Raw genomic sequence first — 57671 nt, 5'->3', positions numbered from 1 at the left:
CTGTTCATCCCGCTGATGCGCATGCACCCCGAGAAGGCCGCGCGCATGTTCGGCCTCGAGATCGCCGCGCCCCCCGACACCGCGGGGCGTGCACAGCTCGTCGAGCAGTTCCTCGATCGCAACGTCGGGCTGTCGGCGGTCCAGAAGATCGGCTGCCTCGTCGGTGACGTCTTCGTCGGCCGAACCAGCACCTTCAAGCGCGACAGCCTGGTCCGCCTGGTCATGATGGTCGACCTCAAGACCCGCGGGCAGATGCTCGACCGCCTGACCCAGGTCGGCGACGTCGGGGTGCTCTTCGCCGAGTCCCGGTCCACGCTCAAGTCGGATCCGCCGCTTACCGCCGGCGAGGTCCTGCTGACCCTCGAGTTCCTGCCCGACGCCCCGCGGACCAAGAAGTTCGAGCTGCTGCGCTCGCTGCTCTCGCGCATGGGCAAGGTCGAGGCCTACTTCATGGCCCGGCTGATCCTGCGCAAGGCGGACTTTGGCTTCGAGTACGAAGGCGCGGTGATCGCCAAGGCCCTGGCCAACTACTACGGGGCCGAGGCCGAGGCCGTACAGCACGCCATCGCGCTCTCCGATCCCTTCGCCGTCGCCCACCTCCTGGCCGACAAGGGCCCCGAGGGCCTGCGCGAGCTCCGGCTCCAGCCCCTGGTGGCGATCAAGCCGGCGCTGGCCAGCGGCGGCACCGACGGGGTCAAGGTCTTCCCCGCCTGGGTCGAGCGCAAGTACGACGGCATCCGCATGATGCTGCACAAGTCCACCGACGCCAGCGGCTCGGTGCTCTGCGCCGCCTACACCCGCGGACGCAAGGACTGGCTCGAGACCGTCAACGGCCTGCGCCAGACCATCACCATGTTCCCCTGCCACGACGCGATCATCGACGGGGAGCTCTACGGCACGGTCCTCGACCTCGACGGGCCGCGCCCGGCCACGGTCTACGAGGTCTACGCCAGCTTGTCCGGCGAGGTCGTCCAGCGCCCGGTCAACCTCAAGTACGCGGCCTTCGACCTCGTCTACCTCAACGGCCAGGACCTCACCCAGCTGCCCCTTCGCCAGCGCCGCCAGACCCTCCAGCAGTTCCTCACCCCGGTCACCGGCTGGTCGCTGCCGGTCCCCGTGAGCATCGCCGAGGGCCAGCTCGCCAAGGACAACAAGGACGTCAACCGGCTCTACCAGTACTTCCGCGGCCAGGGCTACGAGGGCATCATCACCAAGGACCTCGACGGGGTCTACGCCCTCGCCCGCCGCGACCCCAACTGGCTCAAGCGCAAGCCCGAGATCACCTTGGACCTGGTGTTACTCGAGGGCATCTTGTCGGTCACGTCCAAGCAAAAGGCCGGGATGTTTGGCAGCTTCGCGATCGGCGCGCGGATGCCCGACGGCAGCTTCGTCGATGTCGGCGACGTCGCCGGCGTCGACCAGCACCGCGACCGCGAGCTCCAGGCCGAGATCATGCGCAGCGGTCTGATGACCGGGCGCCGGGTCGAGCGTCAGAGTGCCTCCGGCGTGCGCCCGGGCTTCGAGCTGCGCCCGCACATCGTGGTCACCGTGCGCTTCGAGGGCATCGTGAAGGACACGGCCACCGGTGACCTCAAGCTCCGCGACCCCAAGCTGGTGACAATTCGATCGGACAAGCACGCGGGCGAGGCCGACCTCGTCTCGGCGATCGAGCAGCTCTACCTCCAGCAGCGCATGGGCTGAACGCTCGAACTCGCGCACGCCCTCCCCATGTGCTCGCCCCCGTCGCACGGCAGGCTTGCGCGTGTCGGTGCAGCTCTCTTTAATCTGTGGATGCGACCTAGCCGCTCCATCCATACGCTTCGCCTACTGACCTGCTTTTCGATCCTTCCCCTCGCGGCCTGTGGCGACAGCGGCAGCGACGACGCCAGCTCCAGCGAGGACGTCGGCGAGACCCAAGACGACACCGCCGGCACCACCGCGGGCGAGGAGACCGAGTCCACGGGATCCGAGGCGAGCACCGACGCGGGCACGACCGAGACCGCGACGGACACGGACACCGATGACGACGTCGGCACCTCCGAGACGGACGCCGGCACCGAGACCGACGCCGGCACCGAGACCGACGCCGGCACCGAGACCGACGCTGGCACGGACACCGACACCGGGGACACCGACACCACGGACACGGACACGGACACCACCGGCGAGCAGGAGTACGCCCCGTGGATCCTGACCATCGACGAGCCCGACAGCACCACCGACGTGCTCTTGCAGATCAGCATCGTCGACGGCGAGGTCGGCGAGACCACGGTGATCTGCGACGATCTCGAGCTGTCCGGCAACCTGCCCGACAACACCATCTTCACCTCGCTGACCTTCAACGACCTCGACCTCTACGCCTCTGGCCGCGTCACCGCCAACGGCGACACGCTGGTCTACATCAACCCCTGCGACTGCACCGCGCAAGAGGTCGGCCAGTACGGCTACACCGGAGTCAACGGCATCACCTCCAACGAGCTCCAGAACATGTTCGGCTCGTCCTCCGATCAGGACGTGATCATCGAGATCGATCCGATGACCGCGCTCGCCATGGAGCTCAACCCGCTCCCGGGTGACTGGGGCTCGACTGGCCTGACCTGGTCCGAGCCCGAGCTCAACGTGCTCTACGGCATCAACGCCAGCGACGATCGCCTCTACACCTTCAACGGTGACGACGCCTCCGAGATCGGGTCGATCGCCATGGACATGAACTTCGGCTCCGTGGGCATCGAGTACCACCCCGGCGCCGACAAGCTCTACGCCTGCGGCATCTCTGGCGACGCGCGCTCGCTCTACTCCGTGGACATCGAGACCGGCGCGGTCAGCCTCGAGGCCAGCGACGTCCTCGCCGGCACCTGCGACAACCTCGCGGCGCCCTTCGGCCCCGTCGAGTGCATCCCCCAGTAACCCAGTGACGCAGTGAATGCGCGCCGCGCCTGCGACCGAGCTCACGACGGGCGAGGCGCGGGCGCGGGCGCCTTCACCAAGCGAAAAACCTAATTCAACAGACGATCCTCGTGTTCGTCGCGCTCCTCGTCTTCGAGCACGTCGTCGTCGTCTTGCGCGACCATCCCCGCTTGGTGATGCAGCAGGCGCCAGCGCCCCTCCTCGCGCACGAACACGTTGGTCGCGACGAGCTCGACCCCAGGCAGCAGCTCCGTGCAGATGACGACGCCGACCTCCCCGAGGAGCTCGGCGACCTCGTCGCGGGCGCGGACCTGCGGCGGGCGGCGCAGGATGTCTCGCCAGCTCGCCATCACGCGATCGCGGCCGCGCAGCAGGGCCCAGCCTGGATGGATGCACAGGGACGCGGCGTGATCCGCCCAGATCCTATCCATGGCCACGAAGTCGCCGGCCGCGAAGGCACGATAGAACTCGCGGTTGGCCCGCAGCAGCTCGTTGATCCCGAGGCGCAGCGAATCGGACATCTCATCGAGGATATCAGCATGCTCCCGCCCGTCGATGCCTGGCGATGCGCTTCCAGATCAATGCGCGGCCCCGCCCATGCGCGGACGCTCTCGCGCGCCGCTGGATCCGAGGCTGCGACGCTCACTTCACGGCTGCTCCCCCCTCCCACGACGCCCACGATCGCGCATCGGAACGCACGGCTTCGGCGCGCTCGCGGCTCGGCGCGCGAAGCTGCTATTTCAAAAGCTCCGAGGTTGGCGCACGCCCCTCGGCCGGCCGCCCTGGGGGCACAACTCGCCGCGCTTTGTGGCATCTTGGGGGCGTGAGCCGCTTTGTTCCAGGCGCCCCGTCGCTCGCCATCGCTTTCATTTGCTTGCCCCTCAGCTTCGCTTGCGGCGGTCCCGTGTACGAGGCCCAGCTGCCCGACACCGGCGACAACGCCGAGGACGAGGACGAGGACAGCACCGAAGAGTCCACGGAGACCGACTCGGGTACGGGCAGCGACACCACGGACAGCACCGAGTCCACCGAGGAGACCGACTCGGGCAGCGAGACCGACACCAGCGCTGAGACCGGCGACGACGGCCGCTTCCGCGTGGTGATCTTCGCCGACTCGCACGTCGTCGGGCCCGAGTACCAAGGCGGCGACTCAAACCTGCTCAACGCCGAGCAGCAGCTCGAGATCCTGCGCTGGGAGGTCGAGCACATCGATCCGCTCCCCGACTTCGCGGTGATCCTCGGCGGCCTGGTCCACGACGCCTACCCGACCACCGAGCTCGACTTCTACGAGAACAACCCCAACGCCTTTGCGATCGTCGACGAGATCCTCGACGGCTTCCCGATCCCCGTCTACCAGCTCTTTGGCGACAGCGACTACGGCGTCCCCGACGTCAGCCGCAGCTTCTCCCACACGCTCTTCTATAGCTTCTTCCAGAAGGACCCCTACTACGTCATCGACCATGGCGGGTGGCGCTTCTTCTTCACCAACAGCCAGCTCGGGCACAGCTTCGACGCGCAGACCGTGGGCTACGATCCCAGCCTCGGCTCCTACGGCGCCAACCAGCTCAACTGGCTGAGCTACGAGCTCGAACAGGGCGGCCCCGCGGTGGTCTTCAGCCACTTCCCGATCCACACCACGGCCATCGACGAGGAGCTCGAGGGCGGGGGCTTCCCCGACATGCGCTCGCTGCTCCTCGCCCAGGACAACGTCGAGCTGATCTTCGCGGGACACACCTACACCTGGGTGAGCACCCCCGGGGAGTTTGGCGCGCCGCACTACGAGGTCGGGGCGACCCGCTACGACACCGACAACTTCTTGTTGCTCGAATTCGACGACCAGGGCGGATACGAGTTCCTGGACATCGAGAAGGTCCAGTGGAACACGCCCAACGCGGATCACTGGGACTACTCCGAGGATCCGCCGGTGCCCGCGGGCTAAGAGATCGACGCTGCACAAAAGCTGCACGCTTTCTCCCCCTCGCAGCGCCACGCTCGCCCCATCGCCTGCAAACTCGCTTGCTATCGCAAGCAGCGATGACCCCCTCGAGCGTCTCCTCCCCCGCCGCGGCCGCCCCACCGGGAGCTTGGGCCACAGCGTCCGCGCCTCCTCGACCCCGCGCCCCCCTCGACCGGGCCCAGCGCGTCGACGCCCGCAGCCTCGTCGGCGGCCTGCTCGGCTTCCTCGCCCTCGGGGCCGCGGCCGCCCTCGGCGAGCCGCTGCTCGAGGGAACGAGCCTGCGCCTGGTCCCGAGCGTGCTGATGGTCGAGCTCTCGGCCATGGCCCTGACCACGCCAGCGCTGATCGCCCTGCACCAGTTCCTCGACCTCGAGGCCCCCCCGGAGGCCCTGGCCGCGGCCTGCGGGCGCGCCCTCGTCCACGGCGGCCGGGTCGCCGGCGGGCTCACTCCCCTCGTGCTCTTCTACGCGGCCACGACCTCGTTGGGGGTGTTCGCCATGCTCGTCTCCCTCGCCGCGGTCGGCGTGTTCACGACCGTCACGGCCTGCGTCTCGCTCAACCGCGTCGAGCTGCGCGCCACGCCACCTGCCCAGCCCGGGCGCGAGGCGATGGTCGCCCCGCGCTTCACCCTCCTGGTCCTCGCCTGGGTCGCCCTGAGCTGGGTGATCGCCCTGCGCGTGGGCGTGGACGTCGGCACCTGGGTGACCAGCTACTGAGCGAGGAGGACACGATGAACACCACCACCACCGATAGCACCCACGCCCCCTCCCCTTCGCCCGCTGCCACGCCGCCCCTGAGCCCGCGCGGCCTGGCTCTGCTGCCCCTCGCCGGCGCGCTCCTGCGAGCGCCCGAGCGCCTCGTCGGCGCCCGCGCGGCCGAGCCCGGCGAGGCCCTGGACGAAGACGAGCGCCTCGCCGCCTTGGCGCCCAAGCTGCTCGCCCTCACGCTGATCGGCGCTGGCGTGTTCGGGGTCGTCCTCGGCTCCTACCGCGGCCAGCTCCAGTACCTCTACGCGGGCCTCAAGGCCCCGCTGCTCCTGCTGCTCCCCATGCTCGTCGGGCTCCCGGCGATCCGTGCCTTCCACGGCGCCTGCGAGCTGCAGCTGTCGTGGTCGCGCCTGGCCCTCGCGGCGCTGCTCGCCGTGGCCCGCACGGCCGTGCTCGCCGCGGCCCTCGCCCCGGTGCTGTGGCTCTACCTCTCGCTGCACCCCGGCTACCACGCGGCGATCCTGGCCATGGCCATGAGCCTGGCGGTGGTCGGGCTCCCCGGGCTCTCGACCCTGACCCGCTGCCTCCCCACGGGCGGGCACAGCCGAGCCCTGGCCACCTTCGCGAGCGTCGCCGTGCTCGCGGCCGTGCTCGCCCAGTCCGGCTGGCTGCTGCGCCCCTTCATCGTCCGCCCGCGCGCCGAGATCAGCTTCTTGCGACCGATCGAAGCCAACGTGTTCTCGAGCCTGTCGAGCACCAGCCGCTCGGCTCGCAGGGACTATCGACGCAGCTGGGACGCCGAGGCGGCGGGCTTCCTCGGGCGCCGCGGCGCGAGCCAGGCCGAGGTGAAGCCATGATCGCCCTCAGCCTGGCCCTCGACGCCATCGCCGAGCCCGACGTCCTCGCCGAGCTCCTGGCCGTCGGCGCCCCGCTCCGGCTGCCCTCGCTGTGGGCCAGCTTGACCCTCGCCTACCTCGGCGCGGGCGCGTCCATGGCCTGGCACCTCGCCCGCCGCGGCCACTCCCTGGGCACGGCGAGCGCCGCCTTGGCCTGCTGGCCGCTCTTCGTCGGCCTGATCGGGCGGCGCGCGACGGGGCGGGCCTTCACCCTCGACGAGCCCACCAGCGCGCTGCCTGGCCAGCCGGGGCCCCTCGCCCCGCGCATCGACGCCTGCGTGCTCGCCCTGCGCCACGAGCTGCTGCGCGACGAGGTCCTGCGCAACACCGCGCCGATCACCCTCGAGCAGCTCGACAAGCTCGGCTTGGCCCTGCACCGCGCCGATCGTCGCGTCGCCCACGTCGATCGCCTGATCGCCGAGGCCGAGGCCAGCGCCCGCGGGTCCGTGTCCCCCCAGGGCCAAGCCGAGGGGCTGCTCGGCGCCCTCGCCAGCTTGCGCCAGGCTCGCGACCACGCCCGCGGCGAGCTCGAGGCGGCGCTCTCGGGGCTGCTCCAGCTGCGCGTGCAGCTCGGCCTGTTCACCCTCGCGGGCGGCGACGAGCCCGTCCGCGAGCGCCTCGAGGAGATCGAGGCTCGCGTGGCCGCGCTCGCAGAGTTATCGTCCCTCTACGGAGCGCGCACGCCATGAGCCTGGCCGCTTCGCTGCGCTCACCATCTCTCCCTCCCCCATCTCTCCCTCCCCCATCTCCCGCCATCCCTCCGACCATGCCAGCGGCCCCCTCGCCGCCCCCACAGGCCCGAGGACGGCTCACCTCAGGCCCCTCGCGCTCCCCCGTGCCCGCCCGCGCCCCCACGCTCCTGCTCGTCGATGACGACCCCAAGCTGCGCGAGGTCGTCGGCTACGCCCTGACCCGCGAGGGTTACCTCGTCCACGAGGCACGCGACGGCGCCGAGGCCCTCGCTCGCCTGGCCGCGGCCAGCTTCGACCTCCTGGTCGTCGACGTGTCCATGCCCGAGCTCGACGGCTTCGAGCTCGTCCGCCGGCTGCGGGCCGAGGACACCGAGACCCCGGTGCTCTTCCTGTCCGCGCGCAGCGACGAGATCGATCGCATCCTCGGCCTCGAGCTCGGCGGCGACGACTACGTGACCAAGCCCTTCTCCACCCGCGAGCTGGTCACCCGGGTCAAGGTGCTGCTGCGTCGGGCCCTGCGCGAGCCAACCCGGACGGCCGGCGCCGCGTCCGAGGACCAGCCCGACGCCGACGCCGAGACCCTGCACGTCGGCGGGCTGCGCCTGGCCCCCGAGCAACACCGGGCGTGGTGGGTCGAGGCCGAGGTCGCGCTCACGGCCACGGAATTTCGCCTGCTCGAGGTGCTCATGACCCGGCCCGGGCGGGTGTTCTCGCGGGCCGAGCTCGGCGAGCAGGCCTACCCCGACGCCCGCCACGTCTCCGGGCGCACCCTCGACTCGCACGTGCGTCGCATCCGGGCCAAGTTCCGCGAGCACGGCGTCGATCCGGTCGAGACCGTCCACGGCGTCGGCTACCGCCTGCGCGAGCCGCTCGAGCCATGACGCGGCCCCAGCCAGGCACGGGCAGCTACGGCACGTCGGGATCGGGGCCCACGGGGCGCCGTCGGCTGCTCCCCGGCCTGTCCCTGCGCACCTGGCTGCTGGGCTCGCACCTGCTGGTGCTCGCCCTGCCCCTCCTCGCGCTGGTCGGCACCGGCGCCCTGGCCATGGATCTGCGCCGCCAGACCCGGGCCGACCTCGAGCACCAGGCCGACGTGCTCACCGTGGCCGTCGCCGCCCTGGCGCGCTCGGACAGCGGCGCCCCCCTCGGCGTCGACGAGCTCGGCCCGCAGCTGGTCCCCCTGCTCCAGACGATCCGCCAGCGGACCCTGGCCGGGATCCGCGTCGTCGACGGGGACGGCCTGGTCGTGGCCAGCAGCGCGAGCGTCTCGGCCGCGACCGCCGGACCCCCCGAGGACCTGTCCAGCGATCCCGTGGTCGCCGAGGCCCTCGCCGGGCGCGTCGGCGTGGACACGCGCCCGCGCTCCCGACAAAGCGAGCGCCAACCCCTCGACGGGCCGAGCCGCCGGGCGCGGGTCCGCCTCTTCGTCGCCAAGCCGATCCGCGTGGGCGACGAGGTCGCCGGCGCCGTGCTCTTCTCTCGCACCCCCCGCGAGGAGCTCCAGGCCCTCTATCAGATGTCCCCGCGGCTGATCTGGGGCCTGCTCGCCGCGCTCGTCGTCACCGTCGCCCTGGCCGTGTTCGCGGGCCGCCTGGCCACGCGCTCCCTGGCCAGCCTCGCCGAGGCCGCCCGCCGCCTGACCCACGGCAGCGGCAGCGAGGGCGCCAAGCTCCTGCGCAGCGCCGGCTCCCACGTCGACGAGGTCCGCGAGCTCGCCACGGCGACCGCGGCCATGGCCGAGCAGCTCCAGTCGCGGGTCGACTACATCAACGAGTTCGCCGGCAACGTCGCCCACGAGTTCCGCACGCCGATCGCGACCTTGCGCGGGACCGCGGAGCTGCTGCGCGACGACGAGCAGATGCCCGCCGACCGCCGCCAGCGCTTCCTCGACAACGCCCTCGAGGAGCTCGAGCGCCTCGAGCGGCTGGTCGACGGCCTGCTCGCCCTCGCCCGCGCCGAGCAGCCCCACGCCGGCGCCCAGGTCGACCTCGCCGCGCTGCTCGCCGAGCTCCCCCAGCGCTGGCCCGACCTCGAGCTCGACCAGCCCCAGCTCGCCAGCGCCGTCGAGGGCAGCCACAGCCAGCTCGCCTCGGTGCTCGACAACCTGATCGACAACGCCTTCGCCCACGGCGGCCCCGAGGTCCACGTGCGCGTGCGCGGGCTGAGCGACCCCGCGACCCGGCGGACCGGCTTCGAGGTCGAGGACGACGGCCCCGGCATCTCGCCCGGCAACCGCGACCGGATCTTCGACCGCTTCTTCACGACCAAGCGCGAAGAGGGCGGCACCGGCCTCGGCCTGGCCCTGGTCCGCCGCGTGGTCTCGACCCACGGAGGCGAGATCGAGGTCGAGAGCGCGGCCGGGTGCACGCGCGTGCGCGTGTGGCTCGACGCGGATGCCACCTAGAGCGCTGAGCCGCGTCGGACCTCAGACCTGCGTCCACAGCTCCGCGAGCGGCCCCTCGGCCACGCGCGAGTCCGCGTTGGCGTGGCCAAAGTCGTCGGTCGGCTGGCCGGCGCCGTAGAGCAGGGTGTTGAACATGTTCGAGACCTGGCGGTTGTTGGCGTGGCCCGACTTGGGGTAGCTGACGCTGCGCCCGTCGGTGTGAAAGCCCATGTTGTTGCCGCCGAGCATCAGCATCGCGAACTCCTCGGCGTTGGAGTGATGCTTCTCGCCGTTGTCGGGCATGTAGAGCAGCAAGGTGTTGTCGAGCATGCTCCCGCCCTCCTCGGGCACGGCCGCCAGCTCGCGCGCCAGCCGGCACATCTGGCCGATGTAGCGGCTGCTGAGCTCGTGCAGGACCTCGTAGTAGTCGCCGCCGTCGCCGTGGCGCAGGTCGTGGCCGCCGATCAGCTGGCCGTCGGGGTAGAAGTCGACCAGGCTCGGGTATTGCTGCGACCAGTAGTAGGCGCCGGAGCCCAGCGAGACCACCGCGACGTTGGTCAGGCCGCTGATCAACCCGGCCGAGACCAGGTCGACCTGCGCGCCGAGGCGGATCAGCGGATCGCTGGACACGTAGGGATCGGGGTCGAGCGTCCCGGGCTCGGCCGGCTTGGCCGCGCTCAACGCGTCTTGCATGCCCTCGATCTGCGCGTCGCGGGCCATCATGTCGAGCAGCGAGGCCTCGTAGGTCTCGAGCTTCTCGCGCCCGCGCGAGGACGCGACGCCCCCGGCGAGCTCGAGCTGCACGTCCTCGAGGGCGTAGGCGAGCAGGTCCTTGCGCGACTGAAAGTCGCTGCCCGCGTCGCCGAGGGCCACGGAGCCGAACAAGGTGCTGAACACCGCCGAAGGATCGAGGAGGATCGGCGCCGGCTTGCCCGCCGCGAACGCACAGCTGGCGTAGTTGAGCGGGTTGCTCGACGCCCCGATGCCCACGCGCAGGGCGTCGAAGGGCGAGGAGCCGCGGACCCCGGGGATCTCCGCGAGCACGGACTCGATGCTCGGACCGCTCGGGCCGCTCGTCGACTTGCTGGCACATAGCGCGCCGTGATCCGTGGAGTGGCCGCCGCCGAGGTGCGTGCCCGAGAGCCCCAAGACCAGCGCGGCGCGGTCGACCAACGAGAGCGCGTCGCCGCTCCCGGCCAGCGCGCCGAGGGCCCGGGCCTCGCTCAGCGGCGCGCCCTCGATGAGCACGGGATCGCTGTGGCCGTAGTCGCGGCTGCTGCCGATCTCGCCGCCGGCGATGCCCTCGAGGGTCTCGAGGGTCAGCGGGTCGCGCATGCAGGCCGGGCGGGTGCCGTTGCCCTCCAAGAAGATCACGAAGCGACGCGGGCCGCCCTCGCCGCCCCTGGAGCCGCGAGACTCCTGACGACCGAGGGCCCCGGAGAAGAGCGCGGCCCCGGCGAGCAGCCCCGAGCTGGCGATGAACTTGCGACGGTTGATCATGATCAGTCCTGGACCCGGTATTGGAAGCTGTCGCTGGTGAACAGCGCGGTGAGCAGCGCGGCGAAGGAGCCGCCGCTGTCGTCGTAGGCCTGCTCGAGCGCGGCCATGGTGCAGGCGTCGGCCATGGTCTCCTCGCGCCCAGCGAAGTAGCGGAAGGTCTGGCGGATGAAGCAGCGCTTGGCGTAGGGCGAGGCCGCGAGGCGCTCGCTGAAGTCGATCGCCGAGCCGACCTCGCCCTCGAGCTCCGGCGAGGGCATGCTGACCAGGGTGCTCGAGCCGTCGGGCGCCTCGCCGTGGTCCTCGATCCGCACGAAGCCCGCGTGGTCGTAGATCTCGAAGGGGTAGCCGAGCGGGTTCATGTACTGGTGGCAGGCCCAGCAGTAGGCGTCGGCGTCGATCTGCGAGGTCAGGCGATCGCGCGTCGACAGCTCCTTGGACTCGTCGCTGAGCGAGGCGTCGACGTTGAGGGGCAGCGCAGGCACGTCCTGGCACAGCAGCTCCTCGCGGATCCACTTGCCGCGGTGGACCGGGTTGGGATCATTTTCGAAGGACAGCGAGTGCGCGCCCAGCCAGGCCGGGTGCGTGAGCACCCCGGCGCGCTCCGTGGCCGGGAGCTCGATCCACCGCGCCTCGCGGGTCTGCTCGGTGACCCCCGCGACGTTGTAGACCCGGTTCGCCGCCGAGGTCGACTTCCAGATCGACGACTCCCCCTCCTGGTAGCCAGCGGTCGCCGGCGTGTAGAACATCCGCGAGGTCAGCAGCTTGGCGAAGATGTCCTGATCGTCGGCGAGGATCCGCGCGATCATGTCGTCGAGGTGCTCGACGAGGGTGTTCTCGTAGCCGTGGGTGCCGGTCAGCGAGTTTTGATAGCTGTTGCCCACGGCGGAGCCCGACCACGCCGAGCTCCCCCCGACCTCGGACTTGGACGGCTGCGCCGCGATCTCGCCGTAGTCGAGCCACTCGCGGAAGAAGGCGCGCACGCCCATGGCCATCCAGTACTCGCCGCGGTTCTCCCAGTCGCGGCTGTCGCCGCGCTCGAGGAAGAGGTCCTGGCGCGTCTCGTCGAGGCCGCCGATGTACTCGCGCACGAGCATGTCGACGATCTCGGGGTCGCTGATGCTCCCGTCCTCGGCCGCCTCGGCGAAGCCGCTGAGGTGGCCGTCGACGTCGCCCATGGACCAGTATCCGAACTGGCGGTGCACGCTCGGGGCACCCGGGGCGGTCTTGCCGAGGGCGTAGGCCATGGCCGTGGCCAGCTCCCAGTCGCTCAGGCGCACGCGCCCGTGCTCGTCGACCTCGCCCGCGCCGAGCTCCGCGCGATGCAGGCCCTCGGCGTTCATCCACGCGGCCGCGGCGACGGCCTTGATGGTCGCCTCGCGGTCCTCGAAGCCGAGCTCTCCAGCGATCGCGTTTTGGGCGAAGTCGTAGAGGCGGTCGACCTGGTCCTCGCTCGCCGGATGATAGAGCACCCCACGCTCGAGCAGGCGCGCGACGAAGTAGCGCACGCACTCCGGATCGGGGTCGCCCTGGTTGAGGAAGCACAGGGTCTCGGGGTCATCGACGACCGTGCGCAGCGAGCTGGTGTTGTAGTCGTGCGCCTTGGTCCACCCGGCGCCGGCGCTGCCGACGACCCCGAGGTAGAGCGAGAGCACGCTCGAGTCGAGGGCCTCCTGCTCTGCGTAGGTCGAGTAGCGGTGATCCGCGCGGGCATAGAGCGGGTTGCGGTCGCGGTTGCTGCCGTACCAGCCCCCCGTGTTGCGCGTCCACTCGAAGCGATCGAGCAGGCGCAGGTCCGCCGGCGGCATGGCCGGCTCGCCCTTGCACACGAAGAGCTCGTCCTGGTCGAGAGCGTTGCCCGAGGGCACCTGCGGCTCCTCCTCGCCCTCATCCCCGGCGTCGCCCTCGTCGGGGCCCTCGCCCTCGTCGGGACCCTCGTCGGCGGACTCCGCCCCCTCGCCGCCGGTGGCGTCGCCGAGCTCGTCGCCCCCATCAGCCCCCTCATTGCCCTGAGAGCAGCCCGCAGCGCCCAAGAGCAGCCCGAGGCCGAGCGCACCTGCGATCGGATAGCGAAGCGTCGACATCACGCGATCCCCTATCACGCGCGCTCGACCTCGACCCAGCACTTTCAAAGCGCGCAGCAAGGCGAGTGCCGACGGCTACCTCTTGCACATGAACACCGCCTGCGTCCTCGTCCAAAGGCCAGGGTGAAAACGCTACCGGGCCTGCGCTGCGTCCTCGTCGACGACCGCGCCGCTCGCGGGCGCGTCGACGAGCGCCGGATCCTTGCCGCGGATCCGCAAGAAAAACGCCGGGAAGTCGCGCTCGATGATCACGTAGATCGCGGGCACGACGAGCAGCACCAGCGCCGTCGAGATCCCCAGGCCTGCGGCGATCGAGATCGCCATCGGCGCGAGGATCTGGTCCTTGCCGCCGAGGCCGACGGCCAGCGGGCCGAGGCCGAAGCAGGTCGTCAGCGTGGTCGAGATGATCGGCCGCAGGCGCTCGAGCGCGCCGTCGCGCGCGGCGTCTTTGATCGTCGCGCCCTCGCTGCGCCGGCTGTTGATGAAGTCGACCATCACCAGCGAGTCGTTGACCACGATGCCGGCGAGCGCGATCACGCCGAAGAGCGCGAAGAGCGAGAGGTCGTAGCCCATGCCAAAGAGCCCGAGCACCGCGCCCATGATCCCAAAGGGCACCGCGCACAAGATGATCACCGGCTGGAAGTAGGAGCGAAATTGCAGGGCCAAGGCGATGTAGATCATCCCGATGGCCAGCATGAACGCGCCCGGCAGGTCGGCGAGGCTCTCGTTGATCTCCTCGGCGTCCCCACCGAACTGGAGCTCGAGCTCCGGGTAGCGCGGGGCGATGCGCTCATCCCAGAATTTCTGGATCTTCTTGGTCGTGTCCAAGGCGGTGATCACCTCGGAGTCCACGTCGGCGGTCACGGCCACGGTCCGCTGGCTGTCGCGGCGGCGGATCGAGCCGAGCTCGCGGGTCCGCTCGAGGCGGGCGACCTGATCGAGGCGGACGACGGCGCCCGTGCTCGAGGTGACCGTCAGGCTGCCGATCCCGTCGCGGTCGAGGGCCTGGGCGCCCTCGGTGCGCACGACGATCTCGACGCGCTGCTCGTCGATCGAGACCTCCGTCGCGACCAGGCCGTCGATGGCCGCCCGCGCGGCGTTGGCGATCTCGAGCTCGCTGAGGCCATAGAGCGCGGCGAGGTCCTGATCGACGGCGATCGCGAAGGTCTCCTTGCCGATCCCGCTGTCGTCGTCGATGTCGCGCACGCCCTCGACCCCGCGCAAGAAGGCCTTGATCTCGCGGACCGTGACCTCGATCTCCTCGGGCTCGCGGCCGCGGACGCGGGCGGTGACGGCCGGCCCCGCCGGCGGCCCGGCCTGCGGCATGATCACCTGATAGGCGGCGAGGTCGGGGTTTTGGCGCAGGTAAGCCTCGAGCGCGGCGACGACCTGCGGCCCGCGCTCGATCACCTCGTCGTCGATCGCGAACTCGAAGCGGATGATCCCCGTGTTCGCCCCGGTCTCGAGCAGCTGCGTGCGCGGGTCTCGGACCGAGCCGATGCGAAGCTTGGTGGTCCGGACCAGGCCGTCCTCGCGCTCCTCGCTCTGGTCGAAGCCCTCGAGCACGAGCCCGCGGATGTCCTCGCCCTGAGCCAAGCTGGCCTCACGGTCGACGCCCGCGCTGAGCTTGTAGGTGACCTGGAGCTCGGTGAGCTTGCCCGGCGCCGTGTACTGAAAGGGCATGCCCTTGGCGAGCATGATCGTGCCCACGAAGCTCACGAAGGCCAGCAGGCTGACCAGCCCACGCCGGCGCAGGCATAGCTCGAGCATCGGGCGGTAGACGGCCTTCATGCGCTCGACGAGCTTGGCCGTGCGCCCGCCCTCGGCGTCCTTGGCGGCGTAGTGGGCGAGGTGGCCGGGGAGGATGAAGATCGCCTCAATCAGCGAACCGAGCAGGCAGAAGATCACCGCCAGGGGCAAGATCCGCATGACCCGGCCCATGGTCCCGCCGACCATGGTCAGCGGCAGGAAGGCGAAGCAGGTCGTGGCCACGGCGACCGTGACCGGCAAGAGCACCTCCTTGGCGCCGTCGATCGCCGCCTGGATCCGCGGCTTGCCCTGCTCCAGGTGGCGCTGGGTGTTCTCGATCACGACGATCGCGTCGTCGACGATGATCCCCGTGGCGATGAGCAGACCGAAGGTCGAGATGACGTTGAGCGTCATGTCGGTCTTGTCCATCAAGAAGGTCGCCAGCAGGTAGGACACGGGCATGCCCCACAGCGCGAGCAGGGCCGCGCGCATGCCCGCGAGCACGGCGAGGACCAGGACCACCAAGACCCCGCCGCCGAGGCCGTTGACCAGCACGGTGCGCAGGCGGTCGCGGATCAGCAAGGTGTAGTCCTCGGACACGACCGCGCGCACGCCGGGAGGGACCATGGTCTCGAGCTCGGGCAGGGCCGCGAACACGTCCTCGCGGATCTCCAGGGGGTCCGCGCTCTCTTCGCGCTTGACCACCATCTGCACGGCCTCGACGCCGTTGATGAAGTAGCGGGTGTCGGGCTGCTCCTCGAGCTCGCGGACCTCGGCGACGTCACCCAGGCGCAGCGGCGAGCCGGGGCGCAAGGGGATCGCGGCGACGTCCTCGGCCGACTGCAGGCGCTTGTCGGTCTTGACGAAGATCTCGGCCCCGCCGCTCTCGACGGTGCCCGCGGGCACGCTCGCCCTGGCGTTGGCGATCGCCGCGGCGACCTCGGAGGGGGTGAGCTGGAGGTTGCGCAGCTTGGCCTCGTCGAGGGCGACGACGATGCGCGGCTCGGTCAGACCGACCAGGTCGACGCCGGCGACCCCGGGCAGGTCGCCCAGGGCCTCGCGCACGCGGTCGGCCTCGAGGCGGATCGAGCGATCCCCGAGCAGGGCCACGGCGCAGACCGGGAGATCGATCTTCACCTCGCGCACCTGCGGGGTCTCGGCGTCCTCGGGCAGCTCCTCGACGGCGGCCACGGCCTTCTCGACCTCGGCCCGGGCGTCCCTGAGGTCCGTGCCCGCGTTGAAGGTCACGGTGATCGAGGCCGAGCCCTCGCTGGCCACCGACTCGACGCGCTTGATGTCGGAGACGTTGTCGATCTCCTCCTCGATCGGGCGAATGATCAGCTCCTCGACGTCGCTGGCCGTGGCCCCGACGTAGGTCACCTGGACGAGCACGGCGTCGAGGCTGACCTCGGGGAACTGCTCGCGCGGCAGCTTGCTCGCGCCGACCACACCGGCGGCGAAGATCAGAAAGAAGAGCAGGTTGACGAAGACCGAGTTGTTGACGCTCAGCCGGATGATCTTGTCGAACATCGCGCCCTCCCCTTTCAGTCAGCCTCGGGCTTCGCCGGCTCGGCTTCGGCCGCGTCGCTTGGTTTGGCCGGCGCGTCTGCGGCCGGCGCGTCTGCGGCGGCCGCGGGGATCGCCTCGCCGGGCGCGTCGCTGGTGGGCGCCGCTGAAGATGTGCCGGATGTGCCGGCGCTCGCCGCCGCCGCGACCTCGCCCACGGGCGCGACGAGGTCACCGTCGACCAGGGTCTGGAGCCCCGCGCTGACCACATGGTCGCCAGGCTCGATGGGGCCCTCGATGGCCACCGCGCCGGCGACGTCCTCGTGGACGCGCACGTCGACCCGCTCGAGCTGCTCGCGGGCCTCGCCGGACTCCCCAGCCGCGACCGTGGTCGCGCGCAGCAGATAGGCCTGCTGGCCCTCCCAGCGCACGGCCGTGGGCGGCACCACCTTCACGCGATCTCCCTTCTCCCCGTGAACCTTGACGACCACGGTCTCACCAGCGCGCAGGCCCTCGTCGGCGTTGTCGAGGCGCAGCCGGGCCGTGAAGGTGTTCGTGCCCGGATCGGCCTCGCGGGCGACCCAGGCGAGCTGGGCGTCGACCACCTGGCCGCGCACGCGCACCTCGAAGCGCAGCTTGCCGCGCTCGTGAAGCACCAGCTCGTCCTCGGACAGGGGCACGTCGATGGCCAGGGCGTCGAGCTGCGAGAGAGTCAGCAGCGCCGCGCCGGGGCTGGCGTACTCGCCGACCTCGGCCTCGAGTGCCGTGATCACCCCCGAGAAGGGCGCGAGGATCGCGTTGGCCTGCTTGCGATCGCGGGACTGGATGACCTGCCCGGCGGCCTGGCGAATCGACGCCTTGGTCGTGGCGATCTCCGTCTCGAGGCGCTCGATCTCCCGGCGGTTGATGGCCCCCGACTCGAACAGCGCCCTGGTGTCTTCGAGCTGTCGCTCGAGGTCGGAGAGCTGCTCCTCCCCGCTCCTGCGCGAGGCCTGAGCGCTGATCAGCGAGCCCTTGGCGTCGGCGTCGACGAGGCGAACGAGCAGGTCTCCCTCGGCGACCTCGTCTTGCTCTTCGACCAGGCGCTCGGCGATCTGCCCGCCGTAGCGCGGGGACAGCTCCGCCCGCCGCCACGGCTCGAGCAAGATCAGGTGTCGAGATCGAAGCGTCGGCGCGACCTGATCCACGCTCGCCAAGCGCACGCGTGGCACTTGCTCTGGTGCCGCGTCCGCGTCTTGCTTGCCCCCGCAGCCCACGCCAGAGACGAAAGCGAGCGCGGCGACCAGCGCGGTGGGGAGAAGGAGCGAGCGAGGGTTGAGGCCTTGCACAGCCGTGCGGTTTTATTCCGGCCCCTGAGTGCCGGCAAGGGCCAGATCGTCACGCGCGAGCGGCGATCGCAGACCACCAGAGCCGCCCGCGCGCAGCCCACCCCCTGCCAGGCTCTAGGACGCGCTCCGACCGACAGCCTCATTTGCATCCACACACAAACCTACTTTGGAGAACGGCCTTCACCCCCGGTCATCGGCCTGCAAACTCGCTATGATCTGCGTACTTCGCCCTGCGGGCTTGATGACCATGACTTTCGAGCGCTCCTTTACACAATCCATCATCTTCTCGACCCCCCTGCTCTGCGCCATCGCCGGCTGTACGACCGGCGGCGACGGCTCGACCCCCTTCGCCAGCGGCTCGGCCGAGGACGAGAGCGGCGCGGACGAGAACGAGGACGAGAACGAGGACGAGCAGACCGCCGACGAGGGCTCGGACAGCTGCGGCAACGGTGTCGTCGATGCCGGCGAGCAGTGTGACTTCGGCGACGAAAACGACGACTCGTCTCCCTGTACCTCGATCTGCACCATCAACGTATGTGGCGACGGCTTCCTCTACGAGGGCTTCGAGGAGTGCGACGACGGCAACGAGTCGAACACCGACGCCTGCCTCGCTACCTGCAAGGTCGCCGTCTGCGGCGACGGCTTCGTCCAAGAGGGCGTCGAGGAGTGTGACGACGGCAACGACATCGAGACCGACAGCTGCACCTCGGTCTGCACCCCCGGCAACTGTGGCGACGGCGAGCTCCAAGAGGGTGAGCAGTGCGACGACGGCAACCTCGACGACTCCGACGAGTGCCCCACCACCTGCCAGCTCGCCTTTTGCGGAGACGGCTTCCTCCAAGAGGGCGTCGAGGAGTGCGACGACGGCAACACGGCGTCCAACGACGAGTGCATCTCGCCCTATTGCGTGCCCGCGACCTGCGGCGACGGCCAGCTGTGGGAGGGGGTCGAGACCTGCGACGACGGCAACCTCGACGACTCCGACGACTGCCCGACCAGCTGCGAGCCGGCCACCTGCGGGGACGGCTTCGTCCAGGCCGAGAGCGAGGAGTGCGACGACGGCAACGACGTCGACGACGACTTTTGCAGCCTCGCGTGCACGGCCAACGGCTTCTTCGACGACTTCGAGACCGGCGACCTCAGCGTGCTGCCCTGGGAGACCTCGGGCAGCGCCGACTGGTCCGTGCAGTCCTCCCAGGTCCAAGCGGGGAGCTTCGCCGCCCGCTCGGGCTCGATCACCCACAGCCAATCCACGAACCTGGAGTTCTCCGTCGACGTGCCCTCGGGGGGGGTGATCCGGTTTTGGGAGCGCGTCAGCAGCGAATCGGGCTACGACTACCTGTACTTCTACATCGATGACGTGCAGACGGGCAGCTGGTCAGGGTCCGGCTCGTGGGCGCAGCAGCAGTACGATATCGACGCGGGCGAGCACACCTTCACCTGGACCTACTCCAAGGACAGCTCCCTCAGTTCCTACGAAGACGCCGCCTATATCGACGATATCGAGGTCGGCCTCGAATAGCTCGAATACGCCCTCTGGGGCGCCTCGAGCACGCTGCGGCTCGCCGGGAAGGACTCGGCGGGCCGCTCGCAATTCATGGCCGTGACGCGTCGCTTCGCGCTTTTGGCACGCGATCGAAGACGGCGCGGGTCCGCGGTATCCCGACGAAAGACGAGGTTTCACGAGCACTCTTCATCGCGAGGAGCTACGAATGAATTGATATGGGTGAGAGCGGTCGACTGGAACATGACGAGCCCCCGAGGGGGCTCCCTTCCGGTCGCATCTTTGCCGAGGAGAGGGTCCCCCAGACGATGGCCAAAGTGGCCCCGCGAGCGCTCGCTCGCGAGCTGGCGCGCGACCTCGCCGAGCGCGACGCCCACTGCAAGGACCCCAGCGCCTACGCCTCGACCCTGCCCCGCGCCGCGACCACGAGCGCGAAGCCCCCCGCCGCCAAGCCGCTGCGCCCCGACCTCGAGCGCGAGCTGGACCGCGACCCCGACACCCCCGAGCAGATCGGCCGCTACCTGGTCCTCCGCCGCCTCGGCGCGGGGGGCATGGGCGTGGTCTACATGGCCTACGACGCCCTCCTCGACCGCAAGCTGGCCATCAAGCTGCTCCACGAGCGCGTCTGGGATATCGACGGTCGCCGGCGCGAACGCCTGCTCCGCGAGGCCCAGGCCATGGCGCGGGTGACCCACCCCAACGTGGTCATCGTCCACGAGGTCGGCGCGGCCGACGAACAGCTCTTCGTGGCCATGGAGTTCGTCCCCGGGCTCACCGTCAAGGAGTGGCTCGAGCTGCGCCCGAGGCCATGGCGCGAAATCGTCGCGATCTTTCGCCAGGCCGCCGATGGCCTCGCCGCCATTCACGAGGCCGGCCTCGTCCACCGCGACGTCAAGCCCGCCAACCTCATCATCGGCGACGACGGGCGCGTGCGCGTCCTCGACCTCGGGCTCGTCGGGACCGAGCCGCTCGCGCCGGGCCCCATGCACCCGACCCACCCCGACGACTCGTCTCCCGGCGAGCTCTCGCCCGGCCACAGCTCGCCCGGCCACAGCTCGCCCGGCCACAGCTTCCTGGGCGAGAGCGCGCTGCGGAGCTCGTCTTCGAATTGGGCCCTCGACAACCCCCTGACCCGGACCGGCGAGCGGCTCGGGACGCCCACCTATATGTCGCGGGAGCAGTTCATGGGCCTGGAGCTCACCCCCGCGTCGGACATCTTCTCGCTGTGTGTGGCGCTCTTCGAGGCCCTCTACGGCGTGCACCCGTTCAAGACCACCAGCTACCTCCAGCTCCAGCGCAGCGTGATCGATGGGCGCGTCAGCTCGCCCCCGAGCTCGACCCAGGTGCCCTCGTGGCTGCACGCCCTCGTCCTGCGTGGGCTCGCGCCGCGGCCCAAGGATCGCCCGGCGTCGATGCGGGCGCTGAGCAGCGCCCTCGCCAAGGACCCCCGCCGCACGCAGCGGATCGCCTTCGCGGCCGTCGCCGGCGCGGCCCTGATGGCCAGCGCCGGTGCCGGCCTCGCCCTCGCCCACGCGCCCGCGGGCGGCTCCCCGAGCTGCAGCGGCACCGAGCAGGTGATCACCTCGGCCTGGAACCCCGAGCGCGCCGCCGAGGTCCAGCGCGCCTTCGAGGCGAGCGAGCGGGCCTACGCCGGCGAGCTCGGCCGCCGCGTCCAAGCCTCCCTCGACGAGTACGCTTCGACCTGGGCCAACACCCACCGTCGCGCGTGCAACGAGCACGCCCTCGGGGTCACCTCGAGCGCGCTGCTCGACGCGCGCATGGCCTGCCTCGATCAGCGCCGGCGCTCCCTGGCCGAGACCGTGTCCTTGCTGCTGACCGCCGACACGGACGTCGTCGCGCACGCCGGCCAGATGGTCGCCAAGCTCCCGCGGGTGTCCGCCTGCGACGAGCTCGCGAGCCTGCGCGGGGACGAGCTGAGCCTGAGCCGAGATCCCCTGGCGACGGCGCAGCGTGCCCAGATCGAAGGCGGGATGATCCGCGCCCAGACCCTGGCCAATGCGGGGCGCCTCGACGAGGCCGAGCGGCGCTTCTTCGAGCTCTCGACCGAGGCCGCGGCCCACGGCCAGCCGGGGCTCGAGGCCCAGGCCCTGCTCCACCAGGCCGAGGCCCTCGAGCTCACCGCCAGCGAGCGCTCCTCCGCCCGCGCCGCCCTCGAGCACGCCCTGGCCGTGGCCATCGAGCACGACATCGACGCGCTCGCGGCCGAGGCGATGATCCGCCGGATCTACATGCGCGGGCTCGGTGAGGACGGCAGCAAGGCGGCGCTCGCCGACATCCCCCTGGCCGAGGCGATGCTCACCCACGCCGGGGGCGACCCCGAGCTGCGCGCGCTGCTGCTCAACAACGCCGGCGTGGTCCGGCTCTCGGCGGGGGATCGTGGAGGCGCGCGCGCGGACATCCAGCGCGCCCTGGCCCTCAAGGAGCAGCTCTTCGACGCGCAGCACCTCGAGCTCGCCCCGACCCTGGCCAACCTCGGGCTGCTCACCGACGAGCCCGAGCTACGCGCGCGGATCTTCGAGCGCACGATCGCCATCTACGAGCGCCGCCTCGGCCCCGCGCACCCCCGGACACTGGACGCGCGCCTGCTCGCGGCCGTCCACGCCGAAGACCCGGCCCGCGCCAGCGAGGCGCTCGATCGCCTGTGCCCGCAGCTCGAGCACGGCGACGCCGCGGCCCTCTTCGTCGAGTGTGCCTTCGCCCGGGCGCGGGTCGAGTACGCGCGAGGGCGCCAGGTCCTCGCCCACGCGGCCATGTCCGAGGCGCTCGAGGCCCTCGCGCTCGAGGGCGCGCCGGACGATCCCCGGCGCCTGCTCGCCGCGGCCTACCTGCGCCTCAGCGCGCCCCCGGACCCCGCCAGGCGCCCCCTCGGGGCGACCGCGCTCACGCCCTCCCTCACGGATTCTCTCCCTCTCGATTCTCTCCCTCCCAATTCTCTCCCCCCCAATTCTCTCCCCCCCAATTCTCTCCCTCTCGATTCTCTCCCTCCCAATTCTCTCCCCCCCAATTCTCTCCCCACCGACTCTTCGCCCTCCACCGCTTCGCCCTCCGCTCCCCTCCTCGACCGCGCCCAGCTGCGCGACGCCCTGCACGCGCAGCTCCACGCCAGCCTCGAGCGAGAGCCCAACGCGGACTGGTGGATGGTCTTCGAGCGCGCCGAGCTTCGCACCCTGCTCGCCGAGCTCGCGCTCGCCGACCGAGACCCCGACGCGGCCGCCGAGAGCTTCCGCGGCGCGCTGGTCGAGCTCGACTCGATCCAGGCCAACGCGCCGAGCGTCGAGCTCCAGCGCCTGCTCGCCCGCGCCCGCGCCGGGCTGGCCCTCGCCCTGACCGCGCTCGCGGATCGAGACGGCGCGCTCGCGGATCGAGACGGCGCGCGCGCCTCGGCCGAGGCCGCCCGCGCCTACTACTCGAGGTGGCCGCGGGCCTACGCCAGCCGCCTCAGCAAGCTCGATCCCATTTTCGACACCGCTCCCTCCCCACCCCCCGAGGAGTAAATCATGACCACCCAAAAGCACATCTTCGCCCTGACCGTGATGAGCGCAGGGCTACTCTTTGCCTCGGCCTGCGCCGACTCCGACCCCGACGCCTACGCCGAGGCCGACATCGACGGCGCCGAGGCGCTCCGCTCCCTGTCCATGGACTGCCCGCGCTGGCGCTGCGGCTACAACACCGCCGAGATCAACGGCAAGTCGCTGCAGGAGCTCCACCTCGGCGACAGCAAGAACGCCGACGCCGACGCCGAGGCCAACGCCGAGGGCGTGGAGCTCGTCGGCTTCCTCCCGCCCCTGGGGCTGCTCTTCAATTGGAGCCTGGGCGTCGAGGGCGACGCGCTCGTCGCCCGCGGCGGGCTGTTTGGCGGCAGCACCCTGCGCGGCGCCGCCCTGCTCGGCTCGATCATCGTCTTGCGCGTCGACGGGCTGATCGTGCCGGTGGTCATCGCCGGCTACGAGGAGGTCGACTCGTGGTCGGAGAAGGGCGAGCCCGTGGCCGCCTATGCCCTGGTCTACGCCGACCTCGACCAGCCGCTGCTCCAGCGCAGCGTCTGCAAGGGCACCCTCGCCGATCCGCTGCTCGCCTCCGTGGTCGTCCTCGCCGGTGAGCGCTACGACCTCGATCGCAAGGAGGTGATCCCGGATCAGGACGGCTGGGTCACCTTCGCCTGCGCTGGCTCGGCCGCCGCCAAGATGGCCCTGCTCGGCTACGGACCCAACGCCGACTTCAGCCCCGGCCCCACGAGCGACGCGCCGGCGAGCGTCGACCAGCGCCAGGCCACCTTGAAGATGATCACCGCCGACTACTGCGGCGAGGGACACGCCTACACCGCCGATGGCACGCCCCTCGAGTGGGAGAACCAGGGCGGATCGGTGGTCCCGACCGAGCTCCCCGACCCAGACGCGCTCGAGGCGATCTGGACGGCTCAGGGCGCCGCCTGCCTCGACAGCCCTCGCCTCGCCGATCCCGACGAGATCGCCTGCGAGCTACCCAGCTGCGCCGAGTTCTCCCTCGACGACGGCGAGTGGGCGACCTACCTCGTCGACTGACAAACTAGGAGCCCGTGGTGGAACCCAGCGCGGCTCCTGGCGCTGGGATTTTCGTCGAGGGCGCGAAGCCAAAACGCAGCTGTACCGGGCGTACTGCAAGTTTTGGCGACAACGCACTCGGCGAAAAGACCAAGCGAGGTGTCGTGTTGGGTTTCACCACGGGCTCCTAGGCCCCGCTCTAGGCATCCTCGGCCTCGACCCACTCCTCGACCTTGATGATCGTGTCGCGGACCCGCGGCAGCGACTCGACGCCGCGGCGACGATCGTTGTCGTGCAGACGCAGGCACAGGTCGATGGCCCGGACCAGGGCCTCGGTGCTCTGGTAGCGGAGCTTGGGCTCCTTGGCCAGGCAGCGCATGATCACCGTCTCGACGTAGTAGGGCAGCGGCTCCTCGAGCTGCTCCGAGGGCGGCGTGGGCTCGCGCTCGACGTGGGCCCGCATCACCGCTCGGGTGTCGCGCTCGGCGAACACGGGGCGGCTGGTGAGCATGAAGTAGAGCACGCAGCCCAGGGCGTAGATGTCCGAGCGCGAGTCGGCAGCCTCGCCGCGGGCGACCTCCGGCGAGATGTACAGCGGGGTGCCCACGGCCCGCGAGGCGTTGGTCACCGGGGAGCTCTCGTGCGCGTCGGCGCCCTCGTCGTCGCCTTCGGCCGGGGCCGCGTCGATCCCACCTGGCTCGAGCTCGCCGAGCTCGGCGTCGACCTCGGGCACCGCCGGCGCCCGCCGGACACGCTCGCTCGGCGTGAGGTCGATGCTCGCCTCGGCGGCCACGCTGGCGACCCCGAAGTCGAGCACCTTGATGAAGTCGTGCTCGCCCGCGGTGGTCGAGACGAACAGGTTCTCGGGCTTGATGTCGCGGTGGGTGATGCCGAGCTCGTGGGCCTCGCCCAGGGCGCGGGCGGCCTGGCGCAGCAAGTTGAGGGCGCGGGCGATCGGCTGCGGGCCCTCGCGGGCGACGATCTCGCCCACGGTCTCGCCGTCGAGCAGCTCCATGGCGTAGTACCAAAAGCCCTCGGCCGAGAGCCCGAAGTCGTAGACCCGGACGGTGTTGGGGTGGCGCAGCTTGGTGGTTGCGAACACCTCGCGCTCGAAGCGAGCCACGGCCCGAGCCGCGCGCTCGTCGGGGACCCGCGGCAGCGGCAGGATCTTCAGGGCGACCTCCTGGCGCAGGCCGGCGTGCCAGGCCGCCCAGACCTCCCCCATGCCGCCACGCCCCAGGCGCCGGCGCAGCTCGTAGCGGCCCAGGGTCCGCGCGCGGTGGAGGTTGCGGCGCAGGTCCCAGGCGATGTGACTGCTGTAGATCACCATCAGCCCCGTCGCCGCGATCACCCCGGCGAAGAACACGGCCGTGGACACCGAGGAGGCGTCGTTGGCCAGGCGCAGCGCGGGATCGAGGATGCCCCCGATCGCCATGACCACCAGGAAAGCCGCCACCGGCGTCGCCGTGAGCACGGCCGCGCGCCGCCAGGGGTCGGGGATCGCCACGCCGCGGGCGACCAACACCGGGATCAACCCGGTGACCACCGGGCTCGCGCCGCCGCCGTCGATCAGGCACATCAAGGCGATCGAGGCCGCGACCAGCGAGAGGGTCATGGCCTCGAAGGCGACCAGCTTGCGCAGCGAGTTGTAGGGCGAGCGCCGCAGGCCCAGCCAGACCACCAGCAGCAAGGTGACCACCGCCAGGCGGATGAGCACGAAGGTCAGGCTGTTGTCGCGGCCGCGGGCGAGGTTGTAGGCGACGTCGAGGGGCGCCGAGGCCAGGTAGATCGCGCCACCCCACAGCGCGATCTTGCCCATCCGGTAGCCACGCGCCGCCGCCTCGTCTCGCTCGTAGCCCTGTGACCGCTCAGCCGCCTCGAGCACGCGCTTGGGCGAGAGCTCACCAACGATCGAGCGGGCCGCCGTCGCCTCTGAGGTGGCCCAGTCACGCGCAGACACGACAGACCGCGCGTCTTCGTCACCCTTGGTCGATCCTGCCACCCGAGTGCCTCGACGATAGCACCGCAGTAGACCCACCGACCAGGCCAGGCTGACGATAGAATCAGGGCGTGGATGGCAGGCAGCCCGAGGTCACGCGCCTCGACGACGACGACGACGACGGCGAAGTCGGGACCCACGATCCTGCCCTGGGTCCGGCCAACGACTGGCTCGCCCCTGGCCAAACGATCGGGCGCTATGTGGTCGTCGAGTGCCTGGGCGTCGGCGGCATGGGGGTCATCTACGCCGCCCGCGACCCCCAGCTCGATCGCAAGCTGGCGATCAAGCTCGTCCGGACCCGCGACGGTCGCCCCGGCTCGTCGCGCAGCCGCGCCCGGCTGCTGCGCGAGGCCAAGGCCCTGGCCCGCCTGCGCCACCCCAACGTCGTGGCGATCCACGACGTCGGCTCCCACGACGGCCAGGTCTACGTGGCCATGGAGTACGTCGACGGCCAGACCCTCTCGCGCTGGCTGGCGGAACCCGGGGCGCGCCAGGTACCCGAGCTCCTCGCGGTGTTCTTGCAGTTCGGTCGCGGGCTCGCTGCCGCGCACCGAGCCGGCCTCGTCCACCGCGACGTCAAACCCGACAACGTCATGGTCGACGGCGATCGCCGGGTCATCGTGCTCGACTTTGGTGTCGCCCGCGAGGGCGCGAGCGCGGACACGGACACCTCGCCGAGCGGCGCGCCCCTCGACGAGTCCACGCGAGCCGGCGACGAGGACGAGGACGACGCCGACGCCGACGCCGACCCCGACGCCGACGCGCTCGAGGGCGAGCGGGAGGACGAGCCCGGCGTCCCCCGGGTGATCGACGATCGCTTCACCCCGCTGGCCGATCTCACCCGCGTGGGCGCCGTGGTCGGGACGCCCGCCTACATGTCGCCGGAGCAGCACCGCCGCCTGAGCCTCGACGCGCGCAGCGACCAGTTCTCGTTTTGCGTGGCGATGTGGGAGGCGCTCAACGGCGAGCGGCCCTTTGGCGACGGCAGCCGCGAGAAGCTGCTCGCCCGCATGCGCCTCGGCCAGCTCCGCCGGGCGCGAGATCCCGCGATCCCCAACCATGTGCTCACGGCCCTGCGCCGCGGGCTGTCGTGGCACGTGGAAGATCGCTTCGCGTCCATGGAGGCCCTGCTCGAGGCCCTCAACCCTCGAGCCCAGGCGACCGCGCCCCGGGGGCCGAGCCTGTCCGTGGGTGTCGCTACCCTGGGCGGCCTCGCCCTCGCCACCTTGGGCGTGGCCTTGGGCGCCCTCGCCGTCGATCGGCACCGCGGCTCGCGGCCGAGCTGCGAGGACGCGGCCGCGGCCATGGCCGCGCTGTGGACCGAAGATCGGCTGCACGCCCTCGAGCGCGGCGCCTCGACCAAGGGCCGCACCCGCGAGTCCGTCGAGGCCTGGTCGGAGCGCTGGCGACGGGCCCGCCACGAGACCTGCCGCGCCCGCTTCGTCACCGACACCCTCGACGCCCCGAGCTACGACAGCCACGTCGCCTGCCTCGACGCCCAGCGCGAGCGCCTGGCGGCCGTCCTCGACGCCCTCTCCAGCGAGGCGGCCGCAGGAGATGCACAGGCCACCGCGGACGTCCTCGCCGAGCTCGACGCCCTCCCCGATCCGCAGACCTGCCTGCGGGTGCACCCGAGCCATCTGCCCTTGGCCGCGCCGCCCGCGTCCGAGTAGCATGGCGACCCATGTCTCCTCGCGCCTGGTTTTGGTTGGCCTCGATCGTCGCCATCGGCACCATCGCTGGCCTCGCCCTGCTGTGGCCGCCGATCCTGATCGCCTACCTCGTGATCATCCCGCTCTTCTTGGTCGGCATCTACGATTTTTTCCAGACCAAGCACGCGATCTTGCGCAACTTCCCGGTCATCGGTCACGGCCGCTATCTGCTCGAGGCCATCCGCCCGGAGATCAACCAGTACTTCATCGAGTCGAACACCGACGGCATGCCCTTCGATCGCGAGCAGCGATCGGTGGTCTACCAGCGCGCCAAGGGCGTCAACGACACCACCCCCTTCGGCACCCAGCTCGACGTCTACCTCCCGGGCTTCGAGTGGCTCGAGCACTCGCTCCAGGCGCGCCAGCCGGCGAAGACCCCGCCACGGCTGACCATCGGCGGCCCGCGCTGCGCCGCGCCCTACACCGCCTCGCTGCTCAACGTCTCGGCCATGAGCTACGGCTCGCTCAGCCACGCCGCGGTCGAGGCCCTCAACCGCGGCGCGGCCCGGGGGAGCTTCGCCCACAACACCGGCGAGGGCGGCATCAGCCCCTACCACCTGCGCGGCGGCGGAGATCTGATCTGGCAGATCGGCACGGGCTACTTCGGCTGCCGCAACGCGGGAGGCGGATTCGACGCCAAGGCCTTCGTCGAACGCGCGACCCTCGAGCCGGTCAAGATGATCGAGATCAAGCTCAGCCAGGGGGCCAAGCCAGGACACGGGGGCATCCTCCCGGCGGTCAAGCTGACCCGCGAGATCGCCGAGATCCGCGGGGTCCCCATGGGCCACGACGTGCTCTCCCCTCCCTGTCACTCGGCCTTTGACACCCCAATTGGGCTGCTGCGTTTTGTCGCCGAGCTGCGTGAGCTCTCCGGCGGCAAGCCCGTCGGTTTCAAGCTCTGTATCGGCCGCCGTGACGAGTTCCTGTCCATCGTCAGGGCCATGCTCGACAGTGATCTGCTCCCCGACTTCATCACGGTCGACGGAGCCGAGGGGGGGACCGGGGCGGCACCCCTCGAATTTGCCAACCATATTGGCATGCCGCTGACCGAGGGCCTGGTCTTCGTGCACAGCGCGCTACAGGGCGCTGGCCTGCGCGAGCGCCTCGCGCTGCTGTGCAGCGGCAAGATCGCCAGCGGCTTCGACATCGCTCGTGCCTTGGCGATCGGCGCGGACGCCTGCTACAGCGCGCGCGCAATGATGTTCGCCCTGGGCTGTATCCAGGCGCGCCGCTGCAACCATAACGACTGCCCCACGGGCATCGCCACGCAAAAACCGAGCCTGGTCGCTGGCCTCGAGATCGAGGACAAGGCCGATCGGGTGTTTCGTTTCCACCACAACACGATCCACGCCTTCCTCGAGCTTTTGGGCGCCGCGGGCTTCGAACACCCCCGCCAGCTCCAGCCCCAGCACATCAACCGGCGCATCGACTTCCACACCACGCGCCACTACGGTGAGCTATTCGATTACCTCCAGCCCGGGGCCCTGCTCGCGGATCCGCTGCCCCCGCACTGGGCCCAGCTGTGGACATCGACCCACGCCGAGCACTTCTGAGCGCCGCGTTGGCCTGATAAGCTCGCGCGACGCCTCGCCGTGGCCCGCGACGCCAGCTTCGACCGCTCTCCCGAGCAACGCGCCCTCGATCTCATCTTTGAGCACGCGGGTGCTTTGCTGTGGCAGATCAACGCCGGCGGCGAGCTCGAGCGCGCCAGCAACAGCCACGCCGAGCGCCTCGGGGTCGACCCCCTCGAGCTGCGCGGCGTCCCCCACAACCAGCTGATCCACGCCGAGGACCAGCCCGTGCTCAGCCGCGCCTTCATCGACGCCGTCGGCGGCCAGGGCTCGCGCGTCCGCGCTCGCCTGCGCAACCCTCAAGGCGAGTGGATCTGGATGCGCCTGCGCGTGCTCCCGATCTTCGGGTCGGGCTCGTGGACCGAGGCCGAGGCCGGCGAGCGCAGCTTCGGCGCGCTGACCTTCGTCGACGTCGAGGGCGATGACGAGCTCGGCGCCGACCTGTTCCGCACCCTCGCCCAGAACGTCCCCGGCGCCGTCTACCTGTGCCGCAACAACGAGAGCTACTCGATGCTCTTCCTCAGCGACGGCATCGAGGCGATCACCGGCTACCCCAGCGACCGCTTCATCGACGAGGAGCTCAACGTCACGCACATGCGCCACCCGGACGACCAGCGGACCGTGCGGGCCGAGCTCGATCGCGCGCTGGCGGCCCGCGAGCCCTTTCACCTCCACTACCGCCTGCTCCACCGCGACGGCAGCCTGCGATGGATCGAAGAGCACGGCCAGGGCATCTACGACGACCGCGACGAGCTGTGCTTCCTCGAGGGCGCGATCTTCGACGTCAGCGAGCGCCTGCGCGCCGAGTCCCAGCGCCGCGAGCTCCAGGCCCAGCTGCTCCGCGCCCAGAAGCTCGAGAGCCTGGGCATGCTCGCCGGCGGCATCGCCCACGACTTCAACAACATCCTCTCGGCGATCATCGGCAGCGTCGAGCTCGCCCAGATGACCCTGCCGCCCGGGCAGGAAGAGACCATGCGCCAGGTCACCGCCTACCTCGAGGAGGCGATCGAGGCCGCCGGGCACGCCTCGGAGCTCACCCGCCAGCTGCTCGCCTACGCCGGCAAGGGTCAGCGCCAGCGCGAGCGCGTCAGCCTGCGCAGCTACATCGAGAGCATCCGCGAGCTGCTCTTGGCCACCGTCGGCGAGCACGCCAGCTTGGAGATCCAGCACGGCCCGCCCTGCGAGCTCGAGTGCGACGCCAAGCAGCTCCAGCAGATCGTCGTCAACTTGGTCCGCAACGCCGCCGAGGCCATCGGCGAGCGCGAGGGCGCGGTGATCGTGCGCACCGGCCAGGTCGAGATCGACGCGAGCGCGGCCGCGGCCTTCGAGCTGCCGGGGCCGATCAGCCCCGGCCGCTACGCCAGCCTCGAGGTCGAAGACGACGGCGTGGGCATGGACGAGGACACGCGCACGCGGATCTTCGATCCCTTCTTCAGCACCAAGTCCGCCGGCCACGGGCTGGGGACGGCCAGCGTCTTGGGCATCGTCCGGGCCCACGGCGGCGGCCTCGAGGTCGAGAGCAACCTCGGCCACGGGACCCGCTTTCGCCTGCTGCTCCCCGCAGCCACGCCCAAGCGTGCGCCCAAGGCCTTCGCCGAGGTCAACCTCCTCCAGGCCGACGACCGCGCGGCCCTGGTCCTGGTCGTCGACGACGAGCCGCGGGTCCGCCGGACCATCGTCGACGCGCTCAAGAACCACGGCCACTCGGTGCTCGAGGCCGAGACCGGGACCCAGGCCCTCGCGCTGATCGACCAATTCGGCAGCGAGCTCGAGCTCGCGGTCCTCGACGTCGACATGCCGGGGATCGGCGGCGTCGACATCTTCGAGGAGCTCCGCGCACGCCGACCGACGCTGCCCGTGCTCTTCAGCAGCGGCTTCGACCAGCCCGAGCACGCCCGCAGCCACACCGACCACAACGTCGACTTCCTCCCCAAGCCCTATCGACCGCAGATCCTGGTCGAGCGCGTCGGCCGGATGCTCGGGCGGACCCGCCGACGAACCTGAACGATCGCCCGCGTGATCTTCGGGCTGGTGTTCGCGTTCGCGGCGGTCCAGGAGCCCGTGGTGAAACCCAACACGACACCTCGCTTGGTCCTTCCGCCGATGGCGTTGTCGCCAAAACTTGCGGTACGCCCGGTACAGCGGCGTTTTGGCTTCGCGCCCTCGACGAAAACCCCGGCGCGAGGAGCCGCGCTGGGTTCCACCACGGGCTCCTGGGCCGAGGACGAGGGACCCCAGTTGTTCACCGCGGCCATCACGGCGCAGGGCCTGGGCCCCGCCCGCCGCGTCGATCGGGATCCCCCCCGACGCCGAGCCCCGCTCGTCGGCCGAGGGCGCGCTGCTCGTCTCGAGCGTCGCGCTCGATCTCTCGCGTCTGTTCGGCGAGGGCGAGCTCGAGCCCGGCGCCCGAGACGAGCAGCGCGCGGTCTTCGTCGCGCGGGTCTTCGTCACCGATTGAGCCTTGGACCCGCCCCCGGGCCATGCCAAATTCCCACGCGTGGCCTCCCCGGACCCGCTCGCGGCTGCGCGCCGCCCCTCTCCCCTGCGCGCGCTCCTGGTCGCGGGGCTGATCGCCGGCCTGGGCGTGGGCGCCTGGTCCCTGCTCGGCGGCGGCGGCGAGGGCCAGGCCGAGGACCCCGCCCGGGTCCTGCTCGTCGCCCCCAACACCGAGCTCGTCGAGTTCCTCGAGCACGAGGGCTTCGATCCCCTGCACATGACCGCCGCGGAGCTGATCAGCGAGGGTCGGCGCGGCGCCCCGGAGCGCTCCGAGCTCGACGCCATGGCGCGCTTCGCCGACCGCCAGGGCATCGGCTACCTCGCCCTCGATCTCGCCCACGGCGAGCGCTACGACTTCTCGAGCCTCGACCCCGCGCCCGAGGGTGCGCTCGAGGCCCCGCCGGGGGCGAGCTTCGCCGTGCTCTCCGTGGGCGACCTCGGCCGGCACCTGCGCTTCGCTGGCCCGCTCCCCGAGGTCAGCCACGACAAGCCCGCGGGCGAGCAGGTCGGGCTGCTCCTGGCTCTCTTCGCCCAGCCAGCGCTCGCCAAGGCGCGCACCCGAGCGGCCAGCAACGACCTGATGATCCGCTTTGGCTCGGCGGGCACCGTCGATCACCTGCTCGCCTACGAGCGCGCGCGCGAGGTGATGGCGCGCCAGCTCGAGGCCTGGCGCGAGCTCGCCGAAGACGAGTCCGCGGCGACGGACGCGGGGCCCCCGATCGAGCTCGCCGATCCCTTCGAGCGCCTGCTCGCCTGGCCGCTGGCCAACGGCGAGGTGCTCCTGGCCAGCGCCGCGGGGGCCTGGCACAGCGTCGACGGCCTCGCCAGCCGCTGGGGTCGCGAGGGCGGCAACGCGGCCCATTTTTTCGTGCTCGGGCCGCCCTGGGATCAGCCCCAGCGCCGCCCCTGCCCCGACCTCCCCGAGACCCTCGACATCGACGAGGGCTTCGTCATCGGCCCGGCCGGCGACGCCCTGCTGATCCCCGCCGATCGCTGGGTCTCCGAGCTGTGGGTGCTCAGCGGCGAGGGCTGCCAGTTCGAGGCCCGCGGGCAGATCCGCCGGCTCGGCGACGGCTCCCTCGGGATCCCGCGGGCCAGCGGGCACACGGCCGCGGTCATCGATGGGAAGCTGTCCTGGGCCGACCTGCGCATGCGGGCCTATCGACAGCTCGCGCTGCCCGGGGTCTCGCTGCGCGACCACGCGCTGCGCTGGCTCGACGACGACACCGTGATCGTCCCCGCGAGCCTCGACCTGGCCGAGGCCGCCGCGGTCGAGTCGGCCTCGACGCCTGGGGCCCCCGCTGGCCCGGCCGAGCTCGACGAGCCCGCGAAGCACCTCGACGCCCTGGTCTGGATCCGCCTGCCGCCCGCGCGCGTCGACGACACCATCGAGCTGGCGATCGTCCCCATCGACGCCCTGCTCTCGCCCTCTCCCACCCCTTCGCCACCCCTTCGCCCCCCCCCCTCGCCCTCGATGGCGCAGGCCTCGGACTACGCGCTCGTCGACCTCTTCCCCCTCGTGGACGGGGCCTCGGTGATCGCCCACGTCGACGGCCCCGAGGGAGGGCGCCTCGTCCAGATCGGCTGGCGAGCCGAGGCAGCCGAGGCGTGGACCAACGCCTTGGACCCGGACTATCGCCTCGCCGCGGCCATCGCCCGCGGGCGCGAGGGCGTCGAGCTCCGCCCCCGCGTCGACGCCCTCCCCCGGGAGGCCAGCGAGCTCACGCTCTCGCCCACGGGCAGCCACGCCGCCTGGGCGGCGTCCTTTGCAGCGCCCGGCGAAGACGGCGATCCGGCGGACGCCTACGAGATCGTCGTCTTGCCCCTGGGTCCGCGCCACGAACCCGCCGCGCCCCAGCGCCTGACCCACAACGCCCGCAGCGATCAGGCCCCGCGCTTCGCCGCCGACGGTCGACTGCTGATCTTCGACAGCCGCTACCACCCCGACGACGAGCTGCCGATGATCGAGTCCGTCCGCGCCCTGCCCCTGCGCTGAGGTCTGCGGGCGCGCAGCCGCGCACACGTGCTACCTTCGCCGCATGTCGCCACTGGGTGAGCCGCAGCGGCCCGCCGCGCTCGATCCACTCGAGGGCGACTTGCTGCGCACGGCCTCGGCCCACCTCGCGCGGCCGGATCCCGCCGAGCGCCGCGCCCTCGGAGAGGCGGCGGCGATGCTCTCGCTGCTCACCAAGATCGACGATCAGGTGATCGACGCGCTCCCCTTCCACGGCGGCCCGCTGCGCGATGGCCTGGTCGCCAGCCTCCCGGGCGTCCACCTCGCCGCGCGAGAGCCCGCGCGCTGGCGGCGAGCCTTCGTCGAGGGCGAGCTCGCCGAGCTCTACGCCGCCATGGCGGGCGCCCTCACGCGCTGCGCTCAGCTCAGCAGCTGCTCGAAGAGCGCGAGGGACTCGGCCTCGGCCTCGTCGACCCGCGCGTCGGCGTTGACCATCTCGCGGACGGCCTCGAGGAAGAGCTGGCGGTGCTCCGGCGGGACCTCGGTGGGGTCGACGTCCTCGGGGCGCGGCGGATGCTTGAGCCAGCTCTCGACCTGCTTGCGATCCTCCTCGAGGCCGAGGCGCGAGATCATGTTGCCGACCAAGGTCCGCTCCTCGTCCTGAATCTCGAGGTCGGCCCAGGCGAAGGAGCACACGAACTTCATCAGGCGCAGGCGGTCCTCGCGAGGCAGCGACGCTGGCATGGCAGCACCCTACCACGGCTGGGGGTCCCGAGGGGTCAAAAGCCACCTCGTCTGGGGGGAGCGACCCCCGTGCCGGCCGGCCCGGCAACCCAGGATCAACTCCAGGATCCGGCTCAGGATCCGGGCTGCATCAGCCCATCGGCGAGATCCAGCCAGCGCAGCCCCCGGGGCAGGCGCAGGGCCGGCGCCAGGTACTCTGCGGGCGCGTCTGCGAGCGCGCTGACCCGAGTCCCCTCGCTGGGGTGGCGCGTCACCAAGGTGACCTCCTGGGGGTCGAGCTCGGCGACGACCAGCGGGCTGCGGGTGGCGATCAGCACTTGCGTGGGGTTTCGTGCGTCGACAGTGAGGTCACGCAGGAGCCTCATGACCTCGCGGACCAGCGCGGGCGAGAGGCCGGCCTCGGGCTCCTCGATGAGCAGCAGGCGCGGGCGATCGGCGAAGCGCAGCGCCTCCCAGGCGAGCATCCGCATCACGCCCACGCCCACGTCCAGCGCGGGCACGCGCTGGCCGTCGAGGGTGCGCACGAACAAGTTCTTGGTCACCGGCGAGATCGTGTTGACCTCGATGCCGCCGATCCACGGGAACAGCCCGCGCAGCCGCTGGGTGACGCGATCGAAGGCGTCGTCGCTCCGAGCCAAGATGCGATCGTAGACGCCCGCCAGGCCGTGGCCCTCCTCGTCGAAGAGCACCGGGGCGCCCTCGGCGAGCAGCGGGCTGTCGCGACACAGCGCGCTGTTGTGCAGGTGCAGCTGGCGGCAGTCGAGGCGACCGCGGATCTGCTCGGCGAAGCCGGCGACCGGCGCGGGGATCTCCGAGGCCCACTGGAAGTCGGGCGTGATGTGCCGGTAGCCCAGCCACTCGCCCTGCATCGACTCGCGGATGTAGGTCTCGAGGGTCCGCGATCGCGGCGCAAAGCCGACGTTGAAGCCCAGGCTGCCCGCGAACTCGGCCGTCAAGCTGACCGTGTCTCGGGCCTTGGCGGGGATCAGCGGGGCCTGGCGGCCGTCGATCTCCAAGGAGATGAAGCGCGACAGCGCCTGCACGGCCTTGAGGAAGGTCGACTTGCCCACGTCGCTGGGCCCGACCAGGGCGTGCAACGGCGTCGGCTTGATCTCGGCCCGACGGATGCAGCCGTAATTCTCGATCTCGAGGCGCTTGATCAAGGCCCGGGCAGTGTCGCCCGTTCCCTCGCCAAGATCCAGGCCAGACCGCCGACCCGGCGCGCGGGCTGGCGCTCGGCCCCCTGTGACTGCGGGCGACGCGAGGTCGACCGCAGCCACGCGAGCGCGCGACTTTTGAACGGCTCAGTGCTCGACGCGCGGGAGGCGATAGTACTCGACGCCGATGTCCTGGAAGTCGGGGCGGTTGGCCTCCCCGACCCGGGCCACGGCGAAGGTGTCTTCGAAGCCCGGCAGCCCCTCGACCTCGCGGCCGTCGTGGAGCGCTTCGTACTGCTCGCGATCGAGATCGACCGCGCCCCCGAGGGCCTCGGCGAAGCCGATCCGCGCGGCGGCCTCGCGCCAGGTCGGCATGACCCGCGCGGGGATGGCCTCGGCCGCGTCGCCGCTGCCGTAGCCGACGAGCAAGACCTCGGCCCCGTCGAGATCGCGCCCGCTGGTGTGCGCGTCCTCGAAGCCGGCGGCCAGCCACGCGGGCAGCGAGGCGGTGTAGAGGTTGCCGACCTCGCGCACGAGATCGCTGCCCAGGCCGAGCTTGTCCGCGAGCAGGCCGCGGAACCACGCGCCGCCGCGCAGCACCTTGGCGACCTTGCCCAGGGCGACGTAGGGATCGTGGTTGGCCCCGCGCTCCCGCGCCTCCGACCACAGATCGAAGCCGTGGTCGCCGGCCTGCACCAGCTCCTGACGGACCGCGTCCGCGGCCACGCCAGCTTGCCCGCACAGCTCTTCGAACTCGCCGCGCCCGGGCGTGCCCTCGGGCGCGCGGGCGAACTCGCGGGCCATGGCCGTGGCCAGCGCGGCGCCAGGCAGGTGGTGATAGGGGCGGTGCATGAACACCGCGGCGAAGGACTCGAAGGCCGCGCGACGATCGCCTTGGGCACCGAGGCGCTCGAACATGCCGTCGAAGGCGGCCATGACCTCGTCGATGTAGCACAGCGTGCTGTACTTGCCGTTGAACACCGGGAAGTCCCGGGGCCGCGCGCCCTCGGGCACGTAGCCCTCCATGAAGTGGCGCGCGAAGGGCTTGCGGAAGTCGTAGCCGCGGTAGCTCGAGGCCGAGCCCGCGCGCGCGAGATCGAGGGCCACGAGCCGCGGGTTGCTCTCCATCGCAAAGGCCACCGCGCCCGCGCCCTGGGTCTGCTCGCCAGAGCTGCCGCGCTGGTATTCGGCGATGTCCGAGCTGATCACCAGCGCCAGGCGACCGCGACCTTCGCAGGCCAGGTAGCGCGCGGCGGCCTTGGTGGCATAGACCCCGCCCAGGCAGGCGTGCTTGAACTCGGGCACCTCGCAGTCGCGCGCGAGCGCTGGCAGCCCGCGCTGGCGCAGGGCCGCGTCGACCATCCCGCGCACGATCACCGCGCCGGCTGCGTTGTCCGTCGAGGACTCGGTGCCGAGGCCCAAGAAGCCCACGCGCCGCGGGTCGAGATCGTTTTGCAGGATCAACCGAAGCGCCGCGTTCGCGGCCATGGTGTAGGCGTTCTCCCTCGGGTCGCAGACCCGAAAGCTCCGCCCGACCACGGCGCCGACTTTGGCCCAGGGCGCCCCGGTCCACGCGCACCACTGCTCGAGATCCACCCGCAGCCTCGGCAGGTAAATCGAGATCGCGCTGATGCCCGGAGTGTTGGTGTCGCTTGCGTCGCTCATGTCTCGGCGAGCTTTCGACCCGCGCTGGCGGGCGTGAAGAGAACTCGATCACGCGGAGGGCACATAGTGACCGCCATCACAGTATATGCGCACTTTACGCGACCTGGGTTTGAACTACGTTCTCGAGCCACCACCAGCGCTCGGCGCGTATCTGCGCCGAGCGAGGGCGGGGTGAACACGCGGTCCACCGGGAGAGCCCCCCGCGGATCGGCCCTCAGCTCATCAGCGCGCCGGCGACACAGGCCGTCGAGAAATTGGCCAGGGTCGCGGCGACCAGGGCCCGGACGCCGAGCTCGGCGATGTCCTTGCGGCGGCTGGGGACCAGCGCTCCGAGCCCGCCGATCTGGATGCCGATGCTCGACACGTTGGCGAAGCCACAGACCGCGAAGATAGCGATCGCGTTCGAGCGCGGGCTGATCTGATCGGCGACGGCACGCAGGTCACCGAAGGCGATCAGCTCGTTGAGGATCGTCCGCGTCCCGAGCACCGCGCCGACCTCCTGGCAGTCGGCCCAGGGCACGCCCATCAGCCAGGCGATCGGCGCGAGCAGCCAGCCCAGGATCATCTGCAAGGTCAGCGGCTCCCCGCCGGGCGTCCAGGGGATGGCACCGAGGCCGCCATTGATCAGCGAGACCAGAGCGATGAAGGCGATCAGCATGGCGCCGACGTTGACCGCGAGCTTGAGCCCGTCGGAGGTCCCGGCCGCGGCGGCGAGCAGCAAGTTGGAGTCCTCGGGCTTGCTGAGCTCGAAGGAGCCTTCACCGAGGGTCTCGGGCTCTTCCTCCTCGGGGATCATCAGCTTGGCCATGACCACGCAGGCGGGCGCCGTCATGGCCACGGCCGCGAGCAGGAACTTCATCTCGACCTGGCCGATCGCCACGTAGGCCGAGAGGATCGCCCCCGAGACCGTGGCCATGCCGCTGACCATGACCAAGAACAGCTCGCTGCGCGTGAGCTTGGCGAGGAAGGGACGGATGGTCAGTGGTGCTTCGGTCTGACCCATGAACACCGCGGCGCCCACGGACAGCGACTCGGCCCCGCTCGTGCCCATGGTCTTGACCATGATCTTGGCGAGCACGCCGACGATCAGCTGCATGACACCGAGGTGATAGAGGACGGCGAAGAGCGCGGCCACGAACACGATGGTCGGCAAGATCTGAAACGCAAACACCACGCCGAGATTGGACGCTCCGCCACCCTGGACACCGAGGTCGCCGAAGACGAAGGCCGATCCCGCGTAGGAGTGGGCCAATATCGCCGTCACGAAGTTGGCGAGCTTCTCGAGCGCCCACTTCCCCCAGGGCACCCACAACAGGACCGCTGCGAGCGCCCACTGGGAGCCGACGCCCCACAGCAAGACGCGCAGATCGACCTTCTTGCGGTTGCTCGAAAACGCAAAGGCGACGCCGAGCATGACCAGGGCGCCGAGGACCGAGACGAGCCGATGGATTCCCAAGGCCGGGCCATGCTACGGCACCCCGCCTCGCGGTTGGGCTCGATCATCGAGCGCTTTTTGCGCCCGAGACCACCTTTGAACCGAAGAGGGCCGAAGATGATCTCGAGGACAGCCGCTCGAGCTCGCCCTCGCGCGGATCCCCTGCGGTCGAAGCGCGGCTTCGCACCCGGCGAATCAGGCGATTTGGCGGGCTTTTCTGCTACCGTCGGGTGCGTGTCCGACACGCACACCGACGATGCGACGCTCGCCGTGCGCTCGCCGCTCTCCGTAGGTGAGTTGTTCGCTGGGCGCTACGAGATCGAGCGCGTGCTCGGCCGCGGTGGCATGGGCTCGGTGTTCCGTGTCCACGACCGCGAGGTCGGCGAGGTCGTGGCGCTCAAACTCCTCGACATCATGAGCGCCACCCCGGAGGTGATCGATCGCTTCCGCCGCGAGGTCCGACTCGCCCGCAGGGTCACCCACCGCAACGTCGCCCGCACCTACGATCTCGGCGAGTTCCAGGGCTGGCGCTTCTTGACCATGGAGTACGTCGACGGCGAGAGCCTGCGGACCTTCCTGGCCCGCAACCGGCCGTCTCACGCCCGCGCCATCGACTTCGCGCGACAGATCGCCGAGGGCCTCGCGGCCGCCCACCAAGCCGGCGTGATCCACCGCGACCTCAAGCCCGCCAACGTGATGCTCGAGCGCAGCGGCCGAGTGGTGCTCACGGACTTCGGCATCGCGCGGGCGCTCCAGGGCAACGACGCGACCTTGCAGACCGGCGGGCTGCTGGGCACCCCGGCCTATATGGCGCCCGAGCAGATCTCTGGCGACCGCGTGGGCGCGCCGGCCGACATCTACGCCCTCGGGCTGATCCTCTTCGAGATGCTCACCGGTCGCCTGCCCTTCTCGGGCGACACGGCCATGGCCATGGCCATGGCCCGCATCAACCACCCGCTGCCCGATCTCCGCACCCAGACCGACGTCCCGCCCGAGCTCGTCGGCGTGCTCGAGGGCTGCCTGGCCCGGGGCAGCGAGCGGCGGATCATCAACGCCGCCGAGGTCGTCGAGCGCCTGGCGAGCAGCGCCGTCGACTTTGGTCGCGACGACGGCCCGCTGAGTCTGGCCACGATCAACGTCGACACCAACATCTCGGCGCTGCCGCCGGCCCCACGCACGACGGCGCTGACCAGCGTGTCGACGCCGACGACGACCACCTCGGGCCGCGCCCTGGCCGTGCTCCCCTTCCGCTACCGCGGCCCCGAGGCCGAGCTCTACATCGCCGAGGCGCTCAGCGACGAGCTCATCGACGTGCTCTCGACCATGCGCGGGCTCAAGGTCTCGGGCAGCGGGGCCACGGCCCGCTTCGCCGAGGCCGGCAGCCGCGACCCGCGGACCATCGGCCGCGAGCTCGGCGTCGACGTGATCGTCGACGGCACGGTGCAGCTCGCCGGCAAGCGCGTGCGGATCTCGGCGCGGCTGCTCGACGTCGGCAGCGGCTTTCAGCTGTGGAGCGAGCGCTACGACGGCCCGCTCTCCGACGTGTTCGAGCTCCAGGACAAGATGGGCAAGCGCATCGCCGAGGCCCTGCGCCTGAAGCTCGAGGACATCGCCCACCGCGGCGAGGCCCCGGCCGACGCCGTCGAGACCTACCTGCGCGCGCGCCAGCTCGCCCGCGCGTGGGACTGGAAGGGGCCCAAGGGCGCGGTCGTCTGCTACGAGCAGACCCTCGCCCTCGCCCCCGAGTTCAAGCCGGCGCTCTCGGGCTACGCGATCGCCTGCCTGCGCGCATGGTTCGTGCCCCGCGACCTCGCCGACGAGCCCGACTGGCGCGCCAAGGCAGACGCCGCCGTCGCCAAGGCCCTCGAGCTCGCCCCCGAGCTCGCGGAGACCCAGCTGGCTGCGGCCATGCACGCCGTCCACCACGGCGAGTATCGCTCGGCGGCCGGCTACCTCGCCGCCTCGCTGCGCATCGCCCCGACCTACGCCGCCGCTCACGAGTACCTCGGGCGCCTGCAGCTCGAGGCCGGGCGCCCCGAGCAGGGCGTCGGCCACCTCGAGTTCGCCCTCGAGCTCGACCCCAGCTTGGTCTTCGTGCTCCCGGACATCGCCCGTTACAAGGCGCTGCGCGGCGACGCCGAGGGCTTCGCCGCCCAGATGGCTCGCTTCGCCGAGGTCACCGGCGCGCGCCCGGAGATGCGCGCCATCATGCTCGACATCCGCGCCAGCACCTGGCTCGACGATCGCCAGCGCGTCGATCAGGCCCACCAGATCCTGCTCGAGCACATCCCCGAGGCCTCGCTGACCAGCGGCTTCGCGCGGATGATGGCCAGCGAGGCCGTGAGCGAGGACGAGCTGCGCGAGAACCTCCAGCACGTGTGCGCCGCGGCCCCAAACCCGCGCTTCACCTCCATGGTCCGCCAGTTCGCCGCCGAGGTCGCGGCGCGCCACGGCTTCGACGACCTCGCCCTCGAGATCATGCAGGAGGCCGCGGAGAGCGTGCTCGTCGATCTCGACTGGCTCGAGCACTGCCCGCTCTTCGATCGCCTGCGCGCGCGCCTGGCCTTCGAGGGCATCCGCGCCCTGGTCCGCAGCCGCGCCGAGGCCATCTGGGTCACGCCGCGGATCAACAGCCGAGACTGAGCTGGCCGCTCGCCGCGTCCGCGCTACACTGCGCCGTCATGGACGACCTCGTCGTCAACGACACGCTGAGCATCCCCGCGCGGGAGCTCTCGTGGACGGCCTCGACCGCCGGTGGGCCCGGCGGCCAGCACGTCAACAAGGTCTCCACCAAGGTCTTGCTGCGCTGGGATCTGCCCCGCTCCCAGGTCCTGCCGGCCTGGGCGCGCGAGCGCCTGCGGAGCATGGCCGGGCGCCGCTTCGACGCCGAGGGCTGCGTGCTCGTCAGCTGCGCCGCGACCCGCAGCCAGGACCGCAACCTCGAGCTCGCCCGCGAGCGCCTGGCACAGCTCGTCACCGAGGCCCTCGACCGGCCCAAGCGCCGGCGCCCGACCAAGCCCAGCCGGGCGGCCAAGGCCCGGCGAGTCGCGGCCAAGCGCCGCCAGAGCCAGAAAAAGGCAGGCCGCGGGCCCGTGCACGAAGGCTGAGCTGCCCGCGCAGCATTCGCCCTCGTGGGCGTGCGACCATCGCCGCATGGACCCGGCCCCGTCCACCCGCAAGGGTCTCGACGCCCGCGCCAACCGGGCCTTCGCTCTGGGTGCGCTGCTCAACGTCGGCTACGTCATCGCCGAGTTCAGCTACGGCGTGCTCGCCGACTCCGTCGCGCTGCTCGCCGACGCGGCCCACAACCTCGGCGATGTGCTCGGGCTGCTGCTCGCCTGGGGCGCCGCCTGGCTGGCGACGCGCTCCCCCACTGGCCGCCGAACCTACGGCCTGCGCAAGTCCACGGTCCTCGCCGCCCTCGCCAACGCCCTGCTGTTGATCGCGGCCACCGGGGCGCTGACCTGGGAGGCCATCGAGCGCATCACCTCCCCCGCGCCGGCCCAGGCCAGGCTGATGATGCTCGTGGCCGGCATCGGCGTGGTCATCAACACCCTCAGCGCCTGGCTGCTCCACCGCAGCGGCCGCGGCCACGGCCACGGTCACCACGACCACGATCACCACGACCACGATCACCACGACCACGATCATCACGGCCACGAGGACCTCAACATGCGCGGCGCCGTGCTCCACATGGCCGCCGACGCGGCCGTGTCCGTCGGGGTGGTGATCGCCGGCGCGCTCCTGGCCTGGACCGGCTGGGCCTGGCTCGACCCCGCGGTCAGCCTGATCATCGCGGCCGTGATCCTCGTCGGGACGTGGTCGCTGCTGCGCGAGGCCATCGAGCTCGCCCTGGACGCGGCCCCTCGGCACATCGATCTCGACGCCGTGCGCGGGTACCTCAGCAGCCAAGCGGGTGTCCTCGCGCTCCACGATCTCCACGTCTGGGCCCTGGGCACCACGGAGGTCGCGCTCACCGTTCACCTGGTCGTGGACCAGCCCGAGCGCGCGCAGACCTTGCTACGAACAACCGGGCGCGAGCTCGAGAAGCGCTTTGGCATCGCGCACACGACCTTGCAGCTCGAGCCGCCAGACATCGACTGTTCGCAGCGCTGCGAGTGATCTCGCTGACCCAGCGGGCGCCGAGCCCCGCTGGCGTCCATGGCACGTTATGCTCCCGCGCCATGAATGCCCTCGACATCTACCTGCTGTGCACGGTGGCCCTCGCCTGCAACCTGTGGTTCCTGACCTTCGCCACGGGCTTCTTCCGCGCCAAGACCAAGACCTTCGTCAACGCCGAAGACGCCAAGGCCTTCGAGGGCAAGCTCGACGCGCAGGAGGTCGAGCCGGTCTTGCGCGTGCAGGCGGCCCACCGCAACGCCCTCGAGAGCATCCCGCTGTTCTTGATCCTCGGCTTCCTCTACGTGCAGACCAGCAGCCCGAGCACGACGGGCGCCATGGCCTACCTGATCTCCTTCACCGTGCTCCGCTGGCTGCACTCCATCGTCTACCTCAAGGGTCTCCAGCCCTGGCGCACGATCTTCTTTGGGCTCTCGGTGCTGGTGATGGTCGGGCTGGCGGTCCAGCTGGCGATCGCGGCGCTGAGCTGAGGCCACCGTGCACCGCCACGCGCCCTGCCCTCTCGCGCACCTCTGGCTCGGCCTCGGCCTGTGCTCGGCCTGCGCCGCGCCGCCCACCACCACGCGCTGCACCGACACCCCGCCCGCGGCCGTGACGAACGCTGCCCAGGCGCGAGACGCCGCCGAGGACCCCGCCGCCAGGATCACGACCGGCGCTCCCCTGCCCGCCGACGCCGGCGTCCCGGCGCCCCCCGGCGAGCAGCGCTGGCTGGCGAGCGACCCCCACGTGCCCTTCTTCTCGCTTCGCCCCGACGAAGACGGCGGCTCGAGGATCCACGCCCACGAGCCCGAAGACTGCACAGGCTGGGCCGTGCCAGGCTCGCGCTGGCACGCCGTGGGCCGCCACGGCGCGCTCGTCGGTGCGTTCGTGCTCACTGGCGGCGAGGGCTACGACGTCACCAATTGCTACGAGCTCGGCTTCGAGCGCGAGAGCGGTGAGCTCGGCAGCGGCCTGCTGGTCACCGGCGCCTACCAAGCCCCCGCGCGCTCGCTCGCCTGGACGCCCAGCGCCGCCGAGCGCACCGCCCTCGCCGGCCGCGTGGCCGAGATCGACGGCCTCTTCGAGGTGCCAGCCCACGCCGATCCTCCGCCCGCCCTCGCCGAGCGCAGCCTGGCCTTCGTCCGCGCCGACATCGAGGGCGAGCGCGAGGGCGACTCGACGCGCTGGATCGCCGTTGGTGGCCGGTGGTTCGGGCTGTTCTCGCTCGAGCCCGAGCGCGCCGACCCGGCCCCACGCTGGCGCCTGCGCTACCTCGACGCCGAGCTCGCCGTCCATGGCTTCGTCCCGCCCATGGCCTACACGCCCCTGGCGGCCATCGACGCCGACGGCGACGGCGATCCCGAGCTCGTCGTCCACCGCAGCGACGGGCCGTCCTGGGATGACCTGCTGCTGATCCCCGGTGGCACGAGCTACGACGAGGGGCCCATGAGCACCGGCGGCGCGACGATCTGATCCGCGGCGATCCGAGCTGAGCCGCCCCGCTCAGATCCGGCCGACGAAGTGCGTCCCCGCCTGGCCCTCGAGGGCCTCGCGCAGGTGCTCGGCGTCGGTGATCAAGCCGCGCCGACCGCCGCGCTCCAAGAAGCCGTAGATCGCCTCGACCTTGGGCCCCATGGAGCCCTTGGGGAAGTGACCCGCGTCGATGTAGCGCCGGCACTCGGCCATGGTCACGGCCCCGAGGCGGCGCTCGTTGGGGCCGCCAAAGTCGAGGTAGACGCCGTCGACGGCGGTGAGGATGACCAGGAGATCGGCGCCCACGTCCGTGGCCAGCACGCTCGAGGTCAGGTCCTTGTCGATCACCGCCTCGATGCCCACGTAGTCCCCGGACTCGGGCTCCTTGACGCAGGGCACCCCGCCGCCGCCGGCCGCGATGACCAGGTGCCCCGCGAGCGCGGCCTCGCGGATCATGTGGCGCTGGATCACCTTGACCGGCCGCGGCGAGGGCACGACCCGCCGCCAGCCTCGCTGCCCGTCCTGCCCGATCTCCCAGCCCCACTGCGCCGCCCGCTGCTCGGCGACCGCCTGCGTCATCGCTGGACCCACGGGCTTGGTCGGCGTGGCGAAGGCCGGGTCCTCGGCGTCGACGATCACCTGCGTGACGACCGTGACCACGTAGCGCCGCAGCGAACGGGCGCGCAGCTCGTTGAGCAAGGCGCGCTGGAGCAGGTAGCCCAAGCTGCCCTCGGTCTGGGCGACGAGGGCGTCGAGGGGCTGCGCCGGCACCCGCTCGCGCGAGCGCTCGACCTGCTCGAGCAGATCGCCGACCTGCGGCCCGTTGCCGTGGGTGAGCACCAGGTTGTAGCCGCGCTCGACGAGCTGCATGAGCTCGGCGCAGATCCGCCGGGCGTTTTGCGTGGACTCGGCGTAGGTCCCTCGCTGACCCGGCTGCATGAAGGCGTGCCCGCCCATGGCCACGACCGCGGTCGGCGTCGACATGTCCGAACGCGTCCCCTCCCCTCGATTCACGACATCCATCATCCATAGCCTAGGGCGGCAGTCTGCTCGAAGCCACGTCCCCCGGAGACACCCCACCTCCGGCTCGGTCCGCACGACCTGGGACCGCGCTCGAATGTTCACACCTGCGACGCCGCAGACGCCCCCGCGTCCGGAGCACGCTGGTCGCCCCCACCTCGATGGGCCATGATAGCGGCGATGAGTGACGTCGACCCTGGCCGCTGGATCGCCCTCGAAGACCGCTACGCCGCCCACAACTATCACCCGCTGGACGTCGTCTTGACCCGCGGCGAGGGGCCGTGGGTGTGGGACTTGGAGGGCAAGCGCTACCTCGACTGCCTGGCCGCCTACTCGGCCGTCAACCAGGGCCACAACCATCCGCGCATCGTCACCGCGCTGATCGAGCAGGCCAAGCAGCTCGCCTTGACCTCGCGAGCCTTTCGCAACGATCGCTTTGGGCCGCTGTGCAAGCAGCTCAGCGAGCTCAGCGGCTACGAGCGCGTGCTGATGATGAACAGCGGCGCCGAGGCCGTCGAGACGGCGATCAAGGCCGCGCGCAAGTGGGGCTACGAGGTCAAGGGCGTGCCCGCCGGCGCGGCCAAGATCGTGGTCTGCGAGGGCAACTTCCACGGACGGACCACGACGATCGTCGGCTTCTCCACGGACGAGGGCGCGCGCGGAGGCTTTGGCCCCTTCACCCCGGGCTTCGAGGTCGTCCGCTACGGCGATCTCGACGCGGCCCAGCGGGTGTTCTCGGAGCAGGGCGAGGCGATCGTCGCGGTGCTCGTCGAGCCCGTGCAGGGTGAAGGCGGCGTGATCATCCCGCCGGCCGACTACCTCCCGGGCCTGCGTACGCTGTGCGACGAGCATCGCGCCTTGCTGATCTGCGACGAGATCCAGTCCGGCCTCGGGCGCTGCGGCGCGCTCTTTGCCCACAGCCTCAGCGGCGTGCGAGCCGACGGCGTGACCATCGGCAAGGCCCTGTCCGGCGGCCTCTACCCCGTCTCGGCCTTCCTCGCCGACGCCGCCGTCATGGACGTGTTCACCCCGGGCACCCACGGCTCGACCTACGGCGGCAACCCGCTGGCCTGCGCCGTCGCCGAGGCGGCCCTCGGCGTGCTCGTCGACGAGCAGCTGATCTCGCGCTCGGCCGAGCTCGGCGCGTGGATGCGCGACGAGCTCGAGGCCCTGCGCTCGCCGCATATCAAGGCGCTGCGCGCCATCGGCCTGTGGTACGGCATCGAACTCCACCCCGAGGCCGGCGGCGCCCGGCGCTTTTGCGAGGCCCTCCAGCGCGAGGGCATCCTCTGCAAGGAGACCCACACCCACACGATCCGCCTGGCGCCGCCCCTCGTCGTCGAGAAGGCCGATCTCGAGTGGGCCCTCGCCCGTCTGCGCGCCGTGCTCGGCGGCTGAGCCCGGCGCGGCCTGATCTCCTGCGCTCAGATCAGACCAGATCAGATCAGATCAGCGACACACGCCAGCCACACACTGCCCGAACTCGCAGTTCTCGTCCGAGAAGCACTCCTCCAGGGCCATGCCCAGGGCCTCGCTCTCGGCGCTGAGCAGCTGGGTCTTCGCCGGCTCGTCGGGGACGCTCGACCAGACCTCGACCTCGTCGGCGAAGCGCACGTAGAGCACGTGGCTCGAGCTGTAGATCAGCTCCGCGGGCTCGCCCTCGGCCGCGTAGAGGATGTTGTTGGCGAGGCCGAGGTTGTCGATGTCGTGGATGCGGATCACCCCGGAGTCGATGATGAAGAGCAGATCCTTCCAGCTGTATAGGCCCCCGGGGTTGAAGAGGCCGTCGAGTGTGGCCTCTGGCTCGGGGTTGCCCGCGGACACGGTCTCCGCGTCGTAGATCGCCAGCTTGGGCTCGCCGAATTGCGAGATCACCAGCTTGTCGCCGGCGACGATCAGGTCGTTGGCGTAGATCAGCGGCAAGCTCTCGTCGAAGTCGGCGTCGATGCCCACGCGGGTCGACGCCTGCTCCCAGATCCACAGCTGGGACCCGCTCGCCACGAAGGCGCGATCGCTGCCCTCGTGGATCGCCCCGAGCACGGCGAGGCCGCTGGGGATCTCGAGCAAGGCGTCGGCGACGCTGCCAGCGTCGATCTCACCGGCGTCTTCGAAGTGCACCATCCCCGCCTCGGTCACCATCCACAGCCCGCCCCCGGTGTCGCTGCGCATGGTGGTCCGCTCGGAGATCCAGCCGTCGTAGACAGCCCCCGAGGGCACCACCACGCTGGGCGCCGCGCCGTCTTCGAGAGCCTCGAGCGGTTCGAAGATCCGCAGGCCCCCGTTCAGATCCGCCGTGAACACGCGCTGACCAACGACCACGCTGTCGAGGAACACGCTCGTGCCGAAGCTGAGATCCGGGTCCGGGACGAAGACGTCGGAGAGCGCGGGATCGACCCAGGCCCGCGCCCCGGAGGCCGAGCTCAGCACCAAGCGCTCCGGCACCGGGATGAAGGCGCCGCCGCTATCCTCGTGACCGTCGGTGCTGCTCTCACCGTGGTCATCGGTGCTGCCACCGCTGTGGTCATCCGTGCTCTCCTCCGTGCTCTCCTCCTCCCCGCTGCCGCTCTCCCCCTCGACCCCCGAGCTCCCGCTCTCGACCTCGGTCTCCGAGCTCCCGCTCTCGACCTCGGTCTCCGAGCTCCCGCTCTCGGCCTCCGAGCTCCCGTCCTGGTCTCCGCTGCTCCCGTCCTGGTCTCCGCTGCTCTCATCCTGATCCCCGCTGCTCTCGTCCTGATCCCCGCTGCTCTCATCTTGCGACCCGCCGCCGCTCTCTTCTTCGTTGCCCGAGCTCCCGACCTCGTCAGTGTCCTCGCTCGCGCCCTCGCTCCCCTGCCCGAGTTCGTCGTCTCCAAAGGAGTCTCCGCACCCTGTGACAGAGAAAATTAGGCAGAGTGCGAGATGCGATCGAAGTGCAAAAAGCGTATTGAGAGACACGCTAAAATCTAGCAACCCCCTCTCATTTTGGTACACGAGGTGCCGAAAAACATTGTCCAGACACCAGGTCGAGCAAAATACGCAAACCCTCGGTGGCTGATGGACAGCCAGCGAGGGCGATATCGACCGGCATCGACGCGCCGGTCATTCAGACACCAAAAACTCGAGCTCAGGCCTTGGGCTTGGCCCAGGGATCTTCGATGCCCGCGTCCTCGAGGAGGACCCGCAGCAGATCCGAGCGGGAGCGCGCGCCCGTACGCGCGAGCACCTGCGACACGTGATACTTGACCGTGCGCTTGGTGCAGCCGAGGAGCTCGGCGATGATCGCGTCGGTGTCGCCCCACAGCAGGCGCCAGGCCGTGATGGTCTGCACCGGGCTGAGGCCAGCGACGAACTGCAGGCGCGCGAGGGCGTGGCGGATGTCGAACTCGATCGGCTGGGTCTGCAGCCGGAGCATCACGTCCTCTTCACTGGTGACCGCAGAATCACCGCCCTTTTGACCCAAGGCGACGCGCCAGGCCTGCGTGGCCCTGACGGTATTGCCAATGCCGGCCAACAGGCCCGCGTCCTCGACAGGTTTTTGAATGTAGCCATGCGCCCCGGCGCTCATCAGCTGCGCGGGGACCTCTTCGTCGTCTTGACCGGTGACGACCAGCGCCTTGGTCAGCGGCTTGTTGTCGAGGAGCACCGGGACGATGTCGAGGGCGGTGCCGTCGGGCAGCGAGAAGTCGAGCAGGGCCGCGTCGAAGTCACCTTGCTCGCCAATTGCGACCAACGCCTCCGCCTTCGTGGGGCAGCCGACGACGTCGTAGCCCGCGCCCTTGAGGGTGCGCAGGTACATCTCGAGCACGACGTCCATGTCCTCGACGACGAGGATCCTGGGCTTGGCTCGCGAAGCGCGGCCGAGATTGGGCGGAATGTCGGGGATCCAACGGTTGGCCGAGTCAATGTCGCTCACGTGAACCTCGAGTCTACCTTGCAAGATGGCGCGCTTTGTGTCCACGCCCACGTGCTTCAAAAGGCGCTATTGCCGTGAAGCCAAAGGGCAGACCCCCAAGAGGGGTTTGTGCGCTCACTCGCAGGTATGAGAGCATACACCAGCGGTGGCCTGTGCCCCAAGTTTGGGGGCACTTTAGCTGTCAAAAACGGGTCAGATCGACGAAGCGTTGGTACCGAGCGCCAATGTCCTCGGCCGAGAGCCCGCGCAGGGTGTCATAGGAGAAGCCCTGAACGCTGTAGCTGGCCATGGTCGAGCCCCAGATCACGGCCTCGCGGACGCTCTGCGCCGAGAGATCGCCAGCCCGCGCGAGGTGGGCCATGAAGCCGCCCGCGCGAGGTGGGCCATGAAGCCGCCCGCGAAGCTATCCCCTGCGCCTGTGGGATCGATGACGTCATCCAGTGGCAGCGCCGGCGCGGCGAACAGGCTGTCCTCTGGACCAAAGCACAGCGCACCGTACTCACCGCGCTTGATGACCACAGTCTGCGGGCCGAGCTCGCGGATCTTGCGAGCGGCGCGGACGAGGTTGGTCTCGGCCGTCAGCTGCAACGCCTCCTCCTCGTTGACCGTGAGCACGTCGACGCGTGCCAGGACCTCGAGCAGTTTGTCGTGGGCGATGTCGATCCACAGGTTCATGGTGTCGAGGCCCACGAGCCGCGGCCGGCCGTTCATCTGCTCGAGCACGTCGAGCTGGAGGCTGGGCTGAATGTTGGCCAGGAACAGGAACTCGCTGTCGCGATAGCTGGCGGGCAGCTTGGGCGAGAAGTCCTCGAACACGTTGAGGTGCGTCTCGAGGGTGTCCCGCGAGTTCATGTTCTCGTGGTAGCGGCCCTTCCAGCGGAAGGTCTTGCCCTCGCTGCGCTCGAGGCCCTCGAGGTCGACCTCGGCGCCCTCGAGATCGGCGATCGCCGCGGCCGGGAAGTCCTGACCGACGATGCCCACGAGCTGCACCGGGCACAGCGGCGCGGCGGCCATGGAGAAGAAGACCGCGGCTCCACCGACGCTCTCCTCGCGCTCGGCCCTCGGCGTGATCACCCAGTCGACGGCGACGCTGCCGACGACCACCAGCTTGTTCTTGGCTTGCATGGCGACTTACTCAGTCTCTGTTTTTACTTGGCTCGCGAAGTGCGCTGAGCCGACTAGCGAAGGTAGTGCCCCACGATGAGCTCGAGGCGCTCGCGGGTGCTCGCGGGGATCCGCGCGGGATCCGTGATCAGTGCGCCCTCGATGGCCCGCGGCCAGGGCAGGTCGGCGCAGCGCTCCGGCAGCGCGCGCGCGAGGGCGAGGACGATCTTGCGCACCCGGGCGACGTTGGCCTGCATGACCGCGACCACGGCGTCGACGCTGACCTCCTCCTCGGACTGATGCCAGCAGTCATAGTCCGTGGCCGTGGCCAGCAGCGCGTAGGCGATCTCGGCCTCGCGGGCGAGCTTGGCCTCGGGCAGCGCCGTCATCCCGATGATGTTCGCGCCCCAGCTGCGGTAGAGCTCCGACTCGGCGCGGGTCGAGAAGGCGGGGCCCTCCATGACCACCAAGGTGCCCTCACGATGCAGGGCCACGCCCTCGGGCTCGTCGGCGAGCACGGCCTCGGCGGCGTCGAGCAGGCGGCCGCGCAGGGCCGCGTCCATGGGATCGCCGAACTGCACGTGGGCCACGCAGCCTTGGCCGAAGAAGCTGGTCTCGCGGGCTTTGGTGCGATCGATGAGCTGGTCGGGGATCACCGCGTGGCCGGGCGCGATGGCCTCGCGCAGCGAGCCCACGGCCGAGGCCGAGAGCAGGTGGGTCACGCCGAGCTGCTTGAGGCCGTGCACGTTGGCCCGGTAGTTGATCTCCCCGGGCAGCAGCAGGTGGCCGCGACCGTGGCGCGAGACGAACACCGTCTTCAGCGGAGGCGCGCCATCGCGGGGCAGCTTGCCCACGGTGAACGCCCCCGAGGGCGCGCCAAAGGGCGTGTCGAGGGTGACCTCTTCGAGGTCCTCGAGCTCGTCCATGGCGTAGAGGCCCGAACCACCGATGACCCCGAGGACGACCTCGGCGCGGGCTTCGGGAGAGGCGGGGTGTGGCGCGGATTGAGTCATCGCAGCGGCCAGAGACGGCGCCCCTTATAGCGGGCGCGCCCTCAGCTGTCGATGCGCGGGCTCGTGAGCTCCGCCCCCGGTATGAGCGCATCCGTGACTCGGCGAGGAGATCCGAGCGGCCAGCGGGCCCGTCGACTCCTCTGGAGCGCACACTAGAGCGGCTGATTGCCGCCCTAGGAGCCCGTGGTGGAACCCAGCGCGGCTCCTAGGCGTCGTTGAACACGGCCTCGAGGGTCGAGGCGCTCAGCAGACGGTCGAGGTAGCGGTCGAGTGCGTCCATGCCGGCCGCTTCGATATGCGCGGCGTAGGCCTCCGGGAGCGCGCCAAAGCGCGCTCGCAGCAGCCGGGCGAGCACCTGCGCGCGCGCCTGTTCTCGGCCCTGCTCCAGGCCCTGCTCCAAGCCTCGTTCCAGGCCCTGCTCCAGGCCCTGTTCCAGGCCCTCGGCCAGCCCCTGCTCTCGCCCTTCAGCCCTCAGTTGTTCAGCGATGGTCATCACGACCTCCTCGGTCTCGGGGATCTGCGCGACGATCGTCGCATAAAAGTCCTCGTAGCGCAGGTCCCCCGTGACCAGCGCGACGTAACGCAGCAAGCGTGCCACCGCAGACGCCCCGTTGGGGCTCTGCCAGGCCTCGTGAAATGCATCCACCCAGTCGGCCAGCCCCCGCAAGAGCCGCTCCGTGTCCCGCCCGTCGCGCAGCAGCCACAGCGCGAGCTTGGGGAAGGCGTCGAGCGCCCGCCGGCGCAGCGCCTCGTCGTCCACCTGGCGCAGATCGTCGACCAGCAAGGTGTAACCAGGCACGTGCGTCGCCAAGCTGGGGATGGTCTCGGGTCGCGGCGAGAACATCTCCCCCAGCGAGCGCGGCGCCGTCCAGCCTTCGGGGGCGTGGCTGAGTACCAGGGGGATCGTCATCGGCAGCGGCGCGCTGGGTCCGGCGCGGTGGCGATCCCAGACACGCAGGAGGTACTCGAGCATGCGCTTGGGCATGTCGGGGTCGTTGCTGCTCTGGTGCTCCAGCAGCAGATAGAGCAGCGCTCGCTCGCCGCTGCGCAGGCTCGCGGAGAAGAGCAGATCGCTGTGGCTGTCGGCGAGGGCACGGTCGACGAAGGACCCCGCCTCGGGGCTGAGCGTCCCCCAGGCGATGCTCGAGGCGAGGTCCTCGGGCAACATGCCGCGCAGCAAGCCCGCGGCGTGGCTCGGGTCCTCGAAGGCAGCCTTGAACAGGGCGTCGTGGGGTCGACTCGTCATCCTGGACCAAGCTGACACCACGCTCGATCCAAGTCGAGGCCGAGCGCCGGAGCGCGGTGGCCCGCTGGCGGGCCGCTTGCCCTCGCGGCGACGTCAGCCCCCGACCAGGATGACGAGCACGAACTGCTCTTTCGCCCGCGAGATGCCCACCCCGACCTTCGCGCCCGCGGGGAGCTCCCGCCACAGCTCGAGGGTCAGCAGCATGTCGAAGCGCCCGCCGGAGACTTGGTGCTGCTCGAGGCTCGAGAAGCCCAAGGAGGCGATCGCCTCGCGAAAGTCCTGATCGTCCACGGCCGGGCCGACGCCCACGGACGCGTCGGCCCGCTGCTGGGCGAGCTTGGTCAAGCCAGCGTCCCAGCTCAGGGCGCCCACGCCGGCCTCGGCACGCAGCGCGTCGACCCCCTCGACGAGGGCCGGGCCGGGCTTCTCGGGGGCGTCGGCCCCGGGCTTGGCGTAAAAATTCTGGGTCAGGAAGACCGGGCGCGGGGCGTCGGCCGCAGAGGACTCGGGCTCCCCAAAGACCACCCCGATGCCGACGTGGCTGACGTCCTCGGCGAGCAGGTTGGCGCGGTGCCCCGGGCTGTTCATCAGGCTCTCGTGGACGCCCTTGGGCCCGTAGCCACGGGCGACGTTCTCGCGCACCACGACGCCGACGATGCCGGCGTGCTCGAAGCGGGCGGTGGCGTCGCCAGAGGTCGGCGAGACGTGGCCGACGAAGCCGTTTTGGGCCATGTCGGCGCTGTGCGCTGCGGCGACGGCCGCGGCGCGATCGTCCCAGGCCAGCGCGGGCAGCCCCCGGGCCGCGCGGGCCTCGTTGAGCAGATCGAAGTTGCCGCGCACGACGTCGGCGGCGGTGACCTTGGGGCCGAGGCGCTCGTAGACGAAGACGACCTCGCTGGGGCGCTCGACGCCGCAGAACACCCGCAAGTTGGCGACGACCTCGGGGCCGAGGCGGCCGTCGGCGAGGAGCTCGACCTGGTAGATGCCGTCGCCTCCGTCGCAGGGGACGTCGGACTGGATCGAGCCGTCGCTGCCGACCACGGCGGGCAAGCGCGCCCAGTGTCCGCGCGGATCGACACGCTCGATGCGAGGGGCCCGGCGCGCGCCGAGCAGCCGGCCGTCGACGCGCACCTCGCCGCCGGCGGCCACGGTCACGGGGATCGGCGCGAGCTCGATGCCCCGCTCGACCACCCCGACCATCATCCGCGTCTTGCTCCCCCCGTCGACCGCCGCCACGCCCACGCCCACGCGCCAGCGCGCCTGGGGCTGGGTCTCGAGGGTGCGCGAGACCTCCTCGATGATGGCCGCGACGGCGCCGGCGCAGTCGGGCAGCGGCTCGCGGTCACAGCCGTGCTCGCGCCCGGCGAGCTCGACGACGATCACCGCCGGCTGCGGATCCGCGACGCCGTGCCAGGCCATGAGCGCGTCGAGCAGCGTCGGCGGCATGTCGAAGCGGCTCGGGCTGGTCACCGCGAGGTCGCGGACCATGGCCGAGAGCGAGGGGTCGTGGGTCAGCGAGCCGCCAAAGGCGGCCTCGGCCTGAGAGAGGAGCTCGGCCTCGATGGGCGTCAGCGCGTGCTCGCGAGCGACGCCATAGGTCTGCGCCGGCTCACCGCTGGGCCGCGCGGAGGCCTCGATCTCGCGGATGTGCCGGCCCGTGCCCCGGCTGGGGTGTGGGGCCTCGCTGCTCCCCCCGCCGCCACTGGTCCCACGATCGCAGGCGGCCGCGCCCACGGACACCGCGAGGACGAGCAGCGTGGGCAGGAGCGAGCAGAGGCGCGAAGACGGCGATTTCATGGGTCGGTCGGGGTGTCGGAGAGGATGATCCGCGCAGCGTTTTGCCAGGCATGAAAGTCCGGCGCCAGCGTGGGGCTGAGCGCGAGGCCGTGCTGTGCCTCGCGATCGGGCTTCTCGAGGCGAAAGACGTTGCCGCGCAGCACCTGGCCGGGCTTGGGGGGGCACGAGATCTTGGTGTGCGCGCACAATTCGGACCAGGGAAACGCGAGCTCCACGCGCCAACCGCGATCTCCCCCCCGAGGATCGAGGGCGCCGTCGAGGCTCAGGGCGCTGCGCCAGCTGCCGTCCCAGCCCTCGTCGCCCTCGCGGTAGCGAGGGAAGCGGGCGTCGAAGTGGACGCCGCGCGCGGACACCTGATGCTCGAGGTAGCGGCGCGCCGAGTCGTCCGCGGCCCAGAACACCTCGAAGGCTTCCTCTCGATAGAGCGGATCGTCGCGCTCGCGGTGGGGCGCGTAGAGGTCGGGATCCGGGAGCGAGGCGGCGACGTAGAGCTGCGCCTCGTCCCAGGCGAACCACACCTGCGTGGGGCCGCCGAGCCCGGCTTCGAGAGCCTCGTCGGGCTCGCCGTCGAGGCTGGAGAGCAGGCGCGCGGGCGGGCGCATGCGCCAGACGGCCTCGTCGAGCTCACCGTCGAGGGTGATCGTCCCCGGCTCGACGCGCGCGGCCTCGACCGCCGTGGGCTGGCGCTCGACCGGCACGAGGGCCAGCACCGCCCGGCCGCCAATGTGGCGCGTGCCGTCCGAGAGCATCTCCGAGCGCGGGCCCGAGCGCACCCGCAGGTGGCGGTGACCCATGCGCAGCTCGAGCACGATCACGGCCCATGGCGCGTGCCACTCGGGACCCGGCGGCGGCAGCTCGAAGCGCTGCTCACCGTCCACGTCGATCGTCACGTCGATCCAGCGCGCGCGCGGATCTTCGCCCTGACCGGGCTCGCCAAAGGCGACCCCTTGCTCGGCCGCGCCGCGCGGCGGCAGCAGACCCAGGCGACCCTCCGCGCCCGCCAGACCCTCGGTCTCGAAGCGCAGGTGCACCGGCGACGGCGCCTCGCCGTCGACCCGAGTGGGGACCAGCGCGGCCGGCTCGACGCTGACCCCACGCAGCGCGCCGAGGGTGAAGCGGAGCGTGCCGCTGAACGCCTGCACGCCGGATCCGACCGCGCCCTCGCTCCCCTGCGCGGCGCCGTCCCCCGCGTCGAGCGGTCGCTCGACCACGGCGCGACGATCGGCGGGCGCGGCCTCCCCTTCCCCGCAGCTCAGCGCGGCACAAAAGAGCGCGAGCCCGGCGTGGCGCCGGCCGCTGTGCTCGAGCCCTTTGCGGCGCACCACGGCTAGCCTCAGAAGCGGAACACCAGGCCGCTTGCGGGAGAAGGGCCGGCGCCTCCCAGGCGCGCGGCGGCGTCGTCGTCTTCACGGCCGCGAGAGTTGGCCGTGGCGGCGACACCGACGATCGCCCCGGCGGTGGCGACGATCGCCCCCAACGTGACCCAGAAGTACCACTTCTCGATGATCGGCTTGCGCGGCGCGGGTGCGTCGACGACCGGCGGCGGCGCCTCGACCTTGGGCGCGAGGGCGGCCAGGCGATCGCTTCGCTCACGATCGAGGCGCTCGCGATGCGTCGACTCGGGCTCGTCCACGACGCTTCCCCGAGCCGCCTGCTCGAGCTCGGCCCGGGCCGACGCGATCGCCTCGCGCTCGGCCGCGGGCGCGTCCTCGGCGAGGCCAGCTTCCGCGCGATCGAGGGCCGCCACGGCCTGCTCATGGTCGCCGAGGGCCGCCCAGACCTCGGCCTCGAGGCGATGGTTGGCCACGCTGGGATCGGCCTCGCGCAGCGCGACGGCCAGCTCCCGCGCCGTCGTCAGATCCCCGTCGGCCAGCGCGCCCTCGACCGCCGCCGCGCTCGGGGTCACTTCGGCCGCCGCGTCCGCTGGCGCGCTCGGCTCGGCGCTCTCGTCGGGGCTCGGCGCCTCGAGACCTCCCGCCAGCGCGGGCCCAGGGACGGCCAAGGTCAAGCTCATCGCCACCGCGAGCGCGAGCCCGGCGCGGGCAGCTTGGAGTCGCAGATCAGTCGTCATAGACGTCGTCTTTGATGGTGGGCAACCCCGGCATGGGGGCGGTCTCGGGCGCAGGCGCGGTCTCGGGCGCAGGCGCGGTCTCGGGCGCAGTCTCGTCGGGCCGCATGTCTGGGTCGGTCTTTGGAGGCGCGCTTTTTTTGGGCTCGGAGCTTGGAGGCCGCTCGCTCGGCGGCGCGGCTTTTTGGGGCCTCGACGCCGGAGGTGGCGCCTCGACAGGGCTCGGCGCCGGCTCCTCCCCCTCCCCCTCCTTCGTACCCGACTCCTGCTCGCGTTGCTCGCGCTGACCGCCCTCGTCCACCAGGGCGCGCCCCGAGCCGCCCTCGCCCGCCTCCTCCCCGGGCTCCCCGCCCGCGCTCCCCCCGCCCGCGCTCCCGGGATCGCCGGGCTCGAGCGCTGCCCCCTGACCCCTCACTTCCTCGCCCGCGGCCGCCTCCTCCCCGGGCTGCGGCGGCGTCGTCGTGGGCCCCGAAGCGGACGAGAGCAGCGCGATCCCCCCGGCCAGGAAGAGCGCCCCCAGAGCCACGCCCCCCGCGACGATCCACCCGAGACCCCCGCGCGCCTTGGGCCGCTCGGGCGACACCGCGGCCGAAGCTGAGGCCGAAGCTGAAACCGCGCCCGCCTCGTCTTGCGCGTGCCGGTCATGGTCGACGCCAGCGAACACCAGGGTCTCGGCCCCAGCGGCCTCGCGCGAGCCCGTGGACGCCTCGATGATCTGCGTGGAGAGATCGACTGGGGCCGCCTCCCCCTGGCGCGCTGGCCCCGTCGACACGCGCGCCAGGGCCTCGCCCATCCGAGCGAGCATCGCCCGCAGCGACTCCGCGACCTCGGCCGCGCTCGGCCGCGCCTGCGGACGCTTGCTCAGCAGGCGCATGCACAGCGCGGCGACCTCCCCGGGGATCGCCCGCTGGGGGGCGGCCTGACGCGGATCGAGGGGCTCGGCGTGGACGTGCTGCGCCAGGATCCCCATGAAGCTGGCGGCCGAGAAGGGCACGACCCCCGTGAGCAGTTCGTAGAGGATCACCCCCACGCTGTAGACGTCGGCCGCGGGCCGCAGCGTCTCGCCCATGACCCGCTCGGGCGCGAGGTAGTAGGGCGTGCCGAGGATCGTCCCGCGCTGGGTCTCGAAGCCCGGCCCGCCGGCGGTGATCTTGGCGATGCCGAAGTCGAGGATCTTGACGCCCCCGGCCGCGCGCACGAACACGTTCGCGGGCTTGATGTCGCGGTGTACGACCCCGGCCTCGTGGGCCGCGGCCAGGCCCTCGCACAGCTCGGCGAGCACGGCCAGGCCCTCGTCGAGGCGCCCGGGTCGATCCATCCAGTCCTCGAGGGACTCGCCCACGAGGCGCTCCATGACCATGTAGGTCTGGGCCTGGCCGCTCGCGCCCACGTGGGTCGCAAAGTCCGAGACCGCGACGATCTGCGGGGCGCCGACGCGGCTGGCTGCGAGGGCCT

Annotated in this window: 44 protein-coding genes (2 of these 44 only partly in view); 22 read left to right on the top strand and 22 right to left on the bottom strand. The window is 71.1% G+C overall.

The genetic code is table 11. The features are described 5' to 3' along the window. Together G6O69_RS26180 and G6O69_RS26175 are read left to right on the top strand one after the other, a co-directional pair. Positions 1 to 1701 carry the 3' portion of an RNA ligase family protein gene (locus tag G6O69_RS26180; RefSeq protein WP_172306229.1) on the top strand. The gene continues 222 nt to the left of window position 1, outside the view, so the window shows 1701 of its 1923 coding nt (coding positions 223–1923); its start codon lies off the left edge, out of view; the stop codon is at positions 1699 to 1701. A 90-nt stretch (positions 1702 to 1791) separates the two neighbouring features. Further along, positions 1792 to 2907 carry a hypothetical protein gene (locus G6O69_RS26175; RefSeq protein ID WP_172306228.1) on the top strand — a complete coding sequence of 372 codons (1116 nt, stop codon included), beginning with the start codon at positions 1792 to 1794 and terminating at the stop codon, positions 2905 to 2907. 89 nt (positions 2908 to 2996) lie between these two features. Here the strand turns inward: G6O69_RS26175 and G6O69_RS26170 are convergent, their stop codons facing one another. Further along, positions 2997 to 3428: a nuclear transport factor 2 family protein gene (locus G6O69_RS26170; RefSeq protein WP_172306227.1), complete on the bottom strand. Its 432-nt coding sequence runs from the start codon at positions 3426 to 3428 to the stop codon at positions 2997 to 2999. 383 nt (positions 3429 to 3811) lie between these two features. Here G6O69_RS26170 and G6O69_RS26165 point away from each other — a divergent pair, with 383 nt between their 5' ends. The 6 genes from G6O69_RS26165 (at position 3812) to G6O69_RS26140 (ending at position 9563) form a co-directional block, all read left to right on the top strand. Next, a complete protein-coding gene (locus G6O69_RS26165; protein ID WP_172306226.1) occupies positions 3812 to 4846 on the top strand; it encodes a metallophosphoesterase in 1035 nt (344 codons plus the stop codon). Positions 4847 to 4941: 95 nt separating this feature from the next. Next, positions 4942 to 5580, top strand: a complete 639-nt coding sequence (locus G6O69_RS26160; RefSeq protein ID WP_172306225.1) for a hypothetical protein — start codon at positions 4942 to 4944, stop codon at positions 5578 to 5580. Positions 5581 to 5594: 14 nt separating this feature from the next. Beyond that, positions 5595 to 6428: a hypothetical protein gene (locus G6O69_RS26155; protein WP_172306224.1), complete on the top strand. Its 834-nt coding sequence runs from the start codon at positions 5595 to 5597 to the stop codon at positions 6426 to 6428. After that, positions 6425 to 7156 (top strand): hypothetical protein, encoded by a 732-nt coding sequence (locus tag G6O69_RS26150; RefSeq protein WP_172306223.1) that lies wholly within the window; start codon positions 6425 to 6427, stop codon positions 7154 to 7156. Before G6O69_RS26155 ends, G6O69_RS26150 begins: the two co-directional genes overlap by 4 nt. Positions 7157 to 7302: 146 nt before the next feature. Then, entirely contained in the window at positions 7303 to 8040 is a 738-nt protein-coding gene (locus G6O69_RS26145) for a response regulator transcription factor (protein ID WP_346017084.1), read from the top strand. After that, complete coding sequence (locus G6O69_RS26140) at positions 8037 to 9563, top strand: ATP-binding protein (protein WP_172306221.1); 1527 nt, start codon at positions 8037 to 8039, stop codon at positions 9561 to 9563. Before G6O69_RS26145 ends, G6O69_RS26140 begins: the two co-directional genes overlap by 4 nt. A gap of 21 nt (positions 9564 to 9584) precedes the next feature. Here the strand turns inward: G6O69_RS26140 and G6O69_RS26135 are convergent, their stop codons facing one another. The 4 genes from G6O69_RS26135 to G6O69_RS26120 form a co-directional block, all read right to left on the bottom strand. Continuing rightward, positions 9585 to 11042 carry a DUF1552 domain-containing protein gene (locus tag G6O69_RS26135; RefSeq protein WP_172306220.1) on the bottom strand — a complete coding sequence of 486 codons (1458 nt, stop codon included), beginning with the start codon at positions 11040 to 11042 and terminating at the stop codon, positions 9585 to 9587. Positions 11043 to 11044: 2 nt separating this feature from the next. Then, a complete protein-coding gene (locus G6O69_RS26130) occupies positions 11045 to 13123 on the bottom strand; it encodes a DUF1588 domain-containing protein (protein ID WP_172306219.1) in 2079 nt (692 codons plus the stop codon). Positions 13124 to 13255: 132 nt separating this feature from the next. Beyond that, a complete protein-coding gene (locus G6O69_RS26125) occupies positions 13256 to 16402 on the bottom strand; it encodes an efflux RND transporter permease subunit (protein WP_172306218.1) in 3147 nt (1048 codons plus the stop codon). A gap of 14 nt (positions 16403 to 16416) precedes the next feature. Further along, on the bottom strand, positions 16417 to 17706 hold the full coding sequence (locus G6O69_RS26120; protein ID WP_176397098.1) for an efflux RND transporter periplasmic adaptor subunit: 1290 nt from the start codon (positions 17704 to 17706) through the stop codon (positions 16417 to 16419). Between the two features lie 247 nt (positions 17707 to 17953). Between G6O69_RS26120 and G6O69_RS26115 the strand changes: the two genes are divergently transcribed. The 3 genes from G6O69_RS26115 to G6O69_RS26105 all read left to right on the top strand — a co-directional run bounded on the left by G6O69_RS26115 (position 17954) and on the right by G6O69_RS26105 (position 23772). Beyond that, positions 17954 to 19228 carry a DUF4215 domain-containing protein gene (locus tag G6O69_RS26115; RefSeq protein WP_172306216.1) on the top strand — a complete coding sequence of 425 codons (1275 nt, stop codon included), beginning with the start codon at positions 17954 to 17956 and terminating at the stop codon, positions 19226 to 19228. 290 nt (positions 19229 to 19518) lie between these two features. Beyond that, positions 19519 to 22725: a serine/threonine-protein kinase gene (locus G6O69_RS26110; protein ID WP_172306215.1), complete on the top strand. Its 3207-nt coding sequence runs from the start codon at positions 19519 to 19521 to the stop codon at positions 22723 to 22725. 3 nt (positions 22726 to 22728) lie between these two features. Beyond that, positions 22729 to 23772: an ADYC domain-containing protein gene (locus G6O69_RS26105; protein WP_172306214.1), complete on the top strand. Its 1044-nt coding sequence runs from the start codon at positions 22729 to 22731 to the stop codon at positions 23770 to 23772. A 178-nt stretch (positions 23773 to 23950) separates the two neighbouring features. Here G6O69_RS26105 and G6O69_RS42355 read toward each other — a convergent pair whose 3' ends face one another. Continuing rightward, positions 23951 to 25753 (bottom strand): serine/threonine-protein kinase, encoded by a 1803-nt coding sequence (locus tag G6O69_RS42355; protein WP_176397097.1) that lies wholly within the window; start codon positions 25751 to 25753, stop codon positions 23951 to 23953. A gap of 68 nt (positions 25754 to 25821) precedes the next feature. Here G6O69_RS42355 and G6O69_RS26095 point away from each other — a divergent pair, with 68 nt between their 5' ends. The 5 genes from G6O69_RS26095 to G6O69_RS26075 all read left to right on the top strand — a co-directional run bounded on the left by G6O69_RS26095 (position 25822) and on the right by G6O69_RS26075 (position 33525). Further along, positions 25822 to 27423 carry a serine/threonine-protein kinase gene (locus tag G6O69_RS26095; RefSeq protein WP_172306212.1) on the top strand — a complete coding sequence of 534 codons (1602 nt, stop codon included), beginning with the start codon at positions 25822 to 25824 and terminating at the stop codon, positions 27421 to 27423. Positions 27424 to 27434: 11 nt separating this feature from the next. Beyond that, positions 27435 to 29015 (top strand): FMN-binding glutamate synthase family protein, encoded by a 1581-nt coding sequence (locus tag G6O69_RS26090; protein ID WP_172306211.1) that lies wholly within the window; start codon positions 27435 to 27437, stop codon positions 29013 to 29015. Between the two features lie 39 nt (positions 29016 to 29054). Then, positions 29055 to 31037: a PAS domain-containing sensor histidine kinase gene (locus G6O69_RS26085; RefSeq protein WP_172306210.1), complete on the top strand. Its 1983-nt coding sequence runs from the start codon at positions 29055 to 29057 to the stop codon at positions 31035 to 31037. Positions 31038 to 31182: 145 nt separating this feature from the next. Beyond that, positions 31183 to 31491: a hypothetical protein gene (locus G6O69_RS26080; RefSeq protein ID WP_176397096.1), complete on the top strand. Its 309-nt coding sequence runs from the start codon at positions 31183 to 31185 to the stop codon at positions 31489 to 31491. A 39-nt stretch (positions 31492 to 31530) separates the two neighbouring features. After that, complete coding sequence (locus G6O69_RS26075; protein ID WP_172306208.1) at positions 31531 to 33525, top strand: hypothetical protein; 1995 nt, start codon at positions 31531 to 31533, stop codon at positions 33523 to 33525. Positions 33526 to 33555: 30 nt separating this feature from the next. On the opposite strand, the gene G6O69_RS26070 is transcribed toward G6O69_RS26075, so the two are convergent. From G6O69_RS26070 to G6O69_RS26050, 5 genes are all read right to left on the bottom strand, one after another. After that, the gene (locus tag G6O69_RS26070) at positions 33556 to 33717 is read right to left on the bottom strand and encodes a hypothetical protein (RefSeq protein ID WP_176397095.1); all 162 of its coding nucleotides are present in this window, start codon (positions 33715 to 33717) and stop codon (positions 33556 to 33558) included. 186 nt (positions 33718 to 33903) lie between these two features. Continuing rightward, positions 33904 to 34227 (bottom strand): TerB family tellurite resistance protein, encoded by a 324-nt coding sequence (locus G6O69_RS26065; RefSeq protein ID WP_255215880.1) that lies wholly within the window; start codon positions 34225 to 34227, stop codon positions 33904 to 33906. 113 nt (positions 34228 to 34340) lie between these two features. After that, positions 34341 to 35390, bottom strand: coding sequence for an ATP-binding protein (locus tag G6O69_RS26060; RefSeq protein WP_172306207.1), 1050 nt, complete (start codon positions 35388 to 35390; stop codon positions 34341 to 34343). Positions 35391 to 35531: 141 nt separating this feature from the next. Next, on the bottom strand, positions 35532 to 37049 hold the full coding sequence (locus G6O69_RS26055) for a hydroxymethylglutaryl-CoA synthase family protein (RefSeq protein WP_172306206.1): 1518 nt from the start codon (positions 37047 to 37049) through the stop codon (positions 35532 to 35534). A 214-nt stretch (positions 37050 to 37263) separates the two neighbouring features. Then, the gene (locus G6O69_RS26050) at positions 37264 to 38505 is read right to left on the bottom strand and encodes a nucleoside transporter C-terminal domain-containing protein (protein WP_255215879.1); all 1242 of its coding nucleotides are present in this window, start codon (positions 38503 to 38505) and stop codon (positions 37264 to 37266) included. Between the two features lie 213 nt (positions 38506 to 38718). Between G6O69_RS26050 and G6O69_RS26045 the strand changes: the two genes are divergently transcribed. The 5 genes from G6O69_RS26045 to G6O69_RS26025 all read left to right on the top strand — a co-directional run bounded on the left by G6O69_RS26045 (position 38719) and on the right by G6O69_RS26025 (position 44076). After that, on the top strand, positions 38719 to 41127 hold the full coding sequence (locus G6O69_RS26045) for a protein kinase (RefSeq protein ID WP_346017083.1): 2409 nt from the start codon (positions 38719 to 38721) through the stop codon (positions 41125 to 41127). A 38-nt stretch (positions 41128 to 41165) separates the two neighbouring features. Beyond that, positions 41166 to 41591, top strand: a complete 426-nt coding sequence (arfB, locus tag G6O69_RS26040; protein WP_172306204.1) for an alternative ribosome rescue aminoacyl-tRNA hydrolase ArfB — start codon at positions 41166 to 41168, stop codon at positions 41589 to 41591. 46 nt (positions 41592 to 41637) lie between these two features. After that, positions 41638 to 42606, top strand: coding sequence for a cation diffusion facilitator family transporter (locus G6O69_RS26035; RefSeq protein ID WP_172306203.1), 969 nt, complete (start codon positions 41638 to 41640; stop codon positions 42604 to 42606). Positions 42607 to 42668: 62 nt separating this feature from the next. Then, a complete protein-coding gene (locus tag G6O69_RS26030) occupies positions 42669 to 43094 on the top strand; it encodes an MAPEG family protein (RefSeq protein ID WP_172306202.1) in 426 nt (141 codons plus the stop codon). Positions 43095 to 43101: 7 nt separating this feature from the next. Further along, a complete protein-coding gene (locus G6O69_RS26025; RefSeq protein WP_172306201.1) occupies positions 43102 to 44076 on the top strand; it encodes a hypothetical protein in 975 nt (324 codons plus the stop codon). A 30-nt stretch (positions 44077 to 44106) separates the two neighbouring features. Here G6O69_RS26025 and G6O69_RS26020 read toward each other — a convergent pair whose 3' ends face one another. Continuing rightward, positions 44107 to 45060, bottom strand: coding sequence for a carbamate kinase (locus tag G6O69_RS26020; RefSeq protein ID WP_172306200.1), 954 nt, complete (start codon positions 45058 to 45060; stop codon positions 44107 to 44109). A 216-nt stretch (positions 45061 to 45276) separates the two neighbouring features. Here G6O69_RS26020 and rocD point away from each other — a divergent pair, with 216 nt between their 5' ends. Beyond that, positions 45277 to 46494 carry an ornithine--oxo-acid transaminase gene (gene rocD, locus G6O69_RS26015; RefSeq protein ID WP_172306199.1) on the top strand — a complete coding sequence of 406 codons (1218 nt, stop codon included), beginning with the start codon at positions 45277 to 45279 and terminating at the stop codon, positions 46492 to 46494. 51 nt (positions 46495 to 46545) lie between these two features. On the opposite strand, the gene G6O69_RS26010 is transcribed toward rocD, so the two are convergent. The 10 genes from G6O69_RS26010 to G6O69_RS25970 all read right to left on the bottom strand — a co-directional run. Then, complete coding sequence (locus G6O69_RS26010) at positions 46546 to 48030, bottom strand: hypothetical protein (RefSeq protein ID WP_172306198.1); 1485 nt, start codon at positions 48028 to 48030, stop codon at positions 46546 to 46548. Between the two features lie 169 nt (positions 48031 to 48199). Next, positions 48200 to 48988: a response regulator transcription factor gene (locus tag G6O69_RS26005; RefSeq protein ID WP_172306197.1), complete on the bottom strand. Its 789-nt coding sequence runs from the start codon at positions 48986 to 48988 to the stop codon at positions 48200 to 48202. A 181-nt stretch (positions 48989 to 49169) separates the two neighbouring features. Continuing rightward, positions 49170 to 49349, bottom strand: a complete 180-nt coding sequence (locus tag G6O69_RS40590; protein WP_255215878.1) for a hypothetical protein — start codon at positions 49347 to 49349, stop codon at positions 49170 to 49172. Then, positions 49292 to 50113, bottom strand: coding sequence for a PfkB family carbohydrate kinase (locus G6O69_RS26000; protein ID WP_255215877.1), 822 nt, complete (start codon positions 50111 to 50113; stop codon positions 49292 to 49294). Before G6O69_RS26000 ends, G6O69_RS40590 begins: the two co-directional genes overlap by 58 nt. Before the next feature lie 53 nt (positions 50114 to 50166). Further along, the gene (gene mtnP / locus G6O69_RS25995; protein WP_172306196.1) at positions 50167 to 51105 is read right to left on the bottom strand and encodes an S-methyl-5'-thioadenosine phosphorylase; all 939 of its coding nucleotides are present in this window, start codon (positions 51103 to 51105) and stop codon (positions 50167 to 50169) included. Positions 51106 to 51310: 205 nt separating this feature from the next. Beyond that, positions 51311 to 52351, bottom strand: a complete 1041-nt coding sequence (locus G6O69_RS25990; protein WP_172306195.1) for an Rpn family recombination-promoting nuclease/putative transposase — start codon at positions 52349 to 52351, stop codon at positions 51311 to 51313. Between the two features lie 93 nt (positions 52352 to 52444). Further along, positions 52445 to 54148 (bottom strand): CAP domain-containing protein, encoded by a 1704-nt coding sequence (locus G6O69_RS25985; RefSeq protein ID WP_172306194.1) that lies wholly within the window; start codon positions 54146 to 54148, stop codon positions 52445 to 52447. Continuing rightward, positions 54145 to 55473: a carbohydrate-binding family 9-like protein gene (locus G6O69_RS25980; RefSeq protein WP_176397094.1), complete on the bottom strand. Its 1329-nt coding sequence runs from the start codon at positions 55471 to 55473 to the stop codon at positions 54145 to 54147. Before G6O69_RS25980 ends, G6O69_RS25985 begins: the two co-directional genes overlap by 4 nt. Before the next feature lie 8 nt (positions 55474 to 55481). Further along, positions 55482 to 56219, bottom strand: a complete 738-nt coding sequence (locus tag G6O69_RS25975) for a hypothetical protein (RefSeq protein ID WP_172306192.1) — start codon at positions 56217 to 56219, stop codon at positions 55482 to 55484. Continuing rightward, a protein-coding gene (locus G6O69_RS25970; protein WP_172306191.1) for a serine/threonine-protein kinase crosses the window boundary here: on the bottom strand, positions 56209 to 57671 show its 3' portion. 343 nt of this gene lie beyond the right edge of the window; the window shows 1463 of its 1806 coding nt (coding positions 344–1806); the start codon falls outside the window, past its right edge — the gene reads right to left on this strand; it ends in the stop codon at positions 56209 to 56211. The genes G6O69_RS25975 and G6O69_RS25970 overlap by 11 nt, the downstream gene beginning before the upstream one ends.

The organism is Pseudenhygromyxa sp. WMMC2535, assembly GCF_011083025.2.
This window is presented reverse-complemented; position numbering and strand designations above follow the sequence as displayed.

Coding starts and splice junctions, on each gene's coding strand:
- G6O69_RS26175 (WP_172306228.1), top strand. CDS start 1,792: ATGCGACCTAGCCGCTCCATCCATACGCTTCGCCTACTGACCTGCTTT.
- G6O69_RS26170 (WP_172306227.1), bottom strand. CDS start 3,428: ATGTCCGATTCGCTGCGCCTCGGGATCAACGAGCTGCTGCGGGCCAAC.
- G6O69_RS26160 (WP_172306225.1), top strand. CDS start 4,942: ATGACCCCCTCGAGCGTCTCCTCCCCCGCCGCGGCCGCCCCACCGGGA.
- G6O69_RS26155 (WP_172306224.1), top strand. CDS start 5,595: ATGAACACCACCACCACCGATAGCACCCACGCCCCCTCCCCTTCGCCC.
- G6O69_RS26150 (WP_172306223.1), top strand. CDS start 6,425: ATGATCGCCCTCAGCCTGGCCCTCGACGCCATCGCCGAGCCCGACGTC.
- G6O69_RS26140 (WP_172306221.1), top strand. CDS start 8,037: ATGACGCGGCCCCAGCCAGGCACGGGCAGCTACGGCACGTCGGGATCG.
- G6O69_RS26135 (WP_172306220.1), bottom strand. CDS start 11,042: ATGATCAACCGTCGCAAGTTCATCGCCAGCTCGGGGCTGCTCGCCGGG.
- G6O69_RS26130 (WP_172306219.1), bottom strand. CDS start 13,123: ATGTCGACGCTTCGCTATCCGATCGCAGGTGCGCTCGGCCTCGGGCTG.
- G6O69_RS26125 (WP_172306218.1), bottom strand. CDS start 16,402: ATGTTCGACAAGATCATCCGGCTGAGCGTCAACAACTCGGTCTTCGTC.
- G6O69_RS26115 (WP_172306216.1), top strand. CDS start 17,954: ATGACTTTCGAGCGCTCCTTTACACAATCCATCATCTTCTCGACCCCC.
- G6O69_RS26110 (WP_172306215.1), top strand. CDS start 19,519: ATGGCCAAAGTGGCCCCGCGAGCGCTCGCTCGCGAGCTGGCGCGCGAC.
- G6O69_RS26105 (WP_172306214.1), top strand. CDS start 22,729: ATGACCACCCAAAAGCACATCTTCGCCCTGACCGTGATGAGCGCAGGG.
- G6O69_RS26090 (WP_172306211.1), top strand. CDS start 27,435: ATGTCTCCTCGCGCCTGGTTTTGGTTGGCCTCGATCGTCGCCATCGGC.
- G6O69_RS26065 (WP_255215880.1), bottom strand. CDS start 34,227: ATGCCAGCGTCGCTGCCTCGCGAGGACCGCCTGCGCCTGATGAAGTTC.
- G6O69_RS26055 (WP_172306206.1), bottom strand. CDS start 37,049: ATGAGCGACGCAAGCGACACCAACACTCCGGGCATCAGCGCGATCTCG.
- arfB (WP_172306204.1), top strand. CDS start 41,166: ATGGACGACCTCGTCGTCAACGACACGCTGAGCATCCCCGCGCGGGAG.
- G6O69_RS26035 (WP_172306203.1), top strand. CDS start 41,638: ATGGACCCGGCCCCGTCCACCCGCAAGGGTCTCGACGCCCGCGCCAAC.
- G6O69_RS26030 (WP_172306202.1), top strand. CDS start 42,669: ATGAATGCCCTCGACATCTACCTGCTGTGCACGGTGGCCCTCGCCTGC.
- G6O69_RS26020 (WP_172306200.1), bottom strand. CDS start 45,060: ATGTCGACGCCGACCGCGGTCGTGGCCATGGGCGGGCACGCCTTCATG.
- rocD (WP_172306199.1), top strand. CDS start 45,277: ATGAGTGACGTCGACCCTGGCCGCTGGATCGCCCTCGAAGACCGCTAC.
- G6O69_RS40590 (WP_255215878.1), bottom strand. CDS start 49,349: ATGGCCCACCTCGCGCGGGCTGGCGATCTCTCGGCGCAGAGCGTCCGC.
- G6O69_RS26000 (WP_255215877.1), bottom strand. CDS start 50,113: ATGCAAGCCAAGAACAAGCTGGTGGTCGTCGGCAGCGTCGCCGTCGAC.
- mtnP (WP_172306196.1), bottom strand. CDS start 51,105: ATGACTCAATCCGCGCCACACCCCGCCTCTCCCGAAGCCCGCGCCGAG.
- G6O69_RS25990 (WP_172306195.1), bottom strand. CDS start 52,351: ATGACGAGTCGACCCCACGACGCCCTGTTCAAGGCTGCCTTCGAGGAC.
- G6O69_RS25985 (WP_172306194.1), bottom strand. CDS start 54,148: ATGAAATCGCCGTCTTCGCGCCTCTGCTCGCTCCTGCCCACGCTGCTC.
- G6O69_RS25975 (WP_172306192.1), bottom strand. CDS start 56,219: ATGACGACTGATCTGCGACTCCAAGCTGCCCGCGCCGGGCTCGCGCTC.